At 69.8% G+C, this 44,651-nt stretch carries 36 protein-coding genes and 1 pseudogene; 19 read left to right on the top strand and 18 right to left on the bottom strand.

What is annotated here, in order from left to right; all coding sequences use genetic code 11:
- Positions 1 to 18: 18 nt before the first annotated feature.
- From ACNPQM_RS33980 to ACNPQM_RS34025, 10 genes are all read left to right on the top strand, one after another.
- Positions 19 to 7,134 (top strand): amino acid adenylation domain-containing protein, encoded by a 7,116-nt coding sequence (locus ACNPQM_RS33980; RefSeq protein ID WP_418086990.1) that lies wholly within the window; start codon positions 19 to 21, stop codon positions 7,132 to 7,134.
- A 62-nt stretch (positions 7,135 to 7,196) separates the two neighbouring features.
- The gene (fes, locus tag ACNPQM_RS33985; protein ID WP_418086991.1) at positions 7,197 to 8,468 is read left to right on the top strand and encodes an enterochelin esterase; all 1,272 of its coding nucleotides are present in this window, start codon (positions 7,197 to 7,199) and stop codon (positions 8,466 to 8,468) included.
- Positions 8,469 to 8,526: 58 nt separating this feature from the next.
- Positions 8,527 to 9,648, top strand: a complete 1,122-nt coding sequence (leuB, locus tag ACNPQM_RS33990) for a 3-isopropylmalate dehydrogenase (protein WP_418086992.1) — start codon at positions 8,527 to 8,529, stop codon at positions 9,646 to 9,648.
- 60 nt (positions 9,649 to 9,708) lie between these two features.
- The gene (locus ACNPQM_RS33995) at positions 9,709 to 11,154 is read left to right on the top strand and encodes a pyridoxal phosphate-dependent aminotransferase (protein WP_418086993.1); all 1,446 of its coding nucleotides are present in this window, start codon (positions 9,709 to 9,711) and stop codon (positions 11,152 to 11,154) included.
- A 52-nt stretch (positions 11,155 to 11,206) separates the two neighbouring features.
- Positions 11,207 to 12,586, top strand: coding sequence for a hypothetical protein (locus ACNPQM_RS34000; protein ID WP_418086994.1), 1,380 nt, complete (start codon positions 11,207 to 11,209; stop codon positions 12,584 to 12,586).
- Between the two features lie 50 nt (positions 12,587 to 12,636).
- Positions 12,637 to 14,040, top strand: a complete 1,404-nt coding sequence (gene leuC, locus ACNPQM_RS34005; protein ID WP_418086995.1) for a 3-isopropylmalate dehydratase large subunit — start codon at positions 12,637 to 12,639, stop codon at positions 14,038 to 14,040.
- Positions 14,041 to 14,065: 25 nt separating this feature from the next.
- A complete protein-coding gene (gene leuD, locus ACNPQM_RS34010; protein WP_418086996.1) occupies positions 14,066 to 14,680 on the top strand; it encodes a 3-isopropylmalate dehydratase small subunit in 615 nt (204 codons plus the stop codon).
- 109 nt (positions 14,681 to 14,789) lie between these two features.
- Entirely contained in the window at positions 14,790 to 14,990 is a 201-nt protein-coding gene (locus tag ACNPQM_RS34015; RefSeq protein WP_358858627.1) for an MbtH family protein, read from the top strand.
- Positions 14,991 to 15,046: 56 nt separating this feature from the next.
- The gene (locus ACNPQM_RS34020; protein ID WP_418086997.1) at positions 15,047 to 15,373 is read left to right on the top strand and encodes a hypothetical protein; all 327 of its coding nucleotides are present in this window, start codon (positions 15,047 to 15,049) and stop codon (positions 15,371 to 15,373) included.
- Positions 15,374 to 15,511: 138 nt separating this feature from the next.
- A complete protein-coding gene (locus ACNPQM_RS34025; RefSeq protein ID WP_418086998.1) occupies positions 15,512 to 15,967 on the top strand; it encodes a hypothetical protein in 456 nt (151 codons plus the stop codon).
- Positions 15,968 to 15,998: 31 nt separating this feature from the next.
- Here ACNPQM_RS34025 and ACNPQM_RS34030 read toward each other — a convergent pair whose 3' ends face one another.
- Positions 15,999 to 16,211, bottom strand: coding sequence for a DUF4287 domain-containing protein (locus ACNPQM_RS34030; RefSeq protein WP_418086999.1), 213 nt, complete (start codon positions 16,209 to 16,211; stop codon positions 15,999 to 16,001).
- Positions 16,212 to 16,368: 157 nt separating this feature from the next.
- Here ACNPQM_RS34030 and ACNPQM_RS34035 point away from each other — a divergent pair.
- Both ACNPQM_RS34035 and ACNPQM_RS34040 read left to right on the top strand, forming a co-directional pair.
- Positions 16,369 to 16,687, top strand: a pseudogene (locus ACNPQM_RS34035) (gamma-glutamyltransferase family protein); the annotation flags it as partial.
- Positions 16,688 to 16,750: 63 nt separating this feature from the next.
- Positions 16,751 to 17,578 (top strand): inositol monophosphatase family protein, encoded by an 828-nt coding sequence (locus ACNPQM_RS34040; protein WP_418087000.1) that lies wholly within the window; start codon positions 16,751 to 16,753, stop codon positions 17,576 to 17,578.
- Positions 17,579 to 17,597: 19 nt separating this feature from the next.
- Here the strand turns inward: ACNPQM_RS34040 and ACNPQM_RS34045 are convergent, their stop codons facing one another.
- The 3 genes from ACNPQM_RS34045 to ACNPQM_RS34055 all read right to left on the bottom strand — a co-directional run bounded on the left by ACNPQM_RS34045 (position 17,598) and on the right by ACNPQM_RS34055 (position 19,197).
- Positions 17,598 to 17,807 carry a hypothetical protein gene (locus tag ACNPQM_RS34045; protein ID WP_418087001.1) on the bottom strand — a complete coding sequence of 70 codons (210 nt, stop codon included), beginning with the start codon at positions 17,805 to 17,807 and terminating at the stop codon, positions 17,598 to 17,600.
- 116 nt (positions 17,808 to 17,923) lie between these two features.
- A complete protein-coding gene (locus tag ACNPQM_RS34050) occupies positions 17,924 to 18,328 on the bottom strand; it encodes a VOC family protein (protein ID WP_358858621.1) in 405 nt (134 codons plus the stop codon).
- A 44-nt stretch (positions 18,329 to 18,372) separates the two neighbouring features.
- The gene (locus ACNPQM_RS34055) at positions 18,373 to 19,197 is read right to left on the bottom strand and encodes a nucleotidyltransferase domain-containing protein (protein ID WP_418087002.1); all 825 of its coding nucleotides are present in this window, start codon (positions 19,195 to 19,197) and stop codon (positions 18,373 to 18,375) included.
- Positions 19,198 to 19,283: 86 nt separating this feature from the next.
- On the opposite strand from ACNPQM_RS34055, the gene ACNPQM_RS34060 reads away from it, so the two are divergent.
- From ACNPQM_RS34060 to ACNPQM_RS34075, 4 genes are all read left to right on the top strand, one after another.
- Positions 19,284 to 20,699 carry a phytoene desaturase family protein gene (locus ACNPQM_RS34060; protein WP_418087003.1) on the top strand — a complete coding sequence of 472 codons (1,416 nt, stop codon included), beginning with the start codon at positions 19,284 to 19,286 and terminating at the stop codon, positions 20,697 to 20,699.
- A 176-nt stretch (positions 20,700 to 20,875) separates the two neighbouring features.
- Positions 20,876 to 21,412, top strand: coding sequence for an O-acetyl-ADP-ribose deacetylase (locus ACNPQM_RS34065; protein WP_418087004.1), 537 nt, complete (start codon positions 20,876 to 20,878; stop codon positions 21,410 to 21,412).
- Between the two features lie 49 nt (positions 21,413 to 21,461).
- Positions 21,462 to 22,934, top strand: coding sequence for an AlkA N-terminal domain-containing protein (locus ACNPQM_RS34070; RefSeq protein WP_418087005.1), 1,473 nt, complete (start codon positions 21,462 to 21,464; stop codon positions 22,932 to 22,934).
- A 12-nt stretch (positions 22,935 to 22,946) separates the two neighbouring features.
- Positions 22,947 to 23,465 (top strand): methylated-DNA--[protein]-cysteine S-methyltransferase, encoded by a 519-nt coding sequence (locus ACNPQM_RS34075; protein ID WP_418087006.1) that lies wholly within the window; start codon positions 22,947 to 22,949, stop codon positions 23,463 to 23,465.
- Between the two features lie 124 nt (positions 23,466 to 23,589).
- On the opposite strand, the gene ACNPQM_RS34080 is transcribed toward ACNPQM_RS34075, so the two are convergent.
- On the bottom strand, positions 23,590 to 26,355 hold the full coding sequence (locus tag ACNPQM_RS34080) for a SpoIIE family protein phosphatase (protein WP_418087007.1): 2,766 nt from the start codon (positions 26,353 to 26,355) through the stop codon (positions 23,590 to 23,592).
- A gap of 203 nt (positions 26,356 to 26,558) precedes the next feature.
- Positions 26,559 to 27,143 (bottom strand): TMEM165/GDT1 family protein, encoded by a 585-nt coding sequence (locus ACNPQM_RS34085; protein ID WP_358858615.1) that lies wholly within the window; start codon positions 27,141 to 27,143, stop codon positions 26,559 to 26,561.
- 349 nt (positions 27,144 to 27,492) lie between these two features.
- On the opposite strand from ACNPQM_RS34085, the gene ACNPQM_RS34090 reads away from it, so the two are divergent.
- On the top strand, positions 27,493 to 27,903 hold the full coding sequence (locus ACNPQM_RS34090; RefSeq protein WP_358858614.1) for a (2Fe-2S) ferredoxin domain-containing protein: 411 nt from the start codon (positions 27,493 to 27,495) through the stop codon (positions 27,901 to 27,903).
- A 326-nt stretch (positions 27,904 to 28,229) separates the two neighbouring features.
- Here ACNPQM_RS34090 and ACNPQM_RS34095 read toward each other — a convergent pair whose 3' ends face one another.
- Both ACNPQM_RS34095 and ACNPQM_RS34100 read right to left on the bottom strand, forming a co-directional pair.
- The gene (locus ACNPQM_RS34095) at positions 28,230 to 28,973 is read right to left on the bottom strand and encodes an SIR2 family NAD-dependent protein deacylase (protein WP_418087008.1); all 744 of its coding nucleotides are present in this window, start codon (positions 28,971 to 28,973) and stop codon (positions 28,230 to 28,232) included.
- Positions 28,974 to 29,150: 177 nt separating this feature from the next.
- Positions 29,151 to 29,645, bottom strand: a complete 495-nt coding sequence (locus ACNPQM_RS34100; RefSeq protein WP_418087009.1) for an NUDIX domain-containing protein — start codon at positions 29,643 to 29,645, stop codon at positions 29,151 to 29,153.
- A 151-nt stretch (positions 29,646 to 29,796) separates the two neighbouring features.
- On the opposite strand from ACNPQM_RS34100, the gene ACNPQM_RS34105 reads away from it, so the two are divergent.
- Positions 29,797 to 30,912 carry a glycerate kinase gene (locus ACNPQM_RS34105; protein WP_418087017.1) on the top strand — a complete coding sequence of 372 codons (1,116 nt, stop codon included), beginning with the start codon at positions 29,797 to 29,799 and terminating at the stop codon, positions 30,910 to 30,912.
- A 193-nt stretch (positions 30,913 to 31,105) separates the two neighbouring features.
- Here the strand turns inward: ACNPQM_RS34105 and ACNPQM_RS34110 are convergent, their stop codons facing one another.
- Complete coding sequence (locus ACNPQM_RS34110; protein WP_418087010.1) at positions 31,106 to 31,504, bottom strand: ASCH domain-containing protein; 399 nt, start codon at positions 31,502 to 31,504, stop codon at positions 31,106 to 31,108.
- A 486-nt stretch (positions 31,505 to 31,990) separates the two neighbouring features.
- On the opposite strand from ACNPQM_RS34110, the gene ACNPQM_RS34115 reads away from it, so the two are divergent.
- Positions 31,991 to 34,501 (top strand): SpoIIE family protein phosphatase, encoded by a 2,511-nt coding sequence (locus tag ACNPQM_RS34115; RefSeq protein ID WP_418087011.1) that lies wholly within the window; start codon positions 31,991 to 31,993, stop codon positions 34,499 to 34,501.
- Positions 34,502 to 34,579: 78 nt separating this feature from the next.
- On the opposite strand, the gene pssA is transcribed toward ACNPQM_RS34115, so the two are convergent.
- The 9 genes from pssA to ACNPQM_RS34160 all read right to left on the bottom strand — a co-directional run bounded on the left by pssA (position 34,580) and on the right by ACNPQM_RS34160 (position 44,493).
- Positions 34,580 to 35,434, bottom strand: a complete 855-nt coding sequence (gene pssA, locus ACNPQM_RS34120) for a CDP-diacylglycerol--serine O-phosphatidyltransferase (protein WP_418087012.1) — start codon at positions 35,432 to 35,434, stop codon at positions 34,580 to 34,582.
- Positions 35,421 to 36,068 (bottom strand): phosphatidylserine decarboxylase, encoded by a 648-nt coding sequence (locus ACNPQM_RS34125; RefSeq protein ID WP_358858608.1) that lies wholly within the window; start codon positions 36,066 to 36,068, stop codon positions 35,421 to 35,423. Before ACNPQM_RS34125 ends, pssA begins: the two co-directional genes overlap by 14 nt.
- Positions 36,069 to 36,249: 181 nt before the next feature.
- Positions 36,250 to 37,455, bottom strand: coding sequence for an acyl-CoA dehydrogenase family protein (locus ACNPQM_RS34130; protein ID WP_418087013.1), 1,206 nt, complete (start codon positions 37,453 to 37,455; stop codon positions 36,250 to 36,252).
- Positions 37,456 to 37,457: 2 nt separating this feature from the next.
- Entirely contained in the window at positions 37,458 to 37,985 is a 528-nt protein-coding gene (locus tag ACNPQM_RS34135) for a MaoC family dehydratase (protein WP_327243403.1), read from the bottom strand.
- Between the two features lie 2 nt (positions 37,986 to 37,987).
- Complete coding sequence (locus ACNPQM_RS34140; protein WP_418087014.1) at positions 37,988 to 39,007, bottom strand: HpcH/HpaI aldolase/citrate lyase family protein; 1,020 nt, start codon at positions 39,005 to 39,007, stop codon at positions 37,988 to 37,990.
- Positions 39,004 to 41,016, bottom strand: a complete 2,013-nt coding sequence (locus ACNPQM_RS34145; protein ID WP_418087015.1) for a protein meaA — start codon at positions 41,014 to 41,016, stop codon at positions 39,004 to 39,006. The genes ACNPQM_RS34140 and ACNPQM_RS34145 overlap by 4 nt, the downstream gene beginning before the upstream one ends.
- A 1-nt stretch (position 41,017) precedes the next feature.
- Positions 41,018 to 42,355, bottom strand: coding sequence for a crotonyl-CoA carboxylase/reductase (gene ccrA / locus ACNPQM_RS34150; protein WP_358858604.1), 1,338 nt, complete (start codon positions 42,353 to 42,355; stop codon positions 41,018 to 41,020).
- Between the two features lie 389 nt (positions 42,356 to 42,744).
- On the bottom strand, positions 42,745 to 43,542 hold the full coding sequence (locus tag ACNPQM_RS34155) for a GNAT family N-acetyltransferase (protein ID WP_418087016.1): 798 nt from the start codon (positions 43,540 to 43,542) through the stop codon (positions 42,745 to 42,747).
- Positions 43,543 to 43,677: 135 nt separating this feature from the next.
- Positions 43,678 to 44,493, bottom strand: a complete 816-nt coding sequence (locus ACNPQM_RS34160) for a TetR family transcriptional regulator (RefSeq protein WP_358858602.1) — start codon at positions 44,491 to 44,493, stop codon at positions 43,678 to 43,680.
- Positions 44,494 to 44,651: the final 158 nt, after the last annotated feature.

The raw sequence follows: 44,651 nt of genomic DNA on the forward strand, positions 1-44,651 counted from the left end.
GGGGAGACGCGGGCGCTGTTGCGGGATGTGCCGGCGGTGTTCAACTCGCGTGTCAATGATGTGCTGTTGACGGGTGTGGCTGCTGCGGTCGGGGCATGGACCGGTGATGGTCATGTGCGGGTGGATGTCGAGGGGCATGGTCGTGAGGATCTCTTCGATGATCTTGATGTGTCCCGGACGACGGGTTGGTTCACGACGATTTCTCCGTTGCGGTTGCCGGTTCCTTCGGCCGGGGGTCTGGGCGAGGGGCTGAAGCGGATCAAGGAGCTTTTGCGTGCTCGTCCTCGGCAGGGGATCGGTTACGGTCTCCTGGCTCATGGGCCGGCCGCGACCGCTCTGACCGGGACCGCGCCCGCGCAGATCAGCTTCAACTACCTCGGCCAGTTCGACGGAAGTTTCGCCGGGAGCTTCGCCGCCTTCACGGGCCTGGCCGGCCCCGATGTGGATCCCGCCAACGACCGCGTTCATCTCATCGACATTGTGAGCAGTGTCCAGGACGGCGAGCTCCGTATGGAGTGGACCTACAGCGGGGCGGCTCATGAGGAGGAGACGATCCGGCGGGTCGCCGAGCACACGCTGGACGCCCTGCGGGCGCTGGCCGGCGAGGCGGCCCGGCCCGACACGGTGGGCTACAGCCCCTCCGACTTCCCGCTGAGCGGCCTGACACAGCAGCAGATCGACGACCTCGTCGACGAACTGCGCGCGCTGCCCCAGTGGCAGAACAGCCGGTCCGCGCGTCCGCTCGACGACTGCTACCCGCAGACACCCACCCAGCAGGGCATGTGGTTCCAGAGTCAGTACGCGAGGGGCGAGGGCTTCTACCACGTACAGAACGTGCTGCGGATCGATCAGGAACTGGATGTCGAGGTCTTCCGGCAGAGTTGGGCCGAGGTCATGCGACGGCATCCGATCCTGCGGACCGGTTTCCGGACCACGGCGGAGAACGACGCCCTCCAGCTGGTCTGGGCCGATCTCCCTGTCCCGCTCGAAATCCGGGACTGGCGGTCCGAGAGCCCCGCTGCTCAGCAGGACCGCCTGGAGAGTCACCTGCGGGAGGACCGCGTCCGGGGCTTCGACCCCCAGGACGCCCCGCAGTGGCGGATGCTCCTCGTCCGCACGGCCGACCAGCGGTACGAGCTGGTCTGGAGCGCCCACCACGCCATCCTGGACGGCTGGAGCATGAGTCTGATCCTCAAGGAGGCCGCCGAGTGGTACGGCGCCCTCAGCCGGGGCCGGCGACTGGACCCGACGCCGTCGCGCCCCTACCGCGACTACGTGTCCTGGCTCCAGCGGCAGGACCTGGGCCAGGCCGAGGAGTACTGGCGCGAAACCCTGCACGGCGTCGAGGAGGCCACCTCCCCGAACACGGGGAAGCCGCTGGACGCGCCGGACGGCGCACCGGGGGAGCCGGCTCCGTACGCCTGGACCGACGGCTTCCTCGACGAGGAGGAGACCACGGCGTTGCAGGACTTCGCACAGCGGTGCCGTCTCACCCTCAACACTGTTCTGCAGGGCTGCTGGGCGCTCCTGCTCGGCCGTTACGCCCGCACGGACGACGTCGTCTTCGGAACGGTGGTCTCCGGGCGCCCGGCCGACGTGGAGGGCGTCGAGCGCATGTCAGGACTCTTCATCAACACGCTCCCCCTGCGCGTGAGGCTGCCCGGGCAGAGCACAGCGCTCACCTGGCTCCAGGACCTGCAGGAACAGAACCTGCGGATGCGGCAGTACGAATACAGCCCGCTGAGCGAGGTCCAGCGGTGGAGTGGGCTCCCCGCCGGCGCCCCCCTCTTCGAGAGCCTCTTCGTCTTCGAGAACTACCCGGAGGGCGAGAGCCGTGACGACGCCCTGCGCATCGAGGCACTCGGCTCGCAGGAGCAGACCCACTACCCGATCAACACCGCGATCACCGTGGGCGATCGGATAGGCGTCAGCATCCTCCACGACACGCGCCGGTTCGACGGGCGGACCGTCGAGGCGATGATCGGGCACCTGCGGCAGATCTGCCACGCGGTGGTGACGGAGCCGCAGCAGAGCCTCGCCCGGTTGACTCTGCTCACCGACGAGGAGCGCGCCCGGGCGCTGGGCGAGTGGAGCACCGGGACCACCACCGCCGTCGAGCCCGTGCTCCTGCACGAACTGGTCGAGGCTCAGGTGCGGGCCACCCCGGACTCGGTCGCCGTGGTCCACGAGGACGGGCAGCTCACCTACGCCGAGCTCGACCGCCGGGCCAACCAGCTGGCCCACTGGCTGTGCGACCGCGGAGTGGGGCCCGACGTCCTGGTCGGACTGTGCCTGGAGCGCTCCCTGGAAGGCATCGTCGGCCTGCTGGGCATCCTCAAGGCAGGCGGGGCCTATGTCCCGATCGACCCGAGGTACCCGCTCGACCGCATGGAATACGTCGTCGAGGACGCACGCCTGCACCTGATGCTCACCCAGTCCTCCCTGCTGTCCAGGCTGCCGGGTGACGATCTGGAGACCCTCTGCCTGGACACCGGCTGGTCCGCTGTCGCCTCCGGTCCGGCGACGGCGCCCGCGACCGCGGTGACTCCGGAGAACCTCGCCTACATCATCTACACCTCGGGGTCGACCGGGCGGCCGAAGGGCGTGATGGTCGCCCACCGGTGCGTCCAGCACATCGTGCCGTGGATCCGCCACCACCCGTGCTTCGACAGGCGCCAGAACGTCCTGCAGGTCGCGTCCACCAGCTTCGACTTCTCCGTCTGGGAGATTCTCCTGCCGCTGGTGACCGGCGGCACGCTCCACATCCCCGCCGCGGGTGTACGGATGATCGGCACCGACCTTCAGGCGATTCTGGCCGAGCGGGCCATCGAGAGCCTGAACTTCACGCCGGGCGCGCTCGCCACCCTGCCGACCGACGACCCACTGCCCCGTCTGCGCACGCTGGTCGTCGGCGGCGAGGCGTACTCGGCGGACCTCATCCGCACGTGGGCGCCCGGACGTACCTTCTTCAACGTCTACGGGCCGACCGAGACCACCGTCTTCGCCACCGGTGGCCGGACCGACGAGCACCTGGACGTCATCCACATGGGCCGGCCGATCACCAACGTGCGGCTCTACGTTCTCGACCCGTACATGCAGCCCGTCCCGGCCGGAGTGCCCGGCGAACTCTGCATCGGCGGCGTCGGCGTGACCCGGGGCTACATGAACCGCCCCGATCTCACCGCCGAGTACTTCGTCGCGGACCCGTTCGGCGAGGAGCCGGGCGGCCGCCTCTACCGGAGCGGGGACCTCGTCAGATACCTGCCCGACGGCAGCATCGAGTTCGTCGAGCGCATCGACAACCAGGTGAAGATCCGGGGCTTCAGGATCGAGCTGGGAGAGATCGAGACGGTGCTCGAGCAGCACCCGCTCGTGCACAACTGTGCCGTGCTCGCCCAGCCGGACGGTCCGGGCAAGCGCCTGGTCGCCTACGCGGTGGTCGACCAGGACTTCCGGCACACCGCCGAGGCGCAGGAGACGCTGCGGGCCCACCTGAGGGAGCAGCTGCCCGCCTACATGGTGCCGTCCGCCTTCGTGTTCCTCGACGAGCTCCCTCTCAACAGCAACGGCAAGCTGAACCGCCGGGTGCTCCCGCTGCCCGAGGACGGCCCGGCGGCCACGCTCCCGGCGAGTGCGCTCCCGCGGACCCGTACCGAGGCGAAGCTGGCCGAGATCTGGGAGGAAGTGCTGGGACACCGGCCCATCGGCGCCTTCGACGACTTCTTCGATCTGGGCGGACACTCGCTGCTCGCCGTGAAGGTGGCCGCCCGCGTCCGCCGGACCTTCGGCGTCGACCTCCCGGTCCGGGTCCTGTTCGAGCAGCCGGCCCTCGCTCGCGTCGCAGCCGAACTGGACACCCTGTTGGAGGCGCGGGAGCCGTACGCCGCCGTCCCCCTGGCGCCGGTGCCGCGCGACGAGCCCATCCCCGCGACCTTCGACCAGCAGCGGCTCTGGTACATGGACCGCCTGCACCCGGACAGCTCCCTGTACACCGTGGGCTGGCTGCTCCACCGCCCTGTCGCGATGGACCCGGCCAGACTCCGGCGCGCACTCGAGGAGTTGATCGCCCGCCACGAGATCCTGCGGACGACGTTCCGGGAGGGGCAGGGGCGGGTGTGGCAGGACATCGCGGAGACCGGGACCGTGGTCCTCACCGAGGCCGATCTGTCCGCACAGCCGCCTGAGCGGCGCCCCGAGTCGGTGAAGGACGTCACCCGCGACCTGTGGACGCAGACCTTCGACCTGGCCGAGGGACCCCTGTTCCGCACCCTGCTCGTCCGTCTGTCCGACGACGAGGCGCTCCTCGCCTTCAGCGCCCACCACGCGGTCTTCGACGGTTACTCCGTCGGCATCCTCAACGAGGAACTGCTGCGGATCTACGACGCTCTGGGGCCGGACGGCCCGCCGATGCCGGCCCCGCCGGCTCTCCAGTACGCCGACTACGCGGTGTGGCAGCAGCAGTGGCTCGAGGAGGAACGGCTGCGGCCGCACCTGCAGTACTGGAAGGAGCAGCTGGCCGACGCGCCCGCGCTGATCTCGCTGCCGACCGACCACCCCCGGCCGGCGGTACAGGAATTCCGGGGCGCCAACCTCGCCCGCTCCCTGCCGCCTGAGCTCGTCGAGCAGCTCGAGAGGGTGAGCAGCGAGAACCGGACGACGCATTTTGTGGTGCTGTTGAGCGCCTTCGCCGTCCTGCTCTCGCACTACAGCGGACAGAACAAGGTGGTGATCGGCATCCCGGTGGCCAACCGCAGCCGCGTCGAGACCGAGCCGCTCATCGGGTTCCTCGTCAACACAGTGGCGCTGTGCGTCGACCTCGAGGGCGACCCGGACTTCTCGGACGTGCTGGCGCAGGTCCGCTGGAAGCTCCTGGAGGCGCAGAGCCGTCAGGAGGTGCCGTTCGACCGCATCGTCGAGGAGCTGAAGCCCGAGCGCAGCCTCAGCTACAGCCCCGTGTTCCAGGTGATGTTCACCGGTCTCGACAAGCTTTTCGAGGACCTGCCCGGGACGCAGGAGCAGCCCGCCTGGATCCACGACGTGACGGAGGACGGCATCGGCGTCGCCAAGTTCGACCTGGGTCTCAGCATCCAGCAGCGCGACGGCGAGCTGCAGTACACCTTCGAATACAGCACCAGCCTCTTCGAACGCGACACCGTGGCCGGCATGGGCGAGCACCTGCGGATCCTCCTCGAAGCGGCGCTGGCCCGGCCGCAGACGCCCGTCCGGCGCCTCCCGCTGCTTCCGGAGACGGCGCGGGCGCGGATCGTGGAGGCACGGAACGCCACGCGGGACGACGACGCCCTGCGGCCCGTCTGCCTCCACCAGCTCTTCGCGGAGCAGGTCCGCCGGTCGCCCGACCGCATCGCGCTGTCCTACGAGGACCAGCAGGTGAGTTACGCCGCACTGGACCGGCGTGCCAACCGGCTGGCGCGGACGCTGCGCGACCTCGGTGTGGGTCCGGAGTCGCGCGTCGGCGTCTGCATGCACCGCTCCCTCGACCTGGTGACCGGTCTGCTGGCCGTCCTGAAGACCGGCGGCGCCTATGTGCCGCTGGACCCCGATTACCCGGCCGAGCGGCTTGCCTACATGACCGAGGACGCCGGGGTGCAACTGGCGCTGGTGGAGCCCGGGACCGCGGACCGCGTGGGCTTCCTGGCCGAGCGCGGAGTCCGGCTGGTCGAACTCGGCGGGAGCGACACCTCCTGGCTGGAGGCGAGTGCCGGTCCCCTGGACGTCGCCGTGAGCCCGGACACCCTGGCCTACGTGATCTACACCTCCGGCTCCACCGGCCGGCCCAAGGGCGCGATGCTGTCGCACCGCGGCATCTGCAACCGTCTGCACTGGATGCAGGACGCCTACGGCCTGCGGGAGCACGACCGCGTCCTGCAGAAGACCCCGTACAGCTTCGATGTGTCGGTCTGGGAGTTCTTCTGGCCTCTGATCACCGGCGCGCACCTGCACCTCGCCCGTCCTGAGGGGCACCGCGACCCCGCCTACCTGACCGAGCTGGTCGAACAGCAGGGGATCGGCGTCCTCCACTTCGTGCCCTCGATGCTGCAGGCATTCCTGCAGCAGCAGACCGTGACCCGGCAGGGCCGGGGCGTACGCCACGTGATGTGCAGCGGGGAGGCCCTGCCACCCGAGGTTCAGGAGCAGTTCCACCGGGCCCTGCCGGACACCCGCCTCCACAACCTCTACGGGCCCACCGAGGCGTCGGTCGACGTCAGCTTCTGGGAGTGCCGGAACACCGCGGGGGCGACCAATGTCCCGATCGGCCGTCCGGTGGCCAACACGCGGCTGTACATCCTGAACGACGCGATGGAGCCGGTGCCGGACGGTGTCATCGGAGAGCTCCACATCGGTGGCGTCCAGCTGGCGCGCGGCTATCTGGGGCGTCCCGACCTGACCGCCGAACGGTTCGTCGCCGATCCCTTCGGTTCCGGACGCCTCTACGCGACCGGCGACCTGGCCCGGTACCGGCCGGACGGCGTCATCGAGTACGCGGGGCGCAAGGACCACCAGATCAAGATCCGCGGCTACCGCATCGAGATCGAGGAGATCGAGGCCGTCCTGGCAGACCACCCGGCCGTCCGGTCCTGCCTGGTCGTGGTGCACGAGGTGACGTCCGCCGACAAGCGGCTGACCGCCTTCCTCACCGTGAAGGACGGCCGGGAGGCGCCTTCGGACGAGCTGAGGGCGCATCTCCTCGAACGGCTCCCCGAGTACATGGTGCCCGCCTACTTCGTGCAGCTGGACGAGTTCCCGCTCACCGCCAACGGCAAGGTCGACCGGAAGGCGCTGCCGGCGCTGTCGGACGTCGTGCAGCAGGCGCGGGCGGGCGAGAGCCACGTCGATCCCCGGACCGGGACCGAAGAGGCCCTGGCGCAGCTCTGGGCCCGCCTCCTGGAACTGGACCGTGTGGGGATCCACGACGACTTCTTCGCCCTCGGCGGCCACTCGCTCCTCGTGGCCTCCATGGCGACCGAGGTCCAGGAGAGGTGGGGCATCCCGCTCATGCTCACCACGGTCTTCAAGAACCGGACCGTCGCGGCACTCGCACAGGTCATCGACGAGAGCGTCGAGGACGGCGACGACGGCGAACTGGACGCGGCGGAGCTGTTCGACCTGCTCTGACAGCTCCGGCTCATCCCGCGTCGTCGTCCCCACTCCCGCACGCCCGCGAAGGAGAAAAGACAGTGTTCGCTGCGGAGACCACCCTGATCAGCCCCCGGATCGCCCGAGTGGCGGCGGCCCTCGATGCGGGCGACCGTCAGGCCCTCGACGCGTTCTGGAAGGAGGCCGAGGAGTCCGGCACCCCGCTGATGGAACAGGTCGGGCCCGACGACTCCCGGACCCTGGTCACCTTTCTGTGGCGGGACCCCGGAGACACCGAGAACGTCGTGGTGCTCTTCTGCAGCGCGCCGAGCGGTGACTTCAGTGAGTTCCGGATGGACCACCTGCCGGGCACCGACCTCTGGTACCGCTCCTACTTCCTGCCCTCCGAGCTGCGGACCACCTACCTGTTCTCGGTGAACGACGCGATGGTGCCGTTCACCTCCTACGCGGAGGTGCTGCAGCGTCTGCCGGAATACCGGCCCGACCCCCTGAACCCCCGTGACTACACGCTCATGGGCAATCCGAACGAGTTCAAGGTGTCGGTGCTCGAACTTCCCGGCGCCCCGAAACAGCCGTGGAACATCCCGCGTCGCGGGGTGCCCAAGGGCACCAGCCGCATGCACACCATGGACAGCGAGATCCTGGAGACCCGGCAGCACGTCACCGTCCACGTACCGCCCGGCTACACCACCGACGGTGACGCGTACAACGTCTTCGTCCTCTTCGACGGATGGTCGTACTACAACTTCGCCGCCATCACGACCGTGCTGGACAACCTGTTGTACGCCGGCGGCATCCCCCCGTACGTCCTGGTCATGCACACCAACGAGGACCAGGACGTCCGCGCCCGCGAACTGCCCTGCCACGAGCCGTTCAGCGAATTCCTGAACCGGGAGCTCATGCCGTGGGTCCATCGGAATTACCACATCACCTCCGACCCGGCGCGCACCGTTGTCGGCGGCTCCTGCTTCGGCGGCCTGGCTGCGGCGTACGCGGCATTCAGGACGCCCGGGAGATTCGGCAACGTCATCTCCCAGTCGGGGTCGTTCTGGTGGCCGGGCAAAGACGTTCCCGGCCGGGAGGAGGAGTGGCTCACCCGGCAGTTCGAGAAAAGCCCCCGACTTCCCATTCGATTCTCCATGGACATCGGGAGCCTGGAGCGGGCCATTGTCGACTACGACCCGATGACGACCCACCAGAACATGCGCGACGTCCTCGTGGAGAAGGGCTACGCGGTGGACTACAGCGAATACATGGGCGGCCACGACATGATCTGCTGGCGCGGCACCATCGTCGAACGCCTGCGCTCGTTCCACCCCCGGCCGAAGGACTCACCTGCCCGAGGGCGGTGAGACCGCGGAATTCCGCCCAGCGCACGAGAACCGCAACCGTTCGAGAAAGGTGTGTCAGATGAGCAATGCCACGATCACGGTGCTTCCGGGGGACGGCGTCGGGCCGGAGGTCACCGCCCAGGCCCTGGCGGTGCTGGGCGCCGTGGAGGAGAAGTACAGCCACACCTTCACGGTCCACGAGCGCCGCGTCGGCCTCGACGCCATCGAGGCCGAGGGGACGGCCATCTCGGACGAGACCTTCGAGACCTGCGCCCACAGCGACGCGGTGCTGTTCGGAGCGGTCGGCAGCCTCCCGGCCGGGCAGGCCCGTAGCAGCGGCCCGCGGCCCGAACAGGCGCTCTTCCGCCTCCGCAAGGAATTCGGGTTCTTCGCCAACCTCCGGCCGGTGCGCCCCTTCGAGTCCCTCTACGCCGCGTCCTCGCTGAAACCCGAACACCTCAAGGGCACGGACATGCTCTTCGTACGGGAACTGTCGGCCGGTCTCTACTACGGGCGCCTGGAGTCGGTGCCCGGCAAGCCCAGCGAGATCCGCCGCACGGCCGGGGGGACCGAGGCCGTCGACACCCTCCTGTACACCGAGGAGGAGATCGAACGCGTGGTGCGGGCCGCGTTCGGGATCGCCGCAGGCCGCGAGGGGAAGGTCACCTCGGTCGACAAGGCGAATGTGCTCAGTTCCTCGGTCCTGTGGCGGGAGGTCGTCGAGCGGGTGGCGGCCGACCATCCCACGGTGACCTACGAGCACATGCTGGTCGACACCTGCGCCATGCGGCTGATCAGGACGCCCGCGGACTTTGACGTCATCGTCACCGAGAATCTGTTCGGCGACATTCTCACCGACGAGGCGTCCATGCTGACGGGCTCCATCGGGATGCTGCCGTCGGCCAGCCTCGGCGCCCGGCGTACCGAGTCCGGCATGTTCGGCCTCTACGAACCCGTCCACGGTTCGGCCCCGGACCTGGCCGGCCAGGACCGGGCCAATCCCGTCGGCGCGATCCTCTCCGCCGCCCTTCTCCTGCGTCACTCCCTCGGCCTGGAGCGGGAGGCCGCGGCTGTCGAGGAGGCCGTCGAGCACGTGATCCGCGAGGGCTGTCGGACGGAGGACATCGGCGAGGGGGTACGCACGGTCGTCGGGACCCGGGAGATGGGCCGGCGCATCGTGGACCGGCTCCGGCAGTCCTGAACCCCCCGCCCGTTCCGCATGCCCTGTTGGGACGCAACGACAACTGGAGGTCGTCCGCGCATGACGTCACAGAGTTCCTCCCCGGAGGTCTCCGAAGGCCTCGCGGAGCAGCGCCTGCTCGTCCGCCGGGCCCGCGCCGAGATGGTGCGGCGCCACCGGGCTCGGCAGGCGGACACCGCGGAACCGCCCATCCGGGTCATGGCCCGCCTCGTCGACGACCTGGAACGGGAGTGCGCGGAGCGGAGGTTCGACCCGGTCGCCACCCGGCTGGAGATCGTCAACCGGACGATCGGTGATGTCAACGTCCGGCGCATCACCGAGTGCGAGGGGGAGGAAGGCGGCCCCGGCGACTACCGGATGCTGGGGGACGAACTCGGCATCGCGCTGCCCGGGGAGGACATCAACGGATACACCGCCTCGGGCAAGGGCTACCTGTGGCTGAGGGAACAGATGATGGACGCGGAGCGGCAACTCCTCGCCTCCGGTTACGACCCGCGGATCTATGACATCCAGGGCGTCGGAAACCCGGTGCTGCGCGGCCTGCTGGCGGAGGACATGCGCCCATGGGGGATGACGGTCTCCGCGGAGAACGTGGCCCTCGGCATGGGCGCGACGGACTGCATCGACAAGATCCTCCGCGGCCTCGCCCACTTCGCCCGCCTCCGCTCCCGGACGCCCGGAGCGGTCCTCTTCGCGGCTCCCGGGTTCAACATGCCCGAACTGCAGGCCGTGACCTACGGGTTCCGGCTGCACCGGGTGGGAACCCGGGCCGAGGACGGGTTCAAGCTGACCGAAGAGCTCCTCGCACGGCACCTCGACGACAACCCGGACGTCGAGGTCGTCTACCTGACGGTGACGAACAACCCGACGACCTTCGCGTACACGCCCGATGAGCTCTCGGCCGTCATGGCGGTCGTACGGCGCTTCGCGCAGCGAGGGCGCCGCGTCCACGTTCTCGCCGACCTGGCCTACATCGGCACCGGCCGGCCCGCCGACGACGAGGCCCGCATGCGCAGCCTCGCCTCGGCGACCGACGTGGCCGACCAGATGATCTACGTGAACAGCTTCTCCAAGACCTACACCCTCACCGGGGACAGGTTCGGCTGGGCCGTTTTCGGCGATCCGAAATTCTCCGTCGCGATGCGGTCGAGCTGGATGAACAGCGTGAGCTGTCTGCCGGGAGAATGGCAGCTCCGCTTCATGGCCTACCACACGCTCTTCCGCCAGAATCCCCAGATCATCGAAATGATCCGCGGCCTCTACCGGCTGCGCCGCGCCCGGCTGCGGGCCCAATTGCAGCGGTTCGACGATGAACACCGTGTTTTCGAGCGTGTCTTTGTCGACGACGACGCCACCATCTACAACTGGAGCCGTCTCAGGGCCGGTGAGGATTCCTTCTCCGTCCTGGAGAAGACCGGGATCGCTGGAATCCCCGGCTCCACCTTCGGTTATTCGGACGACTACATCCGTTTCTCTGTCGGCATTCTTCCGGTCATGCCGGATTGACGGTAACGCGTCAGCGAGACAGTCGAATCCCCGAGAAGGAAAGCGAGAGACCATGCAAAAGGAAACGGGATCCGCGAAGACAGACATCAACAGCCTCGACGTCCCGGTCAACTTCAACTGGAACAGCGACGAGAGCCCGCTCTCGACCCTCCCCACACACATCCCCGGCGAGCCGCTCGCCGCTCAGGTCGCCAGGACGCACATCTTCTCGGAGTGTCTGCGCGACGGTCTTCAGGGCATACCCGGCTACCCGACGGTTGACGACATGATGCGGTACCTGCATCTGCTCGGCGACTTCGGCATCAAGTACGCCACCGTCGGCATCTACCCGGGCGAGTCCAACAGACTCAGCGCGACGATGAAGCAACTGCTCGCGCGCATGCGGGACGAACTGCCCTCCATCGTGCCCTCCGTGCTCTCCATCTGCACGGAGGAGTCCCTGAGGTGGACCGTCGAGTGCAAGGAGATCCACCCGCGCCTCGAGTCCGTCGTCTTCATGGGAAGTGCCCCCTCCCGCCGTCTCGTCCAGGGCTGGGACCTGGGGTTCATCCTGAACGCGCTCGAAACCTTCATCAAGAAGACCGTGGAAATGGGCATCCCCGTCGTCGCGGGCACCGAGCACACCACGCAGACCTCTCCCGAGGACCTGCGCGCCATCACCCGCGTCCAGGTCGAGAGCGGCGCGTACATCGTCGCCATGGCCGACACCATCGGCGTGAGCCGCCCGCTCGGCACCTATCGGCTGGTGCGCTTCGTCCGCGAACAGCTCGACGCCCTGGGCGTGCCCGAGATGCAGGTGGACTGGCACGGCCACCGCGACACCGGGAACGCCCTGGGCAACGCGATGGCGGCGGTCGCGGCCGGCGCCAGCCGCATCCACGTGGTGTCGCGCGGTGTCGGCGAGCGCTCCGGCAATGCCTCGCTCGAGGAGGTCGTGCTGAACTTTGCCGCCATCGAGGAGGAGGCCGGCCTGCCCGTCTCGTGGGACATGTCGCAGCTGCTCCGGCTGATCACGTGCTATCAGGAGATGGTCGGCGTCGTGCCACCGGAACACGGTGTGCTCGGGAGGCGCTACAGCCACACCTCCTCCGGCATCCACACGGCCGCGATCCTCAAGGCCCACCACCTGGCCGACCGAGCCAGGGAGGCGGGGAACGCGGAGCTGGAGGGCGCACTGCGGGAGATGTCCCGCACCGTGTACTCCGCAGTCGACCCGGCCGCCATCGGCGGGGTCCCTTCCGTGGCCGTCAGCCCGTGGAGCGGCGCGAGCTCCGTGAAGCTCGCCTGCATGCTGAGCGGGCGCGATCCCCGGGAGCTCTCCCCGGAGACGGTCGAGGGCCTGCTGGCCCGCGCCAACGAGCTGGGCCGCGAACTGACCCCTGAGGAGCTCGAAGAGGGCTTCGCGGACATGCGCGCGCCGCACGGAGCCTGAGCGTCCCTTCATCCCGAGACGACATGCACCCCTGAGGAGAGAACCGCACGATGCCACAGACGATGTTCGAGAAGATCTGGGACGCGCACGTGGTGCGCGACGAGCCCGGCGAGATACCGATGTTGTACATCGACCGGCATCTCACGCACGAGGCGACCTCACCGCAGGCATTCGCGGGGCTGAGGGAGCGCGACCTTCCGGTGCACCGCCCGGACAGCGTGGTCGCAGTCATCGACCACAACGTCCCCACCATGCCGGGCCGCCGCCTGATCGATGTGGTCGACAGCCAGAGCGTCATGTGCATCGAGACGATGGAGGACAACGCCCGCGAGTTCGGCGTCAGGCTCCTCGGCATGAACGACGCCGACCAGGGGATCGTGCACGTCGTCGGCCCGGAACTGGGCCTCTCGCTGCCCGGCATGACGGTGGTGTGCGGGGACTCCCACACCTCCACGCACGGCGCCCTCGGCATCTTCGCGGTCGGCATCGGCACCAGCGAGGTGGAGCACGTCCTGGCCACCCAGTGCCTGCTGCAGCAGAAGCCCCGCACGATGAACATCTGCATCGACGGGACGCCGGCCCCCGGCGTGACGGCCAAGGACATCGCCCTGTTCGTGATCCGCCAACTCGGCACGGACGCCGGAACCAACCACGTCATCGAGTTCAGCGGCTCCGCGGTCCGGTCCCTGACGGTCGAGGGCCGCATGACGCTCTGCAACATGGCGATCGAAGCGGGCGCGCGGGCCGGCATGGTCGCACCCGACGACGTCACGGTCGAGTACGTGCGCGGGCGCCGCTTCGCACCCTCCGGGGAGCTTTTCGAGCGCGCCGCGGAGCAGTGGAAGCAGCTCGCCGGCGACCCGGGTGCCCGCTTCGATGCGGAACACCACCTGGACGTCGGAGGCCTGGTACCGCAGGTCACCTGGGGAACGGACCCCGGCATGGTCGTCGATGTCACCGGAACCGTCCCCGACCCGGCCGCCGAGAGCGACCCGGTGACCCGGGCGGGAATGGAACGCGCCCTGGAGTACATGGGCCTGGAGCCCGGTCAGCGCGTCCAGGACATCACGGTCGACACCGTCTTCATCGGCTCGTGCACCAACTCGCGGCTGGAGGACCTCCGCCTGGCGGCCCGGTACGCCGCCGGCCGGCAGGTCGCGGCCGGCACGCGCGCCATCGTCGTCCCCGGCTCGATGAGCGTGCGCCGCCAGGCCGAGGAGGAGGGGCTGGCGGACGTCTTCCGCGAGGCGGGCTTCGAGTGGCGGGAGGCCGGATGCAGCATGTGCATCGCCATGAACGGGGACCGTCTCTCTCCCGGAGAGCGCTGCGCCTCGACCAGCAACCGCAATTTCGAGGGACGCCAGGGCCGCGGTGGCCGCACCCACCTGGTCAGCCCGGTGACGGCGGCTGCCGCCGCCGTCACCGGCCGCTTCGCCGATGTCCGTGACCTCTAGACAGACACGCAGAGAAAGGATCTCCGTGGAGAAATTCATCACGTATGAGGGCACCGCGGTGCCGCTCATGCGGTCCAACGTCAACACGGACGACATAGTCCCCGCGCGCTTCCTCAAGTCGATCCGTCGTACCGGCTTCGCCGACCACCTGTTCGCGAACTGGCGGTACCTCGAGGACGGCCGCACGCCCGACCCGGAGTTCGCCCTCAACCAGCCCGGTCACGAGGACGCCGGCATCCTGATCGCGGGCGAGAACTTCGGCTGCGGTTCCTCCCGTGAGCACGCGCCATGGTCGCTGCGAGAGTACGGATTCCGCTGCATCATCGCCCCGAGCTTCGCGGACATCTTCCACAACAACTGCTTCAACAGCAGCATCCTCCCGGTCGCCCTGGCACCGTCGGAGGTCGACGCGATCTGCACTGCCCTGGCGAGCGCCACAGCGCCGACCCTGCACGTCGACCTCGCGGCCCAGACCGTGACGACCCCCGACGGCCAGGTCTTCCGCTTCGAGATCGACCCCTTCAAGAAGAACTCGATGATGGAGGGCCTCGACAACATCGGATGGTCCCTCTCCCACAAGGACGAGATTCTCGCCTACGAAGTGCGCCGCCGGCAGGAGGCGCCCTGGCTCTTCGCCTAGGGCGCGTTTCGAAAGTCCCGCCTGCGGGCGGACGACGCTGCTTTCGAAACACGCCCCGGATCACGCCGCAGTGCGCCGAACCGTTCCCGACAGCAGAGACGGAAGAGCAATGGAAGAAACCCGCATGAAGGTCCTCGTCAACGACGAGGACCAGTACTCCCTGTGGCCGACGTACCTCGACGTTCCCTCCGGATGGAGAGAGACGGGGACGGTCGGGTCGAAGGAGGAGTGCCTTGCCTACGTGAAGGAAGTCTGGGTCGACATGCGCCCCAGGAGTCTGCGCCGGCAGATGGAGGAGACGGCCGGTTAGCCGGCCGGATCACCGCGCTCGTCAAAAAGCCCGTAGCAGTCATGGAGGAGCCATTCATGGACGAACTCGTCGAGCGTCTCTCCCAGGAGGGGCAGAAAGTCGTCGTCGGCGGCCCGTCGCCCTCCCTGGGGGAGTTTCAGCGGCGTCTCACCGAGATGGGGTATGTCTTCGTCAAGTTCCCTGATTCCGGAGGGGCCACGGACCTCGGGGTGCGCGTCGACGAGGCGGCCACCGATCTCGGCGGCGCCGACTTCGCGAAGGGAACCGGCAGTGTGCATGTGGAAGGGACACTGACGCTCAACTACGTGCAGGTCCGCTGCGTGGCCGACATCGACCTGACGTCGCTCAGCGGCAGCGGACACCTGGTGACGCTCGTGCCGTGATGCGCGGCGGCCCGTGGCCGGTGCGTGGCGGGTTCTCGCACGGCGGTCGAGCGCACGACATGCTCGCCTGCCGCACCGAGGGCCCGCCGCCTGCTCCGGCTTCTGTTCGGGCAGGGGGCCAGCAATCAGCACGCGGTGATGTTCCGGATCGTGGAGGGCGAGCCCGACCTGACGCGTGTCGAGGACGCCGCGCTGCGGGCGCTCATCGCCCGGTGCCTGACGAAGGGCATCCGCCAACGGCCGTACATCGACAAGCTGTTGGAGGATCCCGAGCGGCCGCGTCCCAGCGCCGTGCGCGGTGCCTGGCTGCCTCCCGGCATCGTCGCGCACCTCGCGCAGCAGTCCGCACGGCTGCTCGACGCCGAGGCGGCGCCGCTGCGGGAGGGGCCCGTGGACCTGGCGACGGTCGGGCTGTGGCCGAAGAACGGGCCTCCCGAAGTCGTCCCGGCGGACAACGACACCAGGACGCGACGGCGGGAGCAGGAACGGCGGCCCCGCCGGCGCCACAGGCTCATCGTGCTGCCCGTCGTTGCCGTCATACCATCGGCGGCGGCCCTACCGACCTATCGGCCGGACCGTCGACGCGAGCCGTGAGCGTCGAGGCGTTCCGGCGATCACGGCGCCATTACTTGCCCTTCTCCTCCGCGAGGGTGTGCGCGACGAGGGCGTTGGCGTGGCCGTGGCCGAGGCCGTGCTCGGCCTTGAGCCAGGAGACCAGCTCCATGTGCTTGGTCAGTGGCGAGGAGCGGATGAGGTCCTTCCACTCCGAGATCGGCCGGCCGTAGGTCTTCTCGATCGACGGAAAGTAACTGGCGGGACCCTTCACGGATTCAGTCATGATCGTAGTCTGCCACGGTGCACCGGTCGTTGTCGGGCGCCCGGAAGGGGGGCGGCGGGCGGGGCGCCGTCTCGTCAACTGCCGTTCGCCGGAGCCGTACTTCCGCGTTCATGAACACGTCGGGGTCGCCGGCCGCCCTTCTGTCCAGTCGGCAAAACACTTCTTCCTCGCCGTCGCCCTGTACGCCGAGGTACGCGGCGGTCTCGACCTGCCGGGCGCCATCGACGCCCGGGACTGGCACAACGACGGCTTCCCCGGCTCGTTCTTCCCGCGCGGCACGCGGGCCCGCGGCAGCGTCACCGTCGAGGAGCGCATGGGCCCGGTGATCGTCGAGGAGCCGCCGCGGCCATGACGTCACCGTGGGCGACCCGTGGTCGGAAGGGCGGATGTGCGCCGTCGCCCGCGACCCGGAGACCGGGATGCTCTCCGCCGCCGCGTACACCCGCGGCATGCAGGAGTACGCCGTCGGTCGCTGACCGGCCACCTCCGCGTCATGACCAGGTCGTCGGGTTCCCGATGGACCGTGCTTAGCTGGAGCCATGATCGATGACTTCCTTGCCGGGGACCTGACCATGGTCGAGGAGGCGGTCCGTGCAGCGGCCGCCGCCGAGATCATGCCGCGCTACCGACAGCTCGCCGCACACGAGATCGTCGAGAAGAGCGGTCCGCATGACCTCGTCACCACCGCCGACCGCCTTGCCGAGGAACACCTCACCGCGTCCCTGACGCGGCTGCTCCCCGGTTCGGTGGTCGTCGGTGAGGAGGCGGTCCACGCCGATCCGAAGGTGTACGACGCCCTGGGCGGCGACGCGCCGGTCTGGATCGTCGATCCGGTCGACGGGACCCGCCAGTTCGTCCGCGGCGAACCCGGCTTCTGCACCCTCGTCGCCCTCGCCCACCACGGCGAACTCCTTGCCTCGTGGACGTACGCCGCAGTTCTGGATGAGATGGCGGTCGCGGTACGCGGCCGGGGGGCCGTGCTCAACGGTGTGCCGATACGCTCCGGATCGCCCGCGCCCGGCGCCGCACTCGAAGTCGCCATGTCGCACCCCGACTACACCACCGATGCCCAGAAGCGGGCTCTGCTGGGCCTGTTCATCGACGGCATCCACGCCCGTCCGTGCGGCTCCGCGGGCCTCGAATACCTGGCCGTCGCCCGCGGCGACCAGGACGCGGTCGCCTTCAGCTGGGAGTACGCCTGGGACCATGCGGCGGGCCTGCTCCTGGTCACCGAGGCCGGCGGCGCCCAGGCCACGCTCTCGGGTGCCCCGTTCCGCATCGCCGGGGGCAACGACCTGCCGTTCACGGCCGCCCGCGACAAGGCGACGGCCGAACGGATCCTGGCGGCGCTGCGCGCCGGGGGCTGACCTTCCCGGGCCGCCCCGGTCAGACGATGAGCGCGCGGGTCACCGCGGCGGACCGGGCCCGGGCTGCCGGGTCGTGCGCCTGCTCATGGGCGGTGGTGTCCGTGAACCGGTCGACGTACCGCCCGGAATGGGGTCCGGTGGTGCGGTCGGCATCCCGTGGCACCAGAAGATGCTGGAGACCCGGCTCACCGATGCGGGCTGGGAAGCGCTGCGGCTCGCCGACGAGCATGCGGTACGCAGCTAACGCCGGGCTCGGCGACGCGTTCACCCCGGAGGAACGCGACGCCCTGCGCGACCTGCTCGCACGCTGCGTCACCGCCATCCGGAACGACTGAGCGGCAGCGGCTACGCCACCCGGTGCAGCACCAGGCAGAACGGGTGCCCAGCCGGATCGGCATAGATCCGCCACGGCCGCTCCGCGTCCGCCTCCCCGCCCCCGCTCCCGTCGTCGAGCACGGTCGCACCCGCCGCGACGACCTCCCCCTGCGCCGCGTCCAGATCGGGCACACCGAAGTCCAAGTGGAACTGCTGGGGCCGCGCCGGGTCCGGCCACTGCGGCGGCCGGTGGTCCGCCACCCGCTGGAACGCCAGGACGAGACCGGCGTCGGTGTGCAGCGTCGACCAGTTCTCGCCGAGCGTCCACCGCCGGTCCGGCTCGTTCACCCGGCCGCCGAGGACCGACCGGTAGAACTCGGCCAGGCGTACGGGATCGGGGCAGTCGAGTACCACGCACTGAAGTTCGGCGATCATGCCGGGATCCTAGAATGAGCCCGGTCCCCGGCAGAACCCCTTTTTCACCCGAGAACCGCCCGCACATCGCGGACCACGGACGCCGCCGTCTCCACTGCGACCGAGTCCAGGCCGCGCAGCGCCCCACCGACCCGCTCGGCGAAGTCCGCCGGAGTCTGCGGCAGCAGCGCGGCCGCGGCCAGCGCCCCCTTCTCGTTCAGGCACCAGGTGCGGTGGTGGGCGTGGAGAGCCTGCGCCAGGATGCCGAATGCCCGCGACAGGCAGAGCGCGACATGGAGCGTGTCCCCGGAGTGCGCCGACTTGCGTGCCGCCGTGACGGAGAAATCCGCCTCCCATGCGGCGTCGCAGAGCGCCCTGCGCAGGGGTTCCGGATAGTCGCGCGTCTGCTGTTGAAGTACCGTCAATTCGCCGTAGGGGTCGGCCAGTACACGACCCAGGGCGACCTCGCCCGGATAGCAGGGCGACCAGAAACCCAGTGGGTGGCCGGGCTGGACGCCCACCTCGAAGCGGCCCTCGCGGCAGTCGGACCAGACGCTCTCGACCCGGTCCAGATCCCGCAGGATCCAGTCCACCGCCGTGCCGTCCACCCGCAGCCAGGCGCCGCCGTTGACCCATGGACCCCAGTCGCCCGGGCCGGCCACCTCCACCGGGGAACCCTGCGCCTGAGAGGCGAGTGCGGTGAGGGCGACCAGGTCGAGTGTCCCGCGGTAGTAGACGCCGAGATCCCAGTCGGAGTCCGTGCGATGCGTCGAGCGGGCGCGGCTGCCGCCGAGGGCGACGGCCCGGACGCCGGACACCGCGGTCAGCCGGGCCGCCATGTCGCCGACCATCGATGCGCGAACTCGTTCCTCCGCCGATCCCGTATTCATCGGTCCGGACGGTACCCGCGGTCCGGCTGTCGGCGCAGCGGAATATCCTGGAGTTTCTTGCCGTCGGCTGACGAAGGAGTCCGAACGTGCCATCGATGCTCGATGTCGTCGTCGTGGGGGCGGGCCCCAACGGACTGACCGCCGCAGCCGAACTGGCCCGCCGTGGCTTCTCCGTTGAGGTGTTCGAGGCGCAGGAGACGGTGGGGGGCGGTGCCCGTACCGAGGAGCTCACACTCTCCGGCTTCCGCCACGACCCGTGTTCGGCCGTGCACCCGCTGGGCATCGGCTCGCCCGCGTTCGCCCGGATGCCGCTCGACCGGCACGGCCTGGAGTGGCTCCAGCCCGAGCTGTCGCTCGCTCACCCCTTCCCGGACGGCTCCGCGGCCGTGCTCACCGGTTCGGTGGGGGAGAGCGCCATGTCGCTCGGACCGCAGGACGCGGGGGCATACCGCAGGCTGCTCGCCCCGTACCTCGGCCACTGGGACACGCTCGCGGAGGACTTCCTGCGCACCCCCTGGATCGGGCTGCCGCGCGATCCGTATCGCTGGGTCCGGTTCGGGCTGGACGCGATCCAGCCCGCCACGCTCCTCGCCCGCCGGTTCCGGGGCGCGAAGGCGCGCGGCCTCTTCGCCGGACTGGCCGCCCACGCCATAGCCCCCACCAGCGGCCTTGCGACCGGCGGCATCGCGCTGCTCTTCGCCGTCGCGGCCCACGAGAACGGCTGGCCGGTGCCGCGCGGCGGCTCACAGGCCATCTCCGACGCTCTCGCCTCGTACGTACGTGAACTGGGCGGCACGATCCGTACCGGCACGGAGGTCAAGCGCCTCGACGAGCTCCCGCCTGCCCGCGCGTATGTCTTCGACACCTCGCCGACCGCCCTCGCGCGGATTGCCGGACTGGGCCACGCCTACCGCGACTACAAGTACGGCGCCTCCTGCTTCAAGATCGACTATGCGCTGTCGGGCCCCGTCCCCTGGACCGCGAAGGAGGCCCGGCGGGCCGGCACGGTCCACATCGGGCCCACGGCAGGCGAGATCGACAGTGCGATGCGGGCAGCCGTGGCGGGCCGCGACCCGAGCGTGCCGTTCCTGATCACCGCACAGCCCAGCCTGGTCGATCCGTCCCGCGCGCCCGAGGGCCGTCACGTCTTCTGGGCGTACGGACATGTCCCGGCGGGCTGGGAGGGCGACGCCACCGAGGTCATCGAGAGGCAGTTGGAGCGGTTCGCCCCCGGCTTCCGTGACCTGGTGCTCGCCCGCGCTGTCGCAGGCCCTCCCCAACTCGCCGCGCGCAACGCCAATTACGTCGGCGGTGACATCGCGTGCGGTGCGTTCGCCGGTCTGCAGACGGTGATCCGGCCCAAGCTCGCCCGCGTGCCGTACGCGACGGCGCACCCGGCGGTGTTCCTGTGCTCCTCGGCCACCCCGCCCGGGCCCGGCGTGCACGGGATGTCCGGCCACCACGCGGCGAAGGCGGTGTGGCACAGGCTCCGCGCGACCTGAGGGCTTGGCGAAGAGGCTGCGGGGCAGCTGCCCGAGCACACCGCCCGGCGAACCTCGGCTGCCACCGGCGTCCTGCCCGGCCGGTCATGCGGCACACCTGGCGCCCTGCAGGTGAACGCGCGGTACGGCGCAGCTCCCGTCCCGCGGAGCGGCCCCGGGAACGGCATGATGGGAGCATGCGCACGCCCCCGCCCGTCACGGTGACCCTGGTCCGCGGCGACATCACCCTGCAGTCCGTCGACGCCATCGTCAATGCCGCGAACTCCTCGCTGCTCGGCGGCGGCGGAGTCGACGGCGCGATCCACCGGCGCGGCGGCCCGGAGATCCTCGCCGCCTGCCGCGAGCTGCGCGCCTCGCACTACGGAAAAGGGCTGCCGACCGGTCAGGCGGTAGCGACCACGGCTGGAAAGCTCGACGCCCGATGGGTGATCCATACGGTCGGGCCGGTATGGAGCAGCGCCGAGGACCGCTCCGCGCTGCTGGCCTCCTGTTACCGGGAATCACTGCGGGTGGCCGCCGAGCTGGGTGCGCGGACCGTGGCCTTCCCCGCGATCTCGACCGGCATCTACGGCTGGCCCCTGGACGACGGCGCGCGGATCGCCGTCCGCACGGTCCTGGCGGAGGCGGGAGCTCCGGTGGAGGAGGTGCGATTCGTTCTGTTCGACGCACATGCGTACAAGGAGTTCGAAGAGGCCCTGGCAGCGGAAGGCTGATGTCGGATTTCCGCCAGCCCGGCGCTGTCGGGTGGCTCATGCTTGAGCCATGTACACCGACACCGAGCGCTGCGTACGGGCCGTCCAGTCCAAGGACGCCCGCTTCGACGGCTGGTTCTTCACGGCGGTCCTGACCACCAGGATCTACTGCCGTCCGAGCTGCCCCGTCGTGCCGCCCAAGGTCGAGAACATGACCTTCTATCCCAGTGCCGCCGCCTGCCAGCAGGCCGGGTTCCGGGCGTGCAAACGGTGCCGGCCCGACACCAGTCCCGGCTCCCCGGAGTGGAACGCCCGCGCCGACTCCGTCGCCCGTGCGATGCGGCTCATCGGGGACGGGGTCGTCGACCGCGAGGGCGTGCCGGGGCTGGCCGCCCGGCTCGGCTACTCCGCCCGGCAGATCGAGCGGCAGCTGCTCGCCGAGCTGGGTGCCGGTCCGCTCGCCCTGGCCCGCGCCCAGCGCGCCCAGACCGCCCGGCTGCTCATCGAGACGACCGAACTCCCCATGGCCGACGTGGCGTTCGCGGCCGGCTTCTCGTCCGTCCGTACCTTCAACGACACCGTCCGTGAGGTCTTCGCGCTCGCGCCGAGCGAGCTGCGCACCCGCGCCGCCCGGTCCGCGAAACCGCGGGCGACGCCGGGAGTGATCACGCTTCGGCTGCCGTACCGGGCCCCGCTCAATCCCTCCAACCTCTTCGGCCATCTCGCCGCGACCGCGGTCCCCGGCGTCGAGGAGTGGCGCGACGGCGCCTACCGCCGGACGCTCGCCCTCCCGTACGGGCACGGCATCGTCGCCCTCACCCCGCGCCCCGACCACATCGCGTGCCGGCTCTCGCTCACCGACCCGCGCGATCTCACCCTCGCCATCAGCCGCTGCCGCTGGCTGCTCGACCTGGACGCCGACCCGGTGGCCGTCGACGATCAGCTGCGGGCCGATCCGCTGCTCGCCCCGCTGGTCGACAAGGCTCCGGGGCGGCGGGTGCCGCGTACCGTCGACGGGGCGGAGTTCGCCGTACGGGCGGTGCTCGGCCAGCAGGTCTCGACCGCTGCCGCGCGTACCCACGCGGCCCGCCTGGTCACCGCCCACGGCGTCCCCGTCGACGACCCCGAGGGCGGTCTCACCCACCTCTTCCCCACCCCGGAAGCGCTCGCCGGCCTCGACCCCGAGCAGCTCGCGCTGCCGCGCAGCCGTCGCACCACCCTCACGACCCTCGTCGGCGCTCTTGTCGACGGCTCCCTGCAACTCGGCACCGACACCGACTGGGAGAAGTCCCGGGCCGAACTCATCACCCTGCCAGGTTTCGGCCCCTGGACCGTCGAGGTCATCGCGATGCGAGCGCTCGGCGACCCGGACGCCTTCCTCCCCACCGACCTCGGCATCCGGCGGGCGGCGGAGGAACTCGGTCTCCCGTCGACCCCCGCAGCCCTGACCGCGCGCGCGGCGGCCTGGCGTCCCTGGCGGGCGTACGCGGTCCAGTATCTTTGGACCGTCGACGATCACCCCATCAATCACCTTCCTGTATAAGGGAGTTCACTCATGACTGCGACACTCGCCGCGACCCGGCAGCACACGGTCGTCGACAGCCCGTATGGTCCATTGACCCTCGTCGCCACCGACGGCGTCCTCTCGGGCCTCTATATGACCGGGCAGCGGCACCGCCCACCCGAGGAAACATTCGGCGAGCCCGACCCGCGCCCCTTCACGGAGACGATCTGCCAGCTGGACGCCTACTTCGCGGGCGAACTGCGGGAGTTCGACCTGCCCCTGCACCTGGACGGCACCCCGTTCCAGCGCAGCGTCTGGGAACAGCTCCGGTTGATTCCGTACGGCGAGACACGCTCGTACGGGGAACTCGCCGAAAACCTGGGCAAGCCGGGTGCTTCCCGTGCTGTGGGCCTCGCCAACGGCAAGAACCCGATCGGGATCATCGTCCCATGCCACCGGGTCATCGGAGCGTCGGGCAGCCTCACCGGCTACGGCGGCGGACTCGACCGCAAGCAGCGGCTGCTGGCCTTCGAGAACGGCACGGAGGGCGACACACCGGCGCTCTTCTAGGGCGTGTTTCGGCAGTGGCGTCGTGCGCCCGTAGGGCGGGCCAGGCGTCGCCTGGCAGGCGGGATCAGGGCCGTCGGCGCAGGCCACCCACTCAATATCTACTCTCCGGTTCAACAAACCACAGCTAGAAAGACATGGCGTCGAACGGCCCGGGCCTCGTGGTGAGGGCCTGTTCCGTCCAGATGACCTTGCCCCGTTCCGTGTACCTGGTCCCCCAGCGTTCGGCGAGCTGGGCGACGAGGTACAGCCCGCGGCCGCCCTCGTCGGTGGTGGCTGCGTAGCGGAGGTGGGGCGCGGTGCTGCTGCCGTCGGAGACCTCGCAGACGAGGGTGCGGTCGCGGAGCAGGCGGACGTGGATGGGCTCGGTGCCATGGCGGACGGCGTTGGTGATCAGCTCGCTGAGGATGAGTTCCGTGGTGAAGGAGAGCGACTCCAGGCCCCAGGCCGTGAGTTGTCCGACGCACGCCGAGCGGACGCGGGAGACGGCGGCGGGGTCGCGGGGCACGTCCCAGGTGGCCACCTGGTCAGGGGCGAACAGGTGCGTGCGCGCGACGAGAAGCGCGACATCGTCGCTCGGGTTCGGTTGCACCATCGCATCGAAGACGGTCGTGCAGATCTCCTCCGGGGACCTGTTGGTGCGGGCCCTGGACAGGCAGCCGTGCAGCCGGGTGAGCCCGTCCTCCAGGTCGCGGTGCCGGTTCTCGACCAGCCCGTCCGTGTAGAGCACGAGCCGGGATCCCGCCTCCAGCCGCAGCTGGGCCGTCTCGAAGGGCAGGGTTCCCACGCCGAGGGGCGGACCCGCGGGCAGGTCGACGAACTCGACACCACCGTCGGGCCGTACGAGCGCAGGGAGGGGGTGACCCGCCCGCGCCATGGTGCAGCGTCCGGACACCGGATCGTAGATGGCGTACAGGCAAGTGGCGCCCGTGATCCGGCCGCCATCGCCCTCTTCCCCCTCCACGGCCGCCTCGTCCTGATCGATGCGGGCCACCAGCTCGTCGACGTGGGCGATCAGCTCGTCGGGGGGCAGGTCGAGGGTGGAGAAGTTGTGGACCGCCGTGCGCAGCCTGCCCATGGTGGCCGCGGCGTGCAGGCCGTGGCCGACGACGTCGCCGACGACCAGCGCTACACGGAATCCCGGCAGCGGGATGACGTCGAACCAGTCCCCGCCGACGCCATGGTGCGCCGGGCGGTAGCGGTACGCCAGGTCCAGGGCACTCTGCTCGGGGACGCCGCGGGGCAGCAGGCTGCGTTGCAGCGTCTCGGCCATGGTGTGCTCACGGGTGAAGCGGCGGGCGTTGTCGACGGCGATCGCCGCGCGGGCGACCAGCTCGTCGGCGAAGGAGACGTCGTCGTCCCCGAACGGTTCGGAATCCCCGAAGCGCCAGAAGTTGACCATGCCCAGGACCAGGCCGCGAGCCTGGAGCGGCGCGGAGATCAGCGAGTGGATCCCGTACGACAGGATGGCGTCGGAGCTCTCGGGGTCGCTCGACCGCCATGCGTGCGCCTGGCTCAGATCGGCGGCGAGTACGGCGCGGCCGGTGTCCAGGCTGAGGCCCTCCGGTGTCGCGGAGGCGAAGCTCATCGTCGACCCGACGGGGTAGAGCGGGTGGTCGTCCCTGATGCCGCTCGCCGCCGTGCGGCGGATCTGCAGGCCCGGCGCCGTGCCCGTGCCCAAGGGCGGTTCGTCGCCCCGCAGGACGGGATCGGCCAGCTCGACCGTGGCGAAGTCCGCGAACCGTGGCACCGCTACGTCCGCCAGCTCCTGCGCGGTCCGCACCACGTTCAGCGTGGTCCCGACCCGCATTCCCGCGTCGTAGAGCAGTTGCAGGCGGGAGCGGGCCAGCTCGGCCTGTCCGGCCAGGCGCCTCAGCTCGGTGGTGTCGCGCAGCGTCGCGACACTGCCGGGCTGTCCGCCGTAGGGCTCCGTCGGGCGGTTGTTGACGGCGAGCAGGCGGTCTCCGGCCAGGTGCACCTCGTCGGTGACGACGCGCCCGGACGCCAGCAGCCCGGCCAGCTTCGGATCAAGCCCGAGGTCCTGGACCGGCCGACCCTCGGGCTCGGGGGGCAGATCCAGCAGGCGCCGGGCCTCGTCGTTGGCCAGGATCAGCCGGTCGTCCCCGCCGACGATCAGCACGCCCTCGCGGGCCGCGTGCAGCACCGCGTGGTGGTGCTCGTACATCCGGGTCATCTCGGAGGGCCCCAGGCCATGCGTCTGGCGGCGCAGCCGCCGCCTCGCCAGGGCCGCGCCGGCCATGCCGAGGGCCAGCGCGACAGCGGTGCCGCCTAGGAGCACCGGCAACTGGCGGTTCACGACACCGGTCACGTGCTCGGCCGTGATGCCTACCGACACAAACCCGGCGACCGAGCCATCGGGCCTCTTGATGGGCGCGGTCGTGTCGACGGTGAGGCCCAGGGGCGAGGCAGTGGTGACGGTGCTCGGCCCCTTCCGGGCGTACTCGTACGGGCCGAGGACGTGTTTCCCGATCAGCTGGGGATTGGGATGGGTATAGCGGATGCCCCGGGAGTTGTAGATGACGACGTAGTCGAGGCCGGCGCTCTTCCGGGTCTGTTCGGCGAGCGGCTGCAGAATCGCGCTCGGATGAGCGCTCTCGAGGGCCTGCACCACCCCCGGGGACTGCGACACCGCGATGGCGGCGGCGGCCGTGCGGTGTTCCGCGTCGATCTTGCTGTAGTGCTGGGCTTGCAGGACGAGCGCCGCCAGCGCCGCGACGACGAGCAGCACCACGGCTGCCAGCAGCCAGAGGAAAGTCTGCCCGGCGAGGCTGCGCCCCCTCGGCCAGGAACGCAGGCGGCGCGCCCAGGAATGGTGTTCCGCCGGTCCGCCAAGGTCCCTGCCGCCAACAGTGCGACCACGATCTTCGTGCATCCGGGCCGTCCCCGTGCGTGTGGGTCTGTGCCTCCCATCCCACGCTGCCACTGCGCCGGGAGATACGCACGGGAGGGAATCGGGGGACGACGGGTACGCGGACCAGGGACGCCCAGTACTAGGGCGTGCTCCGGACACGCCGAAGCCCGGCGGACGCACGGGGCGGCCGTCGGGCTTCGTGGTGGCTGCGTCGTGGACCCGGCTCAGGCCATGAATATCTCGACGACCGACCAGATCGCGAGCCCCAGCATGCAGAGGCCACCGATGCGCTGCACCGTCTTGAGCGGCACCCGCTTGGCGATGAAGCGCCCGGCGACCAGCGCCAGCGCCGAGACGGACATCAGAGCGGCCGCGGACCCGATGGCCGTGGACCAGGTGCCGTTGCTGGCGGCCAGGTTGGCGGTGGTGATCTGGGTGAGGTCCCCCCATTCGCTGATGAACACCGCCATGAACGCGGTCGAGTAGACCGGCCAGAAGCCGGTCACGGTCCTGGTGTCGCTCTCCTCGTCGCCGTCGTCGCCCCCGTTGCGCAGCAGCATGAACGCGCCGAACCCGAAGAGGGCGGCCGAGACGAGCTTGACGATCCAGTCGGGCAGCAGCCCGATCAGACCGCCCGCGCCGACGGCGATCGCGACATGCACGAGGAACGCGGAGGAGGTGCCGAACCAGACGTAGAGCGGCCGCATGCGCGTGCCCATGGCCAGCGACGCGAACATGGTCTTGTCGGGGAGTTCCGCGAGGAAGATCAGCCCGAAGGCGGTGACGATCGCCAGGGGGTCGAGATGCATTCCGGGTGGCTTTCTGTGAGAGCCGGGCCCGGGCCTTTCCGCGAAGCGCCACTCGGGCTTTTCGGAGGACCACTCGGCCCGGCATGACCGCAGCACCCACAGGCTGTGGGCGTGTCATACCTGACCGAAGGTCTCGCCCGCCCGTAATGATCTACGAGCCCGGCCACCGGGAACCCGGAGGTTCCAGTGTGTCGACGACCGGTTTGCGGGGCTACTCCCCTTCGCAGCCACCCACCTTACCTCACTGATTCACCCGGCCGCCGAGAGAAGGGTGCAGGTGTTCGATTGTGGAGAGTGCTCGATAGGGTCCCACGGTGATCATCCGCGCCGCCACCTGGAGCGTTCCCGCATGAGCCGCCGCACGCGCAAGGCCGCCACACCCGCCCAGGGCACGCCCCGCCCCACCATCAGCGTCTGCCGCGGCTGCTGCTGCGGTACGCCGAAGATCCCGGACGTGGACCATGCCGGACAGCTCGCCACACTGCGCCGGTCACTCGGCGAGGTCGCCACGGTGCGGGCCGTCGAATGTCTGGACGCGTGCGAGCAGGCCAATGTGATGGTCGTGCAGCCGTCGGCCGAGGGCAGGCGGGCGGGTGGCCGCCCGGTCTGGCTCGGGCTGGTCAACGACCCGGATGCCGTCGCCGACATCGTCACCTGGGTCGAGGCGGGCGGCCCCGGCCTCGCGGACGCCCCCGACATTCTCGACCTCTACACGTTCCGGCCCTCGCGCCGCATCGCGCAGGAACTGGACACGCCCTAAGGGCTGTCCTGTCATCCCTGGTGGATCAGCGCGCGGCGTCAGATGCGGTGCATCGCAAGGCGGAGGCGCGTCCTCATACTGGGTGTATTCGGGCGTTCCGACAACGCGGCGAGGTGCCGCAGCCGCCGTCGCGCGCCCGTCAGGGATTACGGGACAGCCCTTAGAGCCTGTCGGGTGACCTCTGATCGGGCGGCCACGCCCTGGCACGCACGCTTCCGGCGTTGCCGAAATGGCCTAGTAGCTCCGCTACGAGGCCATCCCGGCGCCTTGGAATCGCACGCACCATGCCGCGTCCGCTCTCCGATCGAAGGTCACCCGACAGGCTCTTAGCCGCCGGTCCCCTTGGCTGCCTCGGCGGACAGCCGCGCGAGCAGCGACGGCAGCGCGGTCCCGATGGGCTCGCGGATCGTCTCCTGCGCCAGTTCGTCGTACGGCGTCGGCTCGGCGTTCACCACGATCAGCCGCGCCCCGTGCTCCGCCGCGATCCCGGCCAGTGACGCGGCGGGCTGTACCTGCAGCGTCGTACCGACCGCGATGAACACGTCGCACGCCTTCGCGATCGACATCGCCTCGCTCAGCACCACAGGGTCGAGCCGCTCACCGAACATGACGGTCGCCGACTTCAGGATGCCGCCGCAGACCGTGCACGCCGGGTCCTCCTCACCCGCCTCCACTCGGGTCAGCGCCGCCGCCATCGGCGAGCGGGCATGGCAGCGGGTGCAGACCACCTGACGCGCGGTGCCGTGCAGTTCGAGTACTTTGCGGGCGGAGAGGCCGGCCAGCTGATGCAGCCCGTCGACGTTCTGCGTGATCACCCGCACGGGGACCCCGGACCGCTCCAGGTCCGCCACGGCACGGTGGGCGGCGTTCGGCTCGGCGTGCCAGGTCGCGCTGGTGCGGCGCATCTGCCAGGAGCGGCGGCGGATCTCCGGATCGGCCATGTAGAAGTCGTACGTGACGAGCTTCTCGGCCTCCGGGTCCTTCCGCCAGAGCCCGTTCGGCCCGCGGTAGTCGGGGATGCCGGAATCCGTGGAGATTCCGGCGCCGCTGAGGATCGCGACGAGAGTCATACGGCGAGCGTACGCAGCGGCGGCTGCCGCCCGCGAGGTGATATCGGCCGGTGCCGGGTCCTGTCGTCACATTGCTGTCCGCCGGCGACGGCGGCAGTGCGTACCCCGCGTGCGGCGCCGGTCGCCGGACCCGGGAACGACGCCGATACGGGAGGAATGACCGTGAGCCGGGAGTTCTCAGGAGGCGGTGGGCCTGCCGTCCTCCAGCTCCACGGCGCCCGCTCCGGAGTCGAGCACCTCCAGCGCCGCCCGGACCCGGTGTCCGAGGGGACCGGGCAGATACCGGTCGAGTGCGCCGCGTTCCACCAGCTTCCAGGAGAGGAGTTCCTCCTCCTGCAGCCGGATCGCCGTCAACTGCGCCTTGTCCAGGACCCCGCCGTCGTACAGGTAGGCGGCGATCGGAGGACGCTCGGGGCTGCGTGCCCAGTCGATCGCCAACAGCCGTCCCGGCTCCAGATCGAGGCCGATCTCCTCGACCGTTTCGCGGCGTGCGGCCTGCCGCGGGGTCTCGCCCTCGTCGGACTCGATCGTTCCACCGGGCAGGGCCCAGCCGTCCCGGTAGTTCGGCTCGACGAGCAGCACTCGTCCTTCCCCGTCCCGGAAGACGGTTGCCGCGGCGGCCAGCACCTTCGGCAGTCCTGCGATGTACGTGGCGTAGTCAGTGGTGGTCACGTGCGCAGCGTAGTGGGGGCCGGCACGTCCGCCGTTTTGCAGGTCCAGGGCCTGGACACCCATGGGCAGAGGGCGGGTGCTCCGGATAGGGTCGGGGCGGCGCGACTGCCTGTTCGAAAGCAAGGGATGCAAGGTGACGGACGGAGCAGTGATGGAGACCGCCCGAGTGCTCGTCGCGGCGGACAAGTTCAAGGGATCGCTCACGGCGGTACAGGTCGCGGAGCGGGTGACGGCCGGGCTGCGGCGCGTCGTACCCCAGGTGCAGGTCGAGACCCTGCCCGTGGCGGACGGCGGTGACGGCACGGTGGCGGCGGCGGTGGCCGCCGGATTCGAGCGGCGCGAGGCGCAGGTGACCGGGCCGCGCGGGGAGACCGTGACCGCGGCGTACGCCCTGCGGGGCACGACCGCGGTGGTGGAGATGGCCGAGGCCTCCGGCCTCCAGCACCTTCCGGCAGGGGTGTTCGCCCCTCTGACGGCCACGACGTACGGCTCCGGCGAGCTGCTGGCCGCGGCGCTGGACGCGGGCGCCCGGACCATTGTGTTCGGGGTCGGCGGCAGTGCCACCACGGACGGCGGCGCGGGCATGCTCGCCGCACTCGGTGCCCGTTTCCTCGACGCGGACGGCAAGCCCGTCGGCCCCGGGGGCGGTGGCCTCGCGGAGCTGGCCGAGGTGGATCTGACCGGCCTCGACCCGCGGCTGGCCGACGTGGACCTGATCCTCGCCAGCGACGTGGACAACCCGCTGACCGGCCCGAAGGGCGCCCCGGAGGTCTACGGGCGGCAGAAGGGCGCGACCGAGGACGACATTGCGACCCTCGACGCGGCACTCACCCACTACGCGTCCGTCCTCGGCCCGGACCACGCGAAACTGCCCGGGGCGGGTGCGGCAGGCGGCATCGGTTACGGGGCGCTCGTCGCTCTCGGCGCCAGGTTCCGCCCCGGCATCGAGGTCATGCTCGACGTCCTCGGCTTCGCCCCGGCGCTGGCCCGCGCCACGCTGGTGATCACGGGGGAGGGCTCTCTCGACGAGCAGACCCTGCACGGCAAGGCTCCGGCGGGCGTCGCGACGGCGGCCCGCGCGGCGGGCCTGGAGGTGGTGGCGGTCTGCGGCCGTCTCGCGCTGCCCCCGGAGGAACTGGGACGTGCGGGCATCCGGCGCGCGTACGCCCTCACCGACCTGGAGCCGGACCCCGCCGTGTGCATGGCGCAGGCGGGGCCACTGCTGGAGCGGGTGGCGGAGGGGATCGCGCGCGACTTCCTGTCGTGAGCGAACGTGCTGAGCTGATCGGGCGGGGCGACGCGGGGGCGGGACGACGTGGACCCGTTCCGGGTCCGGAACGGGTCCGTTCCGGTTCCCCCGCCACCCCGTCGCTCTCCGCACCCCTCTCCGAATGGCTCGGACGACGGGACATGGCTCGACCGCGGACATGGGGAGGGCGTCACAGGCGTGGACCGGCCGATCAGCCGCCTTCCGCCACCCGGAAGGCCAGACAGACGACAACGGTGTGATCATCGACCGGAGTGCCCGCACGGTCCCAGAAGCGGCGGTGCACATCGCACCAGGCCTCAAGAGAGGCGTCGCCTTCGCCCTCGGCCCTGGCATGTTCCCAGGTGACATCGCCGAAGGGCTTCACCTCCACGCCGGTGAACTCCAGGGTGGCGACATACCGGCCCTCGTTGTCCAGGAGAGCCTGCCGCTCACCGACGTACTCCAGGCCCTCGGTCTCTTCGGCGTACTCGTCGAGCAGACAGGTCGTGGCGGTCTTGGTACCCGTCAGAACCAAGGCATTGAGCTCGTCCCGCATGTCACCGGGGAAGCCAAGTTCCAGCGCGCGCATACCGTTGACTCGCGGCCACATCCGCCTGTCACCCCCACTCGTCGCAGCCCGTCGGTCGACAGGCGGCATACGCGTGATCATATGAGTCGTCGGCTGATCGTCGACTCCAACCAGGCACCCTTCCTGGTCGCCATGACGGTGGCCACCCTGTTCCACCTGGACCCGACGCACAACGTCTGCGGCGCCTGACCGACACTCCCGGACTGGACCGCCTGGCGGGCCCGGCGGGCCTCGATCTCGGCGGGGCGTCCCTCGCCGAGAGCGCCCTGTCCATCCTCAGCGAGCTTGTCGCGGTGGACAACGGGCGCGGCGGGCGCCGTCTGCGCGACGGCAGCCTGCCCGTCCGGGCAGTCAGGGCCGCAGCGCACGGTATCCGGGTGCGATGAGGCCGATCGGCGCCGGCCGCCGGACCGGTGCCCCGTCCGTCCGGCGGCCCATGCCTCGCGCATCCTTCCCGCCAGGGGCACCGAGGTGCGCCGCCGCCCGGCCGGGGCGCATCCTGGCTGTGTGACCTCGTACGGCCTGCCCCCGTACCCTCCGCCCGAGACAGCGGTGGTGCCGGGAAGGGTGAGCGGCGGCGGGGTGCCGGACGAATTGTCCCTGGTGCTCGCGCAGGCCGCAGTGAGCGCGATCGAGTCCGCTGGTGGGTACGCCGGCGGCATGTTTCTGCGCTCCCATGACCCCGATCTGCTGCGTCTCTCGGTGCTTGCCGGGCTGCCGACCCAGCTGTTCCGCCCCTGGTGGCGCATGCATGTGAACCGGCCCTTCCCCGTGGCCGAGGCGTACCGCTCGGGGAAGCCCGTCCACCTCGCTGACGTCGACGAGGGCATGCGCCGGTTCCCGCAGCTGATGGCCGGCATGCCGTTCCCGTTCGGTTCGCTGTACGTGCCCGTCCTGGGCGGGCAGGAGAAGTTCGGCGTCCTCGTGGTGCTGCGCCCGGCCACCCCCGGCGAACCCGTCTCGGACGCCGACCGGCGCGAGCTCCGCGACATCGCCCATCGGCTCGGCGCGGAGCTCGCCGGACTGGTGGCCGGAGGCACCAAGGTCGTATGGGACAGCGAGCCGGTCCCCGTGCAGCTGCCCTCCGTCGCCGTGCCACCGGTACGGATCGGGCACTTCGACTGGGACCTCGAAACCGGTACCGTCGACGCCGACGCGGAGCTGTGCAGGATCCTCGGCACCGAGTCCGCGCGGTTCCCGGGCACCATCGACGCCCTGATGGCACTGCTGGCACCGGAGGATGTGTACGGACTGTGGACCCTGGCCCGCCGGGCGGCGAGCGCGGGCGGGCCGCTCGTCCGCAGGATGCGGTTGCGCGGCCCCGACGGCCGGACCAACCTGCTGGAACTCTCCAGCCGCTGGGCCCAGCCACCGCGTAGCAGCGCAGCCGGGACGCTGACCGGATTCCTGGTGGACCTCGGGGCCGGACCGGTCATTGCCGAGGCCGCCGACCGGCTCCCGCACGGCATCTTCTCGCTCGACCGGCTCGGACGGATCATGTACGTCAACCAACTGGCGGAGGAGCTGCTCGGCCGGCAGCGGGCCGAGCTGGTCGGAAGCCTCCTGTGGGACGCCCTGCCGTGGTTCGGGCGTCCCGCCTATGAGGACCACCACCGGGCCGCACTGCTGTCCCACGAACCCGTGCACTTTCTCGCGCGCCGCACTGAGCGGGACTGGCTGGCGGTGTCCCTGTATCCGGGCCACGACGGCGTCACCGCCACACTTTCCGCCACGGAACAGCCCTCCTTCCCGCCGGGCGACTCCGTCGCATGGGGCAAGGGCCTGGATTCCCCGACGGAGTTCGCGGCAGGGGTGTACCGTCCCGTCGCCCTCGCGATCGCGCTGACGGAGGCCGTCACCGCCCGCCAGGTGTCCGCGGTGGTCACCCAGGAGCTGCTCCCCGCGTTCGGCGGCAGGCAGCTGGCGATCTACCTCCTGCGTGAACGCCACCTCTACCTGGCCTGGGAGACCGGCTTCCCGCACGGCTTCCTGAACCGCTTCGACGGCGTCGCGCTCGACGCCCATCTGCCCGGCGTCGAGGCGCTCACCTCCGGCCGCCCCATCTACTTCGAATCCATGCAGCGCCTGGCCTCCGCCTACCCCGGCATTCCCCTGGGCTCGAGCGTCGGCGCCAGCGCCTTCCTGCCGCTCATCGCCTCCGGGCGGCCCGTCGGCTCCTGCATCCTCGGCTTCGACCAGCCACGCGGCTTCAGCCCTGAGGAACGCACGGTTCTCACCGCGCTCGCCGGACTCATCGCCCATGCCCTCAGTCGAGCCCAGCGGTACGACACCGAGTCCGCCGTGGCCCGCGGCCTGCAGAACGCCCTGCTGCCGCAACGGCTGCCCGTACTCGACCAGGTCGACACCGCGGGGCGGTACCTCCCCGGCACCCAGGGCATGGACATCGGCGGCGACTGGTACGACGTCATCGAGACCGGCCGGGGGCTGGCCCTGGTCATCGGGGACGTCCAGGGGCACGGTGTCGCCGCCGCGGCGACGATGGGCCAGCTGCGCAGCGCCGTACGCGCCTTCGCGCTCAGCGGGCACGACCCGCAGGAAGTGATGTGCGGCACCAACCGCCTGCTCATCGACCTCGACCCGGGCCAGATCGCCAGCTGCTGCTACATCGTCCTCGACCCCGCCACCGGTCGGACGCAACTCGTCCGGGCCGGGCACCCGCAACCCCTGTTGCGCCACCCGGACGGCACGACCGAGGTCCTGGAACTCCCCGGCGGGGTGGTGCTCGGTGTCACCCCCGACACCACCTACCCCGTCAGCAGCCTGCGGCTGCCCCCGGGCGCCATCCTGGCGCTGTACACCGACGGACTGGTCGAGCAGGTGGGGGCCGATATCGACGACGGAATCGAGCGGTTGCGCGGCATCATCGAGGCAGCCGACGTTCCGTCCCTCGCGGGCCTGGCGGACCTGGTGATCAGAGAGGCGAGACGGGAGCCCGACCGCCCCGACGACATCGCCGTCCTGCTCGCTGCCCGCTGGGTCGGCGCGTGGGACGCGTAGCGGGTCCCCGGCCGGACATGCGCGAGGGCCCGGGTGCTGAGGAAGCACCCGGGCCCTCGTATGGCCTGTTCTGTATCGCTAGGGCAGCTGAGCCGCCCGGGCCTCGCGCCGATTGCCGCGGAAGGAGTTCACCCGCCGCGCCGTCGCGAAGAGCGGGATGACCGCTCCCAGGACCACCTGCAGCGCACAGCCGGTCTGCAGGAGCAGACGACCGCTGGGGGCATCGAACGCCCATGCCGCGAGCAGACCCATCGCGGAAACGATCCAGCTGAGCATCGCCACCGCGAGGACTCCCCGCGGCTTCGGGTACTCGACCCGGCTGACCATCAGCCACGCCACTCCGATGATCGCGATGAGCGTCGGCACGAAGGGCAGCTCGAGGAGCACGATCGAGACGACCGTGAGCGCTCCGAAGGGGCTCGGCATGCCCTGGAACATGCCGTCCTTCATGGTCACGCAGGAGAATCTGGCCAGTCTCAGCACCACGGCCAGCAGGACGACGATCGCCGCGAGCGCCGACACCCGCTGGTAGGCGTCGTCCGCGACCATGCCGTAGACGAGCACGAAGTACGCCGGGGCCAGTCCGAAGCTGATCAGGTCCGAGAGGTTGTCCAGCTCCGCGCCCATCGGCGAGGAGCGGAGCTTGCGCGCCACCAGCCCGTCGAAGAGGTCGAAGACCGCGGCGAGGAGCATCAGGATCACGGCGGTGGCCGCGGAGTGCCGGGCCATGCCACTCTCGTCGCTGCCCGTGAGGTGCGGGATGAGGATTCCCGTGGTGGTGAAGTACACCGCCATGAAACCGCACGTGGCGTTACCGAGGGTAAGGGTGTCCGCTATTGACAGCCGCAGTGAGAGCGGCATGTCCTCGACGTCGTCCTCGCACTCGCTCTCGGGCACCCAGCCGGCTTGTGTGTCGGGATCAATCACGGTCAATTCGAGTCACCCCCGCGGTGGTGGCCTGGCCGACCTCGACCGCGACCTCGACGCCCTCCGGCAGGTAGATGTCGACCCGGGAGCCGAAGCGGATCAGACCGATGCGCTCGCCCTGCTCGACCTTCGTGCCCTGCGGGAGGTACGGGACGATGCGACGGGCGACCGCACCCGCGATCTGCACCATCTCGATGTCGCCGAGCTCTGTGTCGAAGTGCCAGACAACGCGCTCGTTGTTCTCGCTCTCCTTGTTGAACGCCGGAACGAACCCGCCGGGGATGTGCTCGACCGACGTCACGGTGCCGGCCAGCGGCGCACGGTTGACATGGACGTTCAGCGGGCTCATGAAGATCGCGACGCGGGTGCGTCCGTCCTTCCACGGCATGATGCTCTGCACCACACCGTCGGCCGGAGAGATGACCCGGCCCTGGGTGATCTCGCGCTCGGGGTCGCGGAAGAACCACAGCATGCCCGCCGCCAAGGCGGTGGTGGGCACGGCCACCGCGGCCCAGCGTCCGGACTTGCGGGCCCGGGCGATGCTGAGGGCCGCGGTGGCAACGGTCGGGAGGAGCCACGGCGAAGCTCCGCGCGCAAGGCGGACTCCGCCGCGTGGTGCAGAGGTTTGGCTGTCGGGCATGGATGACCTTCGTAGCGGATGAGGCCGCGCTGGCAACGGGGGACGGCGGCTTTTCCGGCGATGTTATCGGTTGCGGGCCGCAACTGGGCAAGCCAGCAGCCGAGTCGGACGGCTTGAAGGCACCGGCAAAGGTTGACAGGGTGTGATCTTCTTCGCGGCCAAATCGCCTCGAAGGGGACAATCATCCCTGGAATCGGTACTCCTCGAGCAGTCGGCGCCCGATGATCATTTTCTGGATCTCGGCGGTACCTTCACCGATCAGCAGCATCGGAGCCTCCCGGTAGAGGCGCTCGATCTCGTACTCCTTGGAGAAGCCGTAGCCGCCGTGGATGCGGAAGGCGTCCTCGACGACTTCCTTGCAGTACTCGGAGGCAAGGTACTTCGCCATCCCGGCCTCCAGGTCGTTTCGTTCCCCGGAGTCCTTTTTGCGTGCTGCATTGACCATCATCGCGTGGGCGGCTTCGACTTTGGTGGCCATTTCGGCCAGCTTGAACTGGATGGCCTGGTGCTGGGCGATCGGCTTTCCGAAGGTATGGCGTTGCTGAGCGTAGGAAACGCCCAGTTCGAATGCACGCTGCGCGACGCCGCAACCACGCGCGGCCACATTTACCCGGCCGACTTCGACGCCGTCCATCATTTGGTAAAAACCGCGGCCGGTGGTGCCGCCGAGTACACGATCGGCCGGAATGGGAAGTCCGTCCATGATGAGTTCGGTCGTGTCGACGCCCTTGTAGCCCATCTTGTCGATCTTTCCGGGGATGGTGAGCCCCGGCCGGACCTCGCCGAAGCCCGGTTCCTTCTCCACCAGGAAGGTCGTCATCGACTTGTGCGGGGCCGTGCCCTCGGGGTGGCCTTCGTCACTCCGGCACAGTACGGCGACGAGCGAGGACGTGCCGCCGTTCGTCAGCCACATCTTCTGGCCGTTCAGGACGTACCCGTCGCCGTCCCTGACGCCCTTGGAGGTGATCGCGGAGACGTCGGAGCCCAGGGCCGGCTCGGACATCGAGAACGCGCCCCGGACCTCGCCCAGCGCCATGCGGGGCAGGAACGTGTCCTTCTGCTCCTGGGTACCGTGCTGCTTGAGCATGTACGCCACGATGAAGTGGGTGTTGATGATTCCCGACACACTCATCCAGCCGCGGGCGATTTCCTCCACGCAGAGCGCGTATGTGAGAAGCGACTCACCCAGACCCCCGTACTCCTCGGGAATCATCAGCCCGAACAGACCGAGTTCCTTGAGCCCCTCGACGATCTCCGTCGGGTACTCGTCGCGGTGCTCCAGTCGGGTTGCGACAGGAATGATCTCCTTGTCGACGAAATCCCGGACCGTGGAGAGAATTTCCTGCTGGATGTCGGTCAGGCCGGCGGTCTGGGCGAGTCGCGTCATGGCTACTTCTCCACGTTCTTCTGCGAAGGCTGGTTCAGCTCCGGGCGGCCGGGCTGCTCGCCGCCACGCTCCTTGATGTACGTCTCGGTGGGGACCATCACCTTGCGGCGGAACACGCAGACGAGTGTCCCGTCCTGCTTGTAGCCCTTGGTCTCCACGTGAACGATTCCGCGGTCACTCTTGGACTTCGACGGAGTCTTGTCGAGGACGGTCGTCTCGCCGTAGATCGTGTCGCCGTGGAAGGTCGGCGCGACATGCTTCAGCGACTCGACCTCCAGATTGGCGATCGCCTTCCCGGAGACGTCCGGCACGGACATGCCGAGCAGCAACGAGTAGATATAGTTGCCGACTACAACGTTCTTGCCGAAATCGGTCGTCTTCTCCGCGTAGTTGCTGTCCATGTGCAGCGGGTGATGATTCATGGTCAGTAGGCAGAAAAGATGGTCGTCGTACTCGGTGACCGTCTTTCCGGGCCAGTGCTTGTACACCGCACCGACCTCGAATTCCTCATAGGTACGTCCGAACTGCATGATCAGGCCTCCGGTGCTTCGAACTTGGAGGTGCGCTGCATACCGGCCGCGCGGCCCTTGCCCGCGATGACGAGCGCCATCTTCCGGCTGGCCTCGTCGATCATCTCGTCGCCGAGCATCGCCGAGCCCTTCTTGCCGCCCTCTTCCGAGGTGCACCACTCGTATGCGTCGAGGATCAGCTCGGCATGGTCGTAGTCCTCCTGCGAGGGCGAGAACACCTCGTTGGCCGCGTCGACCTGACCGGGGTGCAGCACCCACTTGCCGTCGAAGCCCAGCGCAGCCGCACGGCCTGCGACCTCGCGGTACGCGTCCACGTCACGGATCTGCAGGAAGGGACCGTCGATCGCCTGGAGGTCGTGCGTACGGGCCGCCATCAGGATGCGCATCAGGATGTAGTGGTACGCGTCGGCGCCGTAGCCGGGCGGCTGCTGACCGACGACCAGGGTCTTCATGTTGATCGACGCCATGAAGTCGGCCGGGCCGAAGATGAGCGTCTCCAGGCGCGGCGAGGCGGCGGCGATGTCGTCGATGTTCACCAGGCCCTTGGCGTTCTCGATCTGCGCCTCGATACCGATCCTCCCGACCTCGAAGCCCATCGTCTTCTCGATCTGGGTCAGCAGGAGGTCGAGCGCGACGACCTGCTGGGCGTCCTGCACCTTCGGCAGCATGATGCAGTCGAGGTTCTGGCCCGCGCCCTCGACGACCGTGATCACATCGCGGTACGTCCAGTGCGTCGTCCAGTCATTGACGCGGACGACCCGGGTCTTGCCCGTCCAGTCGCCATTGTTCAGCGCGTCGACGATGTGGTGCCGGGCGCCCTCCTTGGCAAGCGGAGCGCAGGCGTCCTCGAGGTCCAGGAAGACCTGGTCGGCGGGGAGACCCTGGGCCTTCTCCAGGAACCGCGGGTTCGAGCCGGGCACGGCCAGGCAGGAGCGGCGGGGACGCAGGCGGTTCGAGAGGTGCGCGGCGGAGCCGCTCCCCGGAAGGGCGGTGGCGGGAGACGGGTGGGCGGTCTGGGTCATGCGGGGACCTCCAGAGGGTCGAGCTTGTTCGCTTTCCGGATCTCGTCGACGATACGGCCGATGATCTCCGTAATACCGAAGTCCTTCGGGGTGAAAACGGCGGCGGCACCCGCCTCGATCAGCACGGCGGCGTCGGCGGGCGGAATGATCCCGCCCGCGATCACCGGGATGTCGTTCGCGCCGGCCGCGCGCAGTCGGTTCAGCACGTCCGGCACCAGCGCGGCGTGCGAGCCGGACAGGATCGACAGCCCGACGCAGTGCACGTCCTCGGCGAGCGCCGCCGAGACGATCTGTTCGGGGGTCAGCCTGATCCCCTGGTAGACGACCTCGAACCCGGCGTCACGGGCCCGTACGGCAATCTGCTCGGCGCCGTTGGAATGCCCGTCCAGGCCCGGCTTCCCGACCAGCAGCCGCAGCCGTCCGGCGCCGAGGTCATCGGCGGTGCGGGCGACCTTCTCCCGTACGAGAGCGAGCGGCGTGCCGGCCTCCGCGGTGACGGCGACCGGGGCGGACGAGACACCCGTCGGGGCCCGGAACTCGCCGAACACATCGCGCAGCGCCCACGACCACTCGCCGGTGGTGACACCCGCGCGGGCGCACTCCACGGTCGCTTCCATCAGGTTCTCGGTGCCGGCCGCGGCCTTCTTCAGCGCCGCGAGGGCCTCGGAGGCGCGCGCCTCGTCACGGTGGTCGCGCCACTCGTGGAGCGCCGCGACCACCCTCGCCTCATTGGCGGGGTCGACAGTCATGATCGCGCCGTCGAGGTCCGCCGTGAGCGGGTTCGGCTCGGTCGTCTCGTAGATGTTGACGCCGACGATCTTCTCCTCGCCGCCCTCGATCCGGGCCCGCCGCCGCGCGTGCGAGGAGACCAGTTCCGACTTCAGATAGCCGGACTCGACGGCCGCCATCGCGCCGCCCATCTGCTGGATCCGGTCGATCTCCGCGAGGGACTCGGTGACCAGGGAGTCGACCTTGGCCTCGATCACATGCGATCCGGCGAAGATGTCCTCGTACTCCAGCAGATCACTCTCGTGCGCGAGGACCTGCTGGATGCGGAGCGACCACTGCTGGTCCCAGGGCCGGGGGAGCCCCAGCGCCTCGTTCCATGCGGGCAACTGCACGGCCCGGGCGCGGGCGTCCTTGGAGAGGGTCACGGCCAGCATCTCCAGGACGATGCGCTGGACGTTGTTCTCCGGCTGCGCCTCGGTCAGTCCGAGCGAGTTGACCTGGACGCCGTAGCGGAACCGGCGCTGCTTGGCGTCGGTGATGCCGTACCGTTCGCGGGTGACCTGGTCCCAGATGCGGCCGAAGGCACGCATCTTGCACATCTCCTCGATGAAGCGGACGCCGGCGTTCACGAAGAAGGAGATGCGGGCGACCACATCGCCGAACTTCTCCTCCGGTACCTGGCCCGAGTCGCGCACGGCGTCCAGGACCGCAATGGCCGTCGACATGGCGTACGCGATCTCCTGGACCGGAGTGGCACCCGCCTCCTGCAGGTGGTAGCTGCAGATGTTGATGGGGTTCCACTTCGGGATGCGGTTGACCGTGTACGTGATCATGTCGGTGGTCAGCCGCAGCGAGGGACCGGGCGGGAAGACATGTGTCCCGCGCGAGAGGTACTCCTTGACGATGTCGTTCTGTGTGGTGCCCTGAAGCTTCGTGGCGTCGGCGCCCTGCTCCTCGGCGACCACCTGATAGAGGGCCAGCAGCCACATCGCGGTGGCGTTGATCGTCATCGAGGTGTTCATCTGTTCCAGCGGTATGTCCTGGAACAGCCGCCGCATGTCGCCGAGGTGCGAGACGGGCACGCCGACCCGGCCGACCTCGCCGCAGGCGAGGATGTGGTCGGGGTCGTAACCCGTCTGGGTCGGCAGGTCGAAGGCGACCGACAGACCCGTCTGGCCCTTGGCGAGGTTGCGCCGGTAGAGCTCGTTGGACGCCTCGGCGGTCGAGTGACCGGCGTACGTCCGCATGAGCCACGGGCGGTCCTTCTGGCGCCCGGCCACGTCAGGCATCCCTGAAGCGGTTGATGGCGTCGATGTGCTGCTCGCGCAGCTCCTCGTTGCGGACACCCAGGCCCTCGCGCGGGGCCAGCGCCAGGACGCCGACCTTGCCCTGGTGCAGGTTGCGGTGCACGTCGTACGCGGCCTGGCCGGTCTCCTCCAGGGAGTAGACCTTCGACAGCGTCGGGTGGATCTTGCCCTTGGCGACCAGTCGGTTGGCCTCCCACGCCTCGCGGTAGTTGGCGAAGTGCGAGCCCACGATCTTCTTCAGCGACATCCACAGGTAACGGTTGTCGTACTCGTGGTTGTAGCCCGAGGTCGAGGCGCAGGTGACGATCGTGCCGCCCTTGCGGGTCACGTACACCGAGGCGCCGAACGTCTCGCGGCCCGGGTGCTCGAAGACGATGTCGACGTCCTCGCCGCCGGTCAGCTCGCGGATGCGCTTGCCGAACCGCTTCCACTCGCGCGGGTCCTGGTTGTGCTCGTCCTTCCAGAATGTGTAGCCCTCGGCGTTGCGGTCGATGATCGCCTCTGCGCCCATCTTCCGGCAGATGTCCGCCTTCTGCTCGCTGGAGACGACACAGATCGGGTTGGCGCCACCGGCCAGCGCGAACTGCGTGGCGTATGAACCCAGTCCGCCGCTGGCGCCCCAGATCAGCACGTTGTCGCCCTGCTTCATGCCGGCGCCGTTGCGCGAGACGAGCTGGCGGTACGCGGTGGAGTTGACCAGGCCCGGAGCCGCGGCCTCCTCCCAGCTGAGGTGCTGCGGCTTCGGCATCAGCTGGTTGGACTTGACGAGCGCGATCTCGGCGAGCCCGCCGAAGTTGGTCTCGAAGCCCCAGATCCGCTGCTCGGGGTCGAGCATCGTGTCGTTGTGACCGTCCGAGGACTCCAGTTCGACCGAGAGGCAGTGTGCGACGACCTCGTCACCGGGGTGCCAGGCGTTGACGCCGGGGCCGGTGCGCAGGACGACGCCCGCCAGGTCGGAGCCGATGACGTGGTACGGCAGGTCGTGGCGCTTGGTGAGCTCGCTGAGCTTTCCGTAGCGCTCGAGGAACCCGAAGGTGGAGAGCGGCTCGAAGATCGAGGTCCAGACGGAGTTGTAGTTCACCGAGCTGGCCATGACGGCGACCAGCGCCTCACCGGGCCCGAGCTCCGGAACCGGCACCTCGTCGAGGTGCAGCGACTTGCGGGGGTCCTTGTCGCGGGTGGCGAGCCCGGCGAACATCTCTGTCTCGTCCTTGTGCACGGTCACCGCGCGGTACGACTCAGGGATGGACAGGGCCGCGAAATCTGCGGCGGTGCTGTCCTGCGATTGGATCGCGTCCAGGATTTCCTTCACGGTGTGCCTCCGGAATGGGGTCTCCCCTGCTCGAGCGGAGCCGAGAGCTCGGGGAATGCGTCGAGGGACGCTTGAGAGTCCCTGCCAACGGGGTGCGATGCGGTGTGGAGGTGCTGCCGTCGGTTCGGCTGGTAAAGCTTCGGCTTGCTCTGGTGGAGCGGAAGGGATTGCCTGTGACGCAGGCGTCCGGGCGCGCAGCACATGGCTTGCGGGGACAGCCGGCGTACGTGAGGTATCTGCACGCCGGCCGCCCGGACTACTTCAACGTATGGCACTCCGTGACACCTGGCAAGGCACTCGGTGCCAGCAATTTCTCTCAGCTGTCGTCCGCTGGGCACGCATGAGCGGCGATGAGGCTGTTTCGCGTCGTTCCGTCCCTCTGTGTCCGGTCAGGCAGGGCGCCGGTACACATACGGCGTGGTGGTGGACAGGGCCCGGAAACCGAGCCGCAGGAGGATCGGCCTGCTCAGGTCGGTCGCATCGACCTGCAGATAGCGAAAGCCGCGCTCGGCGGCGATCCGGGCACGGTAGGCGACCAGCGCCCGGTAGATACCCCTTCCGCGCCATGGCTGCACGGTCCCGCCGCCCCAGAGCCCCGCAAAGCCGGTGCCCGGGTACAGCTCCATCCGGGCCGAACTCACCGGCTCGCCGCCCACCATGGCCAGCACCCCGACGAAGCTGTCCGGGGCCTCGGCCAGCCGCGCCAGCACCTGGTGCCGCAGCCGCGACCCGTCCGAGCCGAACGCCCGCTCGTGGGCCGCGGCCATCAGCTCCACACCGGCCTCGTCCGACACCGTGCGCAGCGTGACCTCCTCGGGCAGCTCCACGGCCGCCGGGACGTCCGCCACCGGCGCGACCAGGAGGGTCTCCGGCGGCTCCGCCACGAAGCCGGCGTCCACCAGCCGCCGCGCCAGGTCGGCCGGCCGGTCGTGCGCGTACAGCTTCCACTCGAACTTGTCGTGGCCGAGCGCCGTGAAGTGTTCCACCTGCTCGGCGATGGCCGCATCCGCCCGTACGGCGTCCAGGCCGGGGGCTGACCAGACGACACCGTTCCAGTCGTCGGCCGACCCGGCCTGCCGTACGACATCGGCGGTGCGCTCGACGTGGACGCCGGGCCCGTCGGGGCGGGCGTGCTCGCGCAACTCGCGGTCGAAGAGCGTCAGCAGGAGGTCGCGATCATGAGTCATCCGCCCACCGGAACACGACGGTACGGGCGCGGCAACCGGGTTTCTCCGCCCGGACGCGCGAACGCCGGGCGGGCTCGGCCGCTGGTGCCCCTCCCAGCAGGCTTTGCCCCGTCGCGCCGGCCGGCAGGCCCCCGCTCAGCGGTCCTTGAGTGCCTGCTGGATCGTGCGCATCACTTCGTCGAGCGGTGCGTCCGTCCGTGCCACCGCGACGAGCACCTCGCCCTCGGTGCTCACCGAGGCGGCGGGTGCCGGCGTCGATTCGACCCCGGCGATGCGCCCGGCCCCGATGCCCGTCCCGAACGTGTCCCGGACGATTGCGAAGGCGTGGTCGAGCTGGGCTTCCACATCGCCTTGGCCGCCTGCCCGCAGCCAGCGGCGCAGCACATGGTTGTGCGCGGTGACGACGGCCGACGCCGCGACCTCCGCCAGCAGCGGGTCGTCGTTGCCGACATGGTGGTCGCGCTCGTCGAAGTGGCCCAGCAGATAGCGCGTGAACAGCCGCTCGTAACGGGCCACCGAGGCGATCTCGGCCTCCCGCAGCGTGGGGACCTCACGGGTCAGCTTGTAGCGGGCCACCGAGACCGCGGGCTTGGCCGCGTACATTTTCATGACTTCTTTGATGCCGCGGCAGACGGTGTCCAGCGGGTGCTCGTGCGCGGGGGCGGCATTGAGGACGGCCTCGGCCCGGACGAGAGTGTCGTCGTGGTCGGGGAAGATCGCTTCTTCCTTGGAGCGGAAGTGCCGGAAAAAGGTCCGCCGGGCGACACCTGCGGCGCCCGCGATCTCGTCGACCGTCGTCGCCTCGTACCCCTTCGTGGCGAAGAGCTCCATCGCCGCGGCGGCCAGTTCGCGGCGCATTTTGAGCCGCTGAGCGGCGGCGCGCGTTCCTGCGGCACTTTCCGGGGCGTCGGGCGCGGCGGAGACACGGGGGGACCTGGCGGGCTGGGACATGGTGTGAACGTACTGCATCGGTGCAGGAGAGCGCGCCTGCGGGGGCGGGCCGCCCGGCCGTACGTCCCACGTCGGGGGTTGCGCGGGCGGATCGAGCAGCCCTCCCCATCCGGCTCCTGGCCCGGGAGCCGCCGGTGCTCCGGCCGGGCGTGCATGCC

This window comes from Streptomyces sp. NPDC056231 (assembly GCF_048270745.1).
Classification (GTDB): domain Bacteria; phylum Actinomycetota; class Actinomycetes; order Streptomycetales; family Streptomycetaceae; genus Streptomyces.

Coding starts and splice junctions, on each gene's coding strand:
- ACNPQM_RS34070 (WP_418087005.1), top strand. CDS start 21,462: ATGTACACCGACACCGAGCGCTGCGTACGGGCCGTCCAGTCCAAGGAC.
- ACNPQM_RS34000 (WP_418086994.1), top strand. CDS start 11,207: ATGCAAAAGGAAACGGGATCCGCGAAGACAGACATCAACAGCCTCGAC.
- ACNPQM_RS33995 (WP_418086993.1), top strand. CDS start 9,709: ATGACGTCACAGAGTTCCTCCCCGGAGGTCTCCGAAGGCCTCGCGGAG.
- ACNPQM_RS34020 (WP_418086997.1), top strand. CDS start 15,047: ATGGACGAACTCGTCGAGCGTCTCTCCCAGGAGGGGCAGAAAGTCGTC.
- ACNPQM_RS34065 (WP_418087004.1), top strand. CDS start 20,876: ATGCGCACGCCCCCGCCCGTCACGGTGACCCTGGTCCGCGGCGACATC.
- ACNPQM_RS34040 (WP_418087000.1), top strand. CDS start 16,751: ATGATCGATGACTTCCTTGCCGGGGACCTGACCATGGTCGAGGAGGCG.
- ACNPQM_RS34125 (WP_358858608.1), bottom strand. CDS start 36,068: ATGCCCGACAGCCAAACCTCTGCACCACGCGGCGGAGTCCGCCTTGCG.
- ACNPQM_RS34155 (WP_418087016.1), bottom strand. CDS start 43,542: ATGACTCATGATCGCGACCTCCTGCTGACGCTCTTCGACCGCGAGTTG.
- ACNPQM_RS34050 (WP_358858621.1), bottom strand. CDS start 18,328: ATGATCGCCGAACTTCAGTGCGTGGTACTCGACTGCCCCGATCCCGTA.
- ACNPQM_RS34025 (WP_418086998.1), top strand. CDS start 15,512: ATGTTCCGGATCGTGGAGGGCGAGCCCGACCTGACGCGTGTCGAGGAC.
- ACNPQM_RS34075 (WP_418087006.1), top strand. CDS start 22,947: ATGACTGCGACACTCGCCGCGACCCGGCAGCACACGGTCGTCGACAGC.
- ACNPQM_RS34160 (WP_358858602.1), bottom strand. CDS start 44,493: ATGTCCCAGCCCGCCAGGTCCCCCCGTGTCTCCGCCGCGCCCGACGCC.
- leuB (WP_418086992.1), top strand. CDS start 8,527: ATGAGCAATGCCACGATCACGGTGCTTCCGGGGGACGGCGTCGGGCCG.
- ACNPQM_RS34110 (WP_418087010.1), bottom strand. CDS start 31,504: ATGTGGCCGCGAGTCAACGGTATGCGCGCGCTGGAACTTGGCTTCCCC.
- ACNPQM_RS34055 (WP_418087002.1), bottom strand. CDS start 19,197: ATGAATACGGGATCGGCGGAGGAACGAGTTCGCGCATCGATGGTCGGC.
- ACNPQM_RS34015 (WP_358858627.1), top strand. CDS start 14,790: ATGGAAGAAACCCGCATGAAGGTCCTCGTCAACGACGAGGACCAGTAC.
- ACNPQM_RS34135 (WP_327243403.1), bottom strand. CDS start 37,985: ATGCAGTTCGGACGTACCTATGAGGAATTCGAGGTCGGTGCGGTGTAC.
- ACNPQM_RS34090 (WP_358858614.1), top strand. CDS start 27,493: ATGAGCCGCCGCACGCGCAAGGCCGCCACACCCGCCCAGGGCACGCCC.
- ACNPQM_RS34105 (WP_418087017.1), top strand. CDS start 29,797: ATGGAGACCGCCCGAGTGCTCGTCGCGGCGGACAAGTTCAAGGGATCG.
- ACNPQM_RS34130 (WP_418087013.1), bottom strand. CDS start 37,455: ATGACGCGACTCGCCCAGACCGCCGGCCTGACCGACATCCAGCAGGAA.
- ACNPQM_RS34140 (WP_418087014.1), bottom strand. CDS start 39,007: ATGACCCAGACCGCCCACCCGTCTCCCGCCACCGCCCTTCCGGGGAGC.
- ACNPQM_RS34045 (WP_418087001.1), bottom strand. CDS start 17,807: ATGCTCGTCGGCGAGCCGCAGCGCTTCCCAGCCCGCATCGGTGAGCCG.
- ACNPQM_RS34085 (WP_358858615.1), bottom strand. CDS start 27,143: ATGCATCTCGACCCCCTGGCGATCGTCACCGCCTTCGGGCTGATCTTC.
- leuC (WP_418086995.1), top strand. CDS start 12,637: ATGCCACAGACGATGTTCGAGAAGATCTGGGACGCGCACGTGGTGCGC.
- ACNPQM_RS34095 (WP_418087008.1), bottom strand. CDS start 28,973: ATGACTCTCGTCGCGATCCTCAGCGGCGCCGGAATCTCCACGGATTCC.
- ACNPQM_RS34080 (WP_418087007.1), bottom strand. CDS start 26,355: ATGCACGAAGATCGTGGTCGCACTGTTGGCGGCAGGGACCTTGGCGGA.
- ACNPQM_RS34030 (WP_418086999.1), bottom strand. CDS start 16,211: ATGACTGAATCCGTGAAGGGTCCCGCCAGTTACTTTCCGTCGATCGAG.